General features: G+C 66.9%; 60 protein-coding genes and 1 pseudogene (2 of these 61 only partly in view). 40 read left to right on the top strand and 21 right to left on the bottom strand.

The window, feature by feature from the left end:
* The 6 genes from E3227_RS00610 to E3227_RS00585 all read left to right on the top strand — a co-directional run.
* A protein-coding gene (locus E3227_RS00610; protein ID WP_170228601.1) for a DUF418 domain-containing protein crosses the window boundary here: on the top strand, positions 1-405 show its end. The gene continues 822 nt to the left of window position 1, outside the view; the window shows 405 of its 1,227 coding nt (coding positions 823-1,227); its start codon lies off the left edge, out of view; its stop codon occupies positions 403-405.
* Positions 406-551: 146 nt separating this feature from the next.
* On the top strand, positions 552-824 hold the full coding sequence (locus E3227_RS00605) for a type B 50S ribosomal protein L31 (protein WP_006841067.1): 273 nt from the start codon (positions 552-554) through the stop codon (positions 822-824).
* Between the two features lie 32 nt (positions 825-856).
* Complete coding sequence (gene rpmF / locus E3227_RS00600) at positions 857-1,030, top strand: 50S ribosomal protein L32 (RefSeq protein WP_006841066.1); 174 nt, start codon at positions 857-859, stop codon at positions 1,028-1,030.
* Positions 1,031-1,168: 138 nt separating this feature from the next.
* A complete protein-coding gene (locus E3227_RS00595) occupies positions 1,169-2,302 on the top strand; it encodes a S1C family serine protease (protein WP_311196873.1) in 1,134 nt (377 codons plus the stop codon).
* A gap of 59 nt (positions 2,303-2,361) precedes the next feature.
* Positions 2,362-2,922 carry a MogA/MoaB family molybdenum cofactor biosynthesis protein gene (locus tag E3227_RS00590; RefSeq protein WP_144317236.1) on the top strand — a complete coding sequence of 187 codons (561 nt, stop codon included), beginning with the start codon at positions 2,362-2,364 and terminating at the stop codon, positions 2,920-2,922.
* A 4-nt stretch (positions 2,923-2,926) separates the two neighbouring features.
* Positions 2,927-3,115: a hypothetical protein gene (locus tag E3227_RS00585; RefSeq protein ID WP_144317235.1), complete on the top strand. Its 189-nt coding sequence runs from the start codon at positions 2,927-2,929 to the stop codon at positions 3,113-3,115.
* On the opposite strand, the gene mscL is transcribed toward E3227_RS00585, so the two are convergent.
* From mscL to E3227_RS00570, 3 genes are read right to left on the bottom strand one after another with little or no spacing between them, the layout of a single operon-like run.
* A complete protein-coding gene (gene mscL, locus E3227_RS00580; RefSeq protein ID WP_136649939.1) occupies positions 3,103-3,552 on the bottom strand; it encodes a large-conductance mechanosensitive channel protein MscL in 450 nt (149 codons plus the stop codon). The genes E3227_RS00585 and mscL overlap by 13 nt on opposite strands.
* 56 nt (positions 3,553-3,608) lie before the next feature.
* A complete protein-coding gene (locus E3227_RS00575) occupies positions 3,609-4,226 on the bottom strand; it encodes an SAF domain-containing protein (RefSeq protein WP_136649940.1) in 618 nt (205 codons plus the stop codon).
* A 44-nt stretch (positions 4,227-4,270) separates the two neighbouring features.
* The gene (locus E3227_RS00570; RefSeq protein WP_246062708.1) at positions 4,271-4,831 is read right to left on the bottom strand and encodes a 5-formyltetrahydrofolate cyclo-ligase; all 561 of its coding nucleotides are present in this window, start codon (positions 4,829-4,831) and stop codon (positions 4,271-4,273) included.
* A 75-nt stretch (positions 4,832-4,906) separates the two neighbouring features.
* On the opposite strand from E3227_RS00570, the gene E3227_RS00565 reads away from it, so the two are divergent.
* The 5 genes from E3227_RS00565 (at position 4,907) to E3227_RS00545 (ending at position 9,469) form a co-directional block, all read left to right on the top strand.
* Positions 4,907-5,848: a UTP--glucose-1-phosphate uridylyltransferase gene (locus tag E3227_RS00565; RefSeq protein ID WP_136649941.1), complete on the top strand. Its 942-nt coding sequence runs from the start codon at positions 4,907-4,909 to the stop codon at positions 5,846-5,848.
* A 21-nt stretch (positions 5,849-5,869) separates the two neighbouring features.
* Positions 5,870-7,141 carry a molybdotransferase-like divisome protein Glp gene (gene glp, locus E3227_RS00560; protein ID WP_136649995.1) on the top strand — a complete coding sequence of 424 codons (1,272 nt, stop codon included), beginning with the start codon at positions 5,870-5,872 and terminating at the stop codon, positions 7,139-7,141.
* A gap of 6 nt (positions 7,142-7,147) precedes the next feature.
* A complete protein-coding gene (locus E3227_RS00555) occupies positions 7,148-7,813 on the top strand; it encodes a GNAT family N-acetyltransferase (protein WP_144317234.1) in 666 nt (221 codons plus the stop codon).
* An 82-nt stretch (positions 7,814-7,895) separates the two neighbouring features.
* A complete protein-coding gene (gene sepX / locus E3227_RS00550) occupies positions 7,896-8,924 on the top strand; it encodes a divisome protein SepX/GlpR (RefSeq protein WP_136649943.1) in 1,029 nt (342 codons plus the stop codon).
* Positions 8,924-9,469: a cation efflux transmembrane domain-containing protein gene (locus E3227_RS00545; RefSeq protein WP_136649944.1), complete on the top strand. Its 546-nt coding sequence runs from the start codon at positions 8,924-8,926 to the stop codon at positions 9,467-9,469. Before sepX ends, E3227_RS00545 begins: the two co-directional genes overlap by 1 nt.
* Here E3227_RS00545 and E3227_RS00540 read toward each other — a convergent pair.
* Complete coding sequence (locus E3227_RS00540) at positions 9,466-11,121, bottom strand: thiamine pyrophosphate-dependent enzyme (RefSeq protein ID WP_144317233.1); 1,656 nt, start codon at positions 11,119-11,121, stop codon at positions 9,466-9,468. The genes E3227_RS00545 and E3227_RS00540 overlap by 4 nt on opposite strands.
* Before the next feature lie 10 nt (positions 11,122-11,131).
* Positions 11,132-11,732, bottom strand: a pseudogene (locus tag E3227_RS00535) (DNA-3-methyladenine glycosylase I).
* Positions 11,733-11,785: 53 nt separating this feature from the next.
* On the opposite strand from E3227_RS00535, the gene E3227_RS00530 reads away from it, so the two are divergent.
* The gene (locus E3227_RS00530; protein WP_144317232.1) at positions 11,786-12,193 is read left to right on the top strand and encodes a DoxX family protein; all 408 of its coding nucleotides are present in this window, start codon (positions 11,786-11,788) and stop codon (positions 12,191-12,193) included.
* Positions 12,186-12,812 carry a zf-HC2 domain-containing protein gene (locus tag E3227_RS00525; RefSeq protein WP_144317231.1) on the top strand — a complete coding sequence of 209 codons (627 nt, stop codon included), beginning with the start codon at positions 12,186-12,188 and terminating at the stop codon, positions 12,810-12,812. Before E3227_RS00530 ends, E3227_RS00525 begins: the two co-directional genes overlap by 8 nt.
* Before the next feature lie 322 nt (positions 12,813-13,134).
* Here E3227_RS00525 and E3227_RS00520 read toward each other — a convergent pair whose 3' ends face one another.
* Positions 13,135-14,709: a dolichyl-phosphate-mannose--protein mannosyltransferase gene (locus E3227_RS00520; protein WP_144317230.1), complete on the bottom strand. Its 1,575-nt coding sequence runs from the start codon at positions 14,707-14,709 to the stop codon at positions 13,135-13,137.
* On the opposite strand from E3227_RS00520, the gene rsmI reads away from it, so the two are divergent.
* From rsmI to E3227_RS00500, 4 genes are all read left to right on the top strand, one after another.
* Positions 14,708-15,565 (top strand): 16S rRNA (cytidine(1402)-2'-O)-methyltransferase, encoded by an 858-nt coding sequence (gene rsmI / locus E3227_RS00515; RefSeq protein ID WP_144317229.1) that lies wholly within the window; start codon positions 14,708-14,710, stop codon positions 15,563-15,565. The two genes, E3227_RS00520 and rsmI, sit on opposite strands and share 2 nt — an antisense overlap.
* Before the next feature lie 77 nt (positions 15,566-15,642).
* The gene (locus E3227_RS00510) at positions 15,643-17,373 is read left to right on the top strand and encodes a BCCT family transporter (protein WP_144317228.1); all 1,731 of its coding nucleotides are present in this window, start codon (positions 15,643-15,645) and stop codon (positions 17,371-17,373) included.
* A gap of 34 nt (positions 17,374-17,407) precedes the next feature.
* Positions 17,408-19,243, top strand: coding sequence for a methionine--tRNA ligase (gene metG, locus E3227_RS00505; protein ID WP_144317227.1), 1,836 nt, complete (start codon positions 17,408-17,410; stop codon positions 19,241-19,243).
* Positions 19,243-19,929 (top strand): MFS transporter, encoded by a 687-nt coding sequence (locus E3227_RS00500; protein ID WP_246062707.1) that lies wholly within the window; start codon positions 19,243-19,245, stop codon positions 19,927-19,929. Before metG ends, E3227_RS00500 begins: the two co-directional genes overlap by 1 nt.
* Here the strand turns inward: E3227_RS00500 and E3227_RS00495 are convergent.
* Positions 19,923-20,399 (bottom strand): hypothetical protein, encoded by a 477-nt coding sequence (locus tag E3227_RS00495; protein ID WP_144317226.1) that lies wholly within the window; start codon positions 20,397-20,399, stop codon positions 19,923-19,925. The genes E3227_RS00500 and E3227_RS00495 overlap by 7 nt on opposite strands.
* A gap of 26 nt (positions 20,400-20,425) precedes the next feature.
* A complete protein-coding gene (locus E3227_RS00490; protein ID WP_136649952.1) occupies positions 20,426-20,809 on the bottom strand; it encodes a DUF3806 domain-containing protein in 384 nt (127 codons plus the stop codon).
* Between the two features lie 12 nt (positions 20,810-20,821).
* Here E3227_RS00490 and E3227_RS00485 point away from each other — a divergent pair, with 12 nt between their 5' ends.
* From E3227_RS00485 to ppk2, 8 genes are all read left to right on the top strand, one after another.
* Entirely contained in the window at positions 20,822-21,643 is an 822-nt protein-coding gene (locus E3227_RS00485) for a TatD family hydrolase (protein ID WP_144317225.1), read from the top strand.
* A gap of 87 nt (positions 21,644-21,730) precedes the next feature.
* Positions 21,731-22,876 (top strand): resuscitation-promoting factor, encoded by a 1,146-nt coding sequence (locus E3227_RS00480; RefSeq protein WP_144317224.1) that lies wholly within the window; start codon positions 21,731-21,733, stop codon positions 22,874-22,876.
* A gap of 2 nt (positions 22,877-22,878) precedes the next feature.
* On the top strand, positions 22,879-23,733 hold the full coding sequence (gene rsmA, locus E3227_RS00475) for a 16S rRNA (adenine(1518)-N(6)/adenine(1519)-N(6))-dimethyltransferase RsmA (protein ID WP_136649955.1): 855 nt from the start codon (positions 22,879-22,881) through the stop codon (positions 23,731-23,733).
* Positions 23,730-24,704, top strand: coding sequence for a 4-(cytidine 5'-diphospho)-2-C-methyl-D-erythritol kinase (locus E3227_RS00470; RefSeq protein WP_144317223.1), 975 nt, complete (start codon positions 23,730-23,732; stop codon positions 24,702-24,704). Before rsmA ends, E3227_RS00470 begins: the two co-directional genes overlap by 4 nt.
* Before the next feature lie 50 nt (positions 24,705-24,754).
* A complete protein-coding gene (locus E3227_RS00465; protein WP_136649957.1) occupies positions 24,755-25,324 on the top strand; it encodes an exonuclease domain-containing protein in 570 nt (189 codons plus the stop codon).
* A gap of 26 nt (positions 25,325-25,350) precedes the next feature.
* Complete coding sequence (locus E3227_RS00460; protein ID WP_144317222.1) at positions 25,351-27,159, top strand: ABC-F family ATP-binding cassette domain-containing protein; 1,809 nt, start codon at positions 25,351-25,353, stop codon at positions 27,157-27,159.
* Between the two features lie 10 nt (positions 27,160-27,169).
* Complete coding sequence (locus E3227_RS00455) at positions 27,170-27,493, top strand: putative quinol monooxygenase (RefSeq protein WP_136649959.1); 324 nt, start codon at positions 27,170-27,172, stop codon at positions 27,491-27,493.
* Complete coding sequence (ppk2, locus tag E3227_RS00450; RefSeq protein ID WP_246062706.1) at positions 27,486-28,328, top strand: polyphosphate kinase 2; 843 nt, start codon at positions 27,486-27,488, stop codon at positions 28,326-28,328. The genes E3227_RS00455 and ppk2 overlap by 8 nt, the downstream gene beginning before the upstream one ends.
* On the opposite strand, the gene E3227_RS00445 is transcribed toward ppk2, so the two are convergent.
* Complete coding sequence (locus E3227_RS00445) at positions 28,325-28,891, bottom strand: DNA-3-methyladenine glycosylase (protein ID WP_246062705.1); 567 nt, start codon at positions 28,889-28,891, stop codon at positions 28,325-28,327. The genes ppk2 and E3227_RS00445 overlap by 4 nt on opposite strands.
* Positions 28,888-29,694, bottom strand: coding sequence for a Cof-type HAD-IIB family hydrolase (locus E3227_RS00440; protein ID WP_136649962.1), 807 nt, complete (start codon positions 29,692-29,694; stop codon positions 28,888-28,890). The genes E3227_RS00445 and E3227_RS00440 overlap by 4 nt, the downstream gene beginning before the upstream one ends.
* 28 nt (positions 29,695-29,722) lie before the next feature.
* On the opposite strand from E3227_RS00440, the gene E3227_RS00435 reads away from it, so the two are divergent.
* Together E3227_RS00435 and E3227_RS00430 are read left to right on the top strand one after the other, a co-directional pair.
* Positions 29,723-30,721 (top strand): 3-hydroxyisobutyryl-CoA hydrolase, encoded by a 999-nt coding sequence (locus E3227_RS00435; protein ID WP_144317219.1) that lies wholly within the window; start codon positions 29,723-29,725, stop codon positions 30,719-30,721.
* A gap of 188 nt (positions 30,722-30,909) precedes the next feature.
* Positions 30,910-32,310, top strand: a complete 1,401-nt coding sequence (locus tag E3227_RS00430; RefSeq protein WP_425456920.1) for a glyceraldehyde-3-phosphate dehydrogenase — start codon at positions 30,910-30,912, stop codon at positions 32,308-32,310.
* On the opposite strand, the gene E3227_RS00425 is transcribed toward E3227_RS00430, so the two are convergent.
* Genes E3227_RS00425 through E3227_RS00415 form a run of 3 tightly spaced genes read right to left on the bottom strand, consistent with a single transcriptional unit; the run spans position 32,307 to position 35,103 of the window.
* A complete protein-coding gene (locus E3227_RS00425; RefSeq protein ID WP_144317217.1) occupies positions 32,307-32,720 on the bottom strand; it encodes a DoxX family protein in 414 nt (137 codons plus the stop codon). The genes E3227_RS00430 and E3227_RS00425 overlap by 4 nt on opposite strands.
* Positions 32,721-32,769: 49 nt before the next feature.
* Positions 32,770-33,906, bottom strand: a complete 1,137-nt coding sequence (locus E3227_RS00420; protein ID WP_144317216.1) for a glycosyltransferase family 4 protein — start codon at positions 33,904-33,906, stop codon at positions 32,770-32,772.
* The gene (locus tag E3227_RS00415) at positions 33,907-35,103 is read right to left on the bottom strand and encodes an NAD-dependent epimerase/dehydratase family protein (RefSeq protein ID WP_144317215.1); all 1,197 of its coding nucleotides are present in this window, start codon (positions 35,101-35,103) and stop codon (positions 33,907-33,909) included.
* 182 nt (positions 35,104-35,285) lie between these two features.
* Here E3227_RS00415 and E3227_RS00410 point away from each other — a divergent pair, with 182 nt between their 5' ends.
* Positions 35,286-36,965, top strand: coding sequence for an FAD-binding dehydrogenase (locus E3227_RS00410; RefSeq protein ID WP_136649967.1), 1,680 nt, complete (start codon positions 35,286-35,288; stop codon positions 36,963-36,965).
* Here E3227_RS00410 and E3227_RS00405 read toward each other — a convergent pair.
* Positions 36,962-37,375, bottom strand: coding sequence for a hypothetical protein (locus E3227_RS00405; RefSeq protein ID WP_136649968.1), 414 nt, complete (start codon positions 37,373-37,375; stop codon positions 36,962-36,964). The genes E3227_RS00410 and E3227_RS00405 overlap by 4 nt on opposite strands.
* Positions 37,376-37,408: 33 nt before the next feature.
* Between E3227_RS00405 and E3227_RS00400 the strand changes: the two genes are divergently transcribed.
* The 11 genes from E3227_RS00400 (at position 37,409) to mmsB (ending at position 47,993) form a co-directional block, all read left to right on the top strand.
* Positions 37,409-37,780, top strand: coding sequence for a DUF2200 domain-containing protein (locus E3227_RS00400; RefSeq protein WP_136649969.1), 372 nt, complete (start codon positions 37,409-37,411; stop codon positions 37,778-37,780).
* Positions 37,767-38,909 (top strand): YihY/virulence factor BrkB family protein, encoded by a 1,143-nt coding sequence (locus E3227_RS00395; RefSeq protein WP_144317214.1) that lies wholly within the window; start codon positions 37,767-37,769, stop codon positions 38,907-38,909. Before E3227_RS00400 ends, E3227_RS00395 begins: the two co-directional genes overlap by 14 nt.
* A 28-nt stretch (positions 38,910-38,937) precedes the next feature.
* Entirely contained in the window at positions 38,938-39,822 is an 885-nt protein-coding gene (locus E3227_RS00390) for an SDR family oxidoreductase (RefSeq protein ID WP_136649971.1), read from the top strand.
* Positions 39,823-39,836: 14 nt separating this feature from the next.
* The gene (locus E3227_RS00385; protein WP_144317213.1) at positions 39,837-40,700 is read left to right on the top strand and encodes a patatin-like phospholipase family protein; all 864 of its coding nucleotides are present in this window, start codon (positions 39,837-39,839) and stop codon (positions 40,698-40,700) included.
* A complete protein-coding gene (locus E3227_RS00380; RefSeq protein WP_246063000.1) occupies positions 40,697-41,563 on the top strand; it encodes a patatin-like phospholipase family protein in 867 nt (288 codons plus the stop codon). The genes E3227_RS00385 and E3227_RS00380 overlap by 4 nt, the downstream gene beginning before the upstream one ends.
* A 51-nt stretch (positions 41,564-41,614) precedes the next feature.
* Positions 41,615-42,784, top strand: a complete 1,170-nt coding sequence (locus tag E3227_RS00375; protein WP_144317211.1) for an acetyl-CoA C-acyltransferase — start codon at positions 41,615-41,617, stop codon at positions 42,782-42,784.
* A gap of 6 nt (positions 42,785-42,790) precedes the next feature.
* Entirely contained in the window at positions 42,791-43,552 is a 762-nt protein-coding gene (locus E3227_RS00370) for an enoyl-CoA hydratase (protein WP_144317210.1), read from the top strand.
* Between the two features lie 83 nt (positions 43,553-43,635).
* The gene (locus tag E3227_RS00365; protein WP_144317209.1) at positions 43,636-44,829 is read left to right on the top strand and encodes an acyl-CoA dehydrogenase family protein; all 1,194 of its coding nucleotides are present in this window, start codon (positions 43,636-43,638) and stop codon (positions 44,827-44,829) included.
* 19 nt (positions 44,830-44,848) lie between these two features.
* Positions 44,849-45,595, top strand: a complete 747-nt coding sequence (locus tag E3227_RS00360; protein ID WP_144317208.1) for an SDR family NAD(P)-dependent oxidoreductase — start codon at positions 44,849-44,851, stop codon at positions 45,593-45,595.
* A gap of 14 nt (positions 45,596-45,609) precedes the next feature.
* On the top strand, positions 45,610-47,130 hold the full coding sequence (locus E3227_RS00355; protein WP_144317207.1) for a CoA-acylating methylmalonate-semialdehyde dehydrogenase: 1,521 nt from the start codon (positions 45,610-45,612) through the stop codon (positions 47,128-47,130).
* Entirely contained in the window at positions 47,130-47,993 is an 864-nt protein-coding gene (gene mmsB / locus E3227_RS00350) for a 3-hydroxyisobutyrate dehydrogenase (RefSeq protein WP_136649978.1), read from the top strand. The genes E3227_RS00355 and mmsB overlap by 1 nt, the downstream gene beginning before the upstream one ends.
* Here mmsB and E3227_RS00345 read toward each other — a convergent pair.
* Positions 47,990-49,591 carry a peptide chain release factor 3 gene (locus tag E3227_RS00345; RefSeq protein WP_144317206.1) on the bottom strand — a complete coding sequence of 534 codons (1,602 nt, stop codon included), beginning with the start codon at positions 49,589-49,591 and terminating at the stop codon, positions 47,990-47,992. The two genes, mmsB and E3227_RS00345, sit on opposite strands and share 4 nt — an antisense overlap.
* 69 nt (positions 49,592-49,660) lie before the next feature.
* Here E3227_RS00345 and E3227_RS00340 point away from each other — a divergent pair, with 69 nt between their 5' ends.
* Positions 49,661-50,206: an NADPH-dependent FMN reductase gene (locus tag E3227_RS00340; protein WP_144317205.1), complete on the top strand. Its 546-nt coding sequence runs from the start codon at positions 49,661-49,663 to the stop codon at positions 50,204-50,206.
* Here the strand turns inward: E3227_RS00340 and pth (E3227_RS00335) are convergent.
* The 6 genes from pth (E3227_RS00335) to glmU all read right to left on the bottom strand — a co-directional run.
* Entirely contained in the window at positions 50,203-50,730 is a 528-nt protein-coding gene (gene pth, locus E3227_RS00335) for an aminoacyl-tRNA hydrolase (RefSeq protein ID WP_246062704.1), read from the bottom strand. The genes E3227_RS00340 and pth (E3227_RS00335) overlap by 4 nt on opposite strands.
* Positions 50,731-50,760: 30 nt before the next feature.
* Positions 50,761-51,579: a fumarylacetoacetate hydrolase family protein gene (locus E3227_RS00330; protein ID WP_136649982.1), complete on the bottom strand. Its 819-nt coding sequence runs from the start codon at positions 51,577-51,579 to the stop codon at positions 50,761-50,763.
* A complete protein-coding gene (pth, locus tag E3227_RS00325; protein WP_136649983.1) occupies positions 51,576-52,094 on the bottom strand; it encodes an aminoacyl-tRNA hydrolase in 519 nt (172 codons plus the stop codon). The genes E3227_RS00330 and pth (E3227_RS00325) overlap by 4 nt, the downstream gene beginning before the upstream one ends.
* Before the next feature lie 11 nt (positions 52,095-52,105).
* Complete coding sequence (locus E3227_RS00320; RefSeq protein ID WP_144317204.1) at positions 52,106-52,792, bottom strand: 50S ribosomal protein L25/general stress protein Ctc; 687 nt, start codon at positions 52,790-52,792, stop codon at positions 52,106-52,108.
* Positions 52,793-52,980: 188 nt separating this feature from the next.
* Complete coding sequence (locus tag E3227_RS00315) at positions 52,981-53,958, bottom strand: ribose-phosphate diphosphokinase (protein ID WP_136649985.1); 978 nt, start codon at positions 53,956-53,958, stop codon at positions 52,981-52,983.
* A gap of 11 nt (positions 53,959-53,969) precedes the next feature.
* On the bottom strand, positions 53,970-55,288 hold the 3' portion of the coding sequence (gene glmU, locus E3227_RS00310; protein ID WP_144317203.1) for a bifunctional UDP-N-acetylglucosamine diphosphorylase/glucosamine-1-phosphate N-acetyltransferase GlmU. The gene runs 124 nt beyond the window's last position; 1,319 of the gene's 1,443 nt are visible here — the last part of the coding sequence; the start codon falls outside the window, past its right edge; the stop codon is at positions 53,970-53,972.

Raw genomic sequence — 55,288 nt, 5'->3', positions numbered from 1 at the left:
CGCCTGTTTGCGACGTCCGCCGCGGCGATGACTACCCGCTACGTTACCTCCGCCATCGTCGCCTTTGGTGTCCTGGCACTGATCGCGGCATTCTACGTCCGCCGCGGCAACCGCCTCGGCGCTGTGGGGAAGGCCTTCGCCAACGTCGGACGCACCGCGTTGAGCTGCTACATCCTCCAAAACATCATCGCGTCTATCGTGTTCTACGACTTCGGCCTGGGGCTTGCGCGCGTCACCTCCGGTGAAGGTCAGACGCTGCCCGTGCTCGGCATTTACGCGCTGATCTGCCTCGGGTTAATGGCGGCGAGCAGTCTGTGGCTGCGCCGCTTCTCGCGAGGCCCGGTGGAGATTGTGATGCACCGGCTCGTCGACAAGCTTCAAGCAATTAGGCCAGCTCGCTCGTGACATGTAGGATATTTCGAGTTGTCCAGCGCCTGTTGGACCTTTGTTGGACCACGACCATTTTCGCACCCAACTCAGGCACGATCCGCCTAACGAATAGCCGCGCGGAACCGACCTGTAGTTCAATCCTGAGGGAGACGAATCAAGCAATGAAGAATGATATTCACCCGGATTACCATCCGGTGATCATCCAGGACGGTAACACGGGAAACAAGTTCCTGACCCGCTCCACGATGACCTCCGATCGCACCGAGCAGTGGGAAGACGGCAACGAGTACCCGCTCATCGTCGTTGACGTGACCTCCGAGTCCCACCCGTTCTGGACCGGCGCGCAGCGTCTCATGGACACTGCTGGCCGCGTTGAGAAGTTCAACCAGCGCTTCGGTGGCATGGCCCGCCGCAAGAAGAAGTCCGCGAACTAAGAACTAGAAGGTCGAAGGAATAAAAACTCACCATGGCTGTACAGAAATTCCGTAAGTCCCGCGCTAACACGCACTCGCGCCGCTCCCAGTGGAAGGCCGACAACCCCGACCTGCAGACCGTCAAGATTGACGGCCAGGAGGTGCGCATCCCGCGCCGCCTGGTCAAGGCCGCTCAGGCTGGCCTGATCGACGTCGAGCAGTTCTAAGAAAACGCTCATCCTTACTTAACCGGGTCCCCGCTTGCGGGGCCCGGTTTTGTTATTCAGGAAACGTTCAGGAAGTGTTATGCTACACGCTTTGCCCAGCGCAGAAGCGCCACAGGTGACGCGTGAACAATGTCGCACATGACAAATCCCATACCGCCCCAAGGCGTCTATCAGGTCAGCACCGCTCAGCCGCGCCCCGAGCCGCGCCGCCGCCCCGTTGTCGCGATCGCGCTCATCACGTCCCTCCTCGCCGGTGCCGGCGCGGGCTTCGCCGCCGGCACCATCTCCGGCAAGAACAACCAGGCCTACGTCAGCGACGCGCTCGACGCCGAGCCCGCCACCGACAACGCGCCCGCGCCCGAAGGCTCGGTCGAGGAGGTAGCGGCCACGGTCCTGCCCGCCGTTGTCTCGATCACGGTTGACTCCCCGCGCGGCAGCGCCGAGGGATCCGGCTCCATCATCTCCGCGGACGGGTACGTTCTGACCAACCACCACGTCATTGCGGAGGGCGCCGATGGCGCCAGGATCGCCGTCACGCTTAACGACGGCACCACGCACCCGGCCACCTACGTCGCCTCCGACGTCAACACCGACGTCGGCGTGCTCAAGATCGAGGGCGTCGACAACCTTCCCGTGATCCGCTTCGGCAACTCGGACGATCTGCGCGTGGGTCAGGAAGTCGTCGCCGTGGGCTCCCCGCTCGGCTTCTCCGCGACCGTGACCAGCGGCATCGTCTCCGCCCTCAACCGCCCCGTGCGCGCGTCACAGGGTGGCGGCGAGAGCTCGCTGATGGACGGCATCCAAACCGACGCGGCGATCAACCCCGGTAACTCCGGCGGCCCGCTTGTGGATATGAACGGCAACCTCGTGGGCATGAACTCAGTCATCGCGTCCATGGCCTCCGGGCCGCAAGGCGGCGCCGGCTCCATCGGCCTTGGTTTCGCCATCCCGGCGAACTTCGCGCAGCGCGTGGCCAAGCAGTTGATTGATACGGGCGAGGCGCGCCAGCCGATGCTCGGCGTCCAGGTCAGCATCGTCGACCAGGCGAACGGGGCGACGGTGGCCGGGGTGGAGCCAGGTAGCCCCGCTGACGCGGCCGGGATCAAGACGGGCGACGTGATCACCCGGTTGAATGATCGCCCCATCGATTCGGCTGACGCGTTGATCGCGGCCACCCGATCGCAGGACTTCGGCGAGACCGTGACCTTGGAAGTTAGCTCCGAGGGGGACCCAGATCCGAGAACAGTAGATGTGACGCTCAGTTCGGAGTAAGTTCATATCTGCACACCGCCCGTCGGGGCCTTAAAAGGATCAACAGAAGGGGAAAGCCCATGCCCAACGCAATGGACGCACTGGAGCTGCGCGAACCAGACGATGCTTTCCTCATGGCGACAGAACTAGAGGACAACGCCCCAGTCCCGCCGTGCGCGCTCGTCGTGCTAGTCTCCGACCACCGCTACGACGACCCGGCGGACGACACGCACAAGCTCGTCGGCGAGCTGCTCGCGGAGGCGGGTTTCCTCGTCGACGCCGTTGTGCGCGTCAAATCGAAGAAGTCGGACATTCGCAAGGCGATCGAGACCGGTGTGGTCGGCGGTGTCGACTTGGTCCTGACCATCGGCGGCACCGGGGTCGGCCCGCGCGATAAGACCCCGGAGGCGACACGCGCCGTGATCGACAAGATGGTTCCGGGCGTCGGCCAGGCGATCCGCTCCTCCGGCCAGACCTGCGGCGCCATCGACGCCGCCACCTCCCGCGGCATCTGCGGGGTCTCCGGCTCGACGGTGGTGGTCAACTTGGCGGCGAGCCGCCAGGCGATCCGGGACGGAGTGTCCACCCTCCAGCCGCTCGTCGCGCACCTCATCGCGGACCTGAACAAGTACAGCGTCTAGCCCCGTGCCTAACCCGCAACGAAAAAGGCGACGCGCGAAGCGCACCGCCGATGTGGAGTATGACCGCGCGGCGGACTCGGTCGAGCCCCGCGCCGCGGACGATGAGTTTGTCGTCTTAGACGACGATGTCCCGCCCCCGCTAAGCGATCTGGAGTACTACGAGGACGAGCGTCCGCCGCACTACGGCAGCTGAGGGTCGATCGTGCTGCCGGTGCCGGTGGTGCCGGCGCTGCCCGGCTTGCTCTGGCCCGCGAGCAGGTCGCGGATCTCGGTGAGCAGCTCGGTGTCGGTCGGGGCGGGCTCGTCCTCGCTGATGCCGCGCTTGCGCTTCTGCATCTCGTCGAGCTTGTTCATCGGGGCGACGATGAAGAAGTAGACGACGGCCGCGATGAGCAGGAAGTTGATGATCGCCGTCAGCAGCGCGCCGAAGTTGAGGAAGGTCGCGTCGTTGCCCGGGATGGCGTTGAAGCCGAAACCGAACTCGGATCCGCCGAGGCCCGCGATGAGCGGGTTGATGATGTTGTCGGAGAACGCGGTGACGATGGCGGTGAACGCAGCGCCGATCACAACACCGACCGCGAGGTCGATGACGTTCCCGCGCATGATGAAGTCTTTGAAACCCTTGAGCATGTCCGTTCCTTTTCTGTCGGGGGCCCGAAATGGCCCAGAAACTTTATACCATAGCTTTACGGTTCTCCGCCCAGCAAGACCGTCAGGGGGGTCGACAGGGAGGCGGCGGCCACCGCGGCGGCCTGGGAGTCTTTGAGCAGCAGCATGACGGTGCCCTCGCTGCCGTCCGCGCCGGCGAGCGCGACGCGCCCGCCTGCGGCGATGGTCTCGGGGTGGGTGCCGTCCGCAGACACAGTCACTACGTCCACGGTGGCGCCGTGGTGCAGCATCGGGATGATGTCCGGCTCCGCGAGGGCGACGGGCACCATTGAATACGTCTCGGCCGCGCCCGCTGGGACGAGCTCGCGGGCGAGGTCGGGCCCGACCAAGCGGGTCGTGGTCACGACTTCTCCGCGCGAAGCGGCGGCCGCGACGATGTGGCCCGCGGCCGCGTCCACCTCCCGCAGCGCGTTGTCCGGGATCGCCTCCTGAGGCAGCCGGCGCAGCTCAACGTCGGCGTCCTGGAGGACCTGGCCCGCGTCGGCGGGCTGCGCAAACGTGACAACGAGCGGGTCCGCGGCCCGGTTTGCCGCCGCGTTGAGCGCGGCCGCAGCGAGAAGCGCCGCGGCCGCGGCCCGGCGGAGCAGGACGCTGCGGCGGTAGCCGGGTTCGCGCAGCGCATCCAGAACGTTCATACCCCTATTGGACTGCGCGCGGGCCCCACAGGTTCCCTCACGGCTTAGAGCAGCCTCACTCCGCGCTCGGTAATCACGGCGTTGACGGGGACGTCGTGCGGGTCGTGCGGAACCGCCGCGACGAACTCGCGCTCGTAGACCACCGCCACGGTGGGCACGTCCAACCCTGCCAGGGCGCGGTCGTAGTAGCCCGCGCCCTTGCCCAGCCGCATGCCGTCCCGGCCGACGCCCAGGGCAGGCACGATGACGACGCGGCAGGAGCGCAGCACGTTCGAGTTGAACCGCGCCCCGACCGGTTCCGCGATGCCCAGGGCGCCGGGGGCCAACGCGTGATCGTGCGGCGAGAACTGCAACACTCCGCCAGACAACGAGACGGGGAGAAAGAGGCGCCGGCACGCGGCGGCGAGGGAGGCGACGAAGCCGTCGCCCCCCGGCTCGGAGGCGAGCGGGACGTACGCCGCGGCGTTTTCCCCGCCGAACGACGACAGGTAGTCCACCGCGTGCGCGGTAATCGCCTGGTCGAGCTCGCGCTTGAGGCCGGGGCGGGCGCGGAGGTGGCGTCGATAAGCGAGGTGCCGCTCTCGCATCGCCGACTTCGGTGACATGGGGGCATTCTCGCACACCGGCCACCCAAGGGTCGCTCCCGGAATCGGCGGGGGCCGGGGGTAAGCTCCAACCTTATGCGGACTACCAGTGAGAACCCCTCGCCCGGAATCAGAACCGTCGTTGTGCCGGCGGCCGGCATGGGAACGAGGTTCCTGCCAGCGACGAAGACGGTGCCGAAGGAGCTGTTGCCTGTGGTGGACACGCCCGGCATCGAGCTCATCGCCGAGGAGGCCGCCGAGGCGGGAGCGAGGCGCCTGGCGATCATCACCGCCCCGGAGAAGCAGGAGATCATGCGCCACTTCGGCGAGTTTGAGTCCCTGTGCGAGACGCTCACCGAGCGCGGCAAGACCGCCCAGGTGGAAAAGGTCGCGCGCGCGTCGAAGCTGATCGACGCCGTGTCGGTGATCCAGGAGAAGCCGCTCGGCCTCGGCCACGCGGTCGGCTGCGCCGAGGCGGCGCTCGACGACGACGAGGATGTTGTGGCGGTCATGCTTCCCGACGACCTCGTTCTGCCCACCGGAGTGATGGACAAGATGGCGCGCGTGCGCGCGGAGCTCGGCGGTTCCGTGCTCTGCGCGTTCAACGTCACCCCGGACGAGGTTTTCAACTACGGAGTGTTCGACGTCGAGGACATCGACGCCCAGCACGACGCCGCGTTCGACGGGTTCGCGGTGAAGAAGGTCCGCGGCATGGTGGAAAAGCCCGCCAAGGAGGAGGCGCCGTCGACGCTCGTCGCAACGGGGCGCTACCTGCTGGACCGCGCCATCTTCGACGCGCTGCGCCGCATCACCCCCGGCAAGGGAGGCGAGCTGCAGCTCACCGACGCGATCGAGCTGATGATCCAGGAGGGCCACCCCGTCCACGTCGTGGTGCACGAGGGCAAGCGCCACGACCTGGGCAACCCGGCGGGATACATCCCCGCCAACGTCGACTTCGGTTTGCGTGACGAGAAGTACGGCCCGGCGCTCTACACCGCCATCAAGGCGATCCTGCGTGAGTACGAAGCGGAAATGTAGTCTGCAACCATGATGCCCAAGATGCGCAGCGTGGACGAGCAGTTGGCGATGGTGGTCGACGCCGCGCCTGTCCCGGAGCCCATCCGCGTCGCAATTTCGGACGCCCTCGGCCTGATGTGCGCGGAGGAAGTCGCCGCCGCGGCGCCGCTTCCCGGCTTCGCCCAGGCCGCGGTCGACGGGTACGCGGTGCGCGCCGTGGACGTCGGTGGCGGGGTAGCGCTGGGATCCGGGCCCGCCGCGGTCCAGGAGGAGGGCAAGGCGGCCGAGCGGTCGCTTCCCGTCGTCGGCGAGGTCGCCGCGGGTTCGCAGAAGCCGCTGCGCCTGCAGCCCAAGCAGGCCGTGCGCGTCGCAACCGGGGCTCCCTTGCCCACGCTTGCCGACGCCGTGCTCCCGCTGCAGTGGAGCGACCGCGGCCGCAAGCGCATGACGCCGACGCGCCCCGTGCGCACCGGCGACTTCGTGCGCCGGGTCGGCGACGACATCCAGCCCGGCGACGTCGCCGTGCGCCAGGGCTCGGTGATCGGCCCGGCGCAGATCGGCCTGCTCGCCGCCGCGGGCCGCAACAAGGTGCTGGTGTACCCGCGTCCCCGCGTCACCGTCATGGCCTACGGCCTCGAGCTCGTCGACATCGAGCGCAGCCCAGGCCTCGGCCAGGTCTACGACGTCGCCTCCTACGCGGTCGCGGCGGCAGCGATTGAGGCCGGGGCCACCGTGACCCGCGCCGGAATTATCAACGCCGAGCCGCGCAGGTTGAAGGAAACGGTCGCCCACCAGGCGTCGAGAAGCGAAATGCTCATCATCACGGGCGCTGTCGGGGGCAGCTCCGCGGCGCCGCTGCAGGAGGTGCTTCGCGAGCTCGGGGAGATCGACACCACGCGCGTGGCCATGCACCCCGGATCGGTGCAGGGCTACGGGCTGGTGGGCGAGGAGCGCGTGCCCGTGTTTTTGCTGCCGACGAACGCGGTCAGCTCGCTGGTCATCTTCGAGACGCTGATCCGCCCGGCGATCCGGCAGTCTCTGGGCAAGGCGACGCCGACGCGGCGCAGCGTCCAGGCGCGCTCGCTCGGGCCGATCAACTCGCTCCCCGGACGCCTCGGCCTCGTGCGCGGGCGGCTCATGCGTGACGCGGAAACAGGCGACTACCTGGTCCAGCCGCTCAGCGGCGCCGAGGGCGCGCCCGCGCACCTTCTCGCCGGCTTCGCGGAGGCCAACGCGCTGATCCGCATCCCTGACGACGTCACCGAGGTCCGCCCCGGCGACCTCGTCGACGTCGAGTTCCTGCAGCAGCGGTAGCGGGCCATGCTTGCATTTCTCGGCCTCAGCTCGGGCGGGTTCCACCCCGGGTGGCCCGAAGCGACGCCCGCGGTGTTCCTCCCCGACGGTGCCCGACTGCGGCTGCGCGAGCTGCGCGCCGGCGACGGTACCGACTGGGCGCGCTACCGCGTGGCCGACGAGCGCTGGCTCAAGCCCGTCGAGCCGACCGTGCCCACCTCATGGGCGGGCGCGCACACCCGCGGTGCTTGGCGCTCCACCTACTCCAACCTGCGCCGACTCGCCCTCGACGGGGTGGTCGTGCCCCTGGTCATCGAGCTAGACGGCCGCTTTGCCGGCCAGGTCACGCTGGGCAACATCCAGCACGGCTCCGTCTCCGAATGCTGGATCGGCTACTGGGTCCACTCGGCCTTCATGGGCCGCGGCCTGGCGACGGCCGCTTGTGCGCTCGGCACCGACCACGCCTTCGGGCGCGTCGGCATGCACCGGGTCACCGCGACCTACCTGCCCGACAACCCGGCCTCGGGCAAAGTGCTTGTGGCCAACGGCTACCGCCAAGAGGGTTACATGCGCCGCAACCTGCACATCGACGGGCAGTGGCGCGACCACCACTTCGTGGCGCTCAACGCGGACGACTACCACTCCACGGCCCTGGCCCGGTTGATCGCCGAGGGCAGGGTACGGCGTGGCTGAAAGGCACAGAGGTTTCGGGCCGATAACCTTACAACCCGACTCCATTGTTTAATCCCCGCTGCAAGAAAGGTGGCCTCCCCACATGGGCAGCCTCAGCCTCATCATCGTGCTGATCATCGTCGTCTGGGTGATCGTCCTGGCCCCGATCGTCATGGGCAACAACAAGCCGATCCGCCACTCCGGCGACGGCTATGATGCCACCCGGGTGCTGCACGCCGGCGGCAGCGAGCCGGTGGCGCAGCGCCGCCGCCCCAAGCTCTCCGCCGCCGACGTGCACCGCCACGACGACTCCGCGGTGGCCGACTACGAGGTCGTCGAGGCTGAAGCGGCGCCGCTGGCCAGTACCGGTGGCTCCACCGCGATTAGCCTGCGTGTCGACGAGCCCGAGCAGGAACACATCGACGGCGAGGTTGTCGTCGAGGAGGAGCAGCCCGCCCCCTCGGGATCCACCGCGTGGTCGGTGCTTCAGGCTGAGGCGGACGATGCGGGCGACATCGAGCAGGACCACTACGAGGTCGACGCCTCCTACGCCTCCCCGGGCGACTACGGCTATGCCGACGAGCAGCTCGTTGTCGAGGACGAGGTCACGGCTGCTCCGGCAGCGGAGGACGACACCGAGCAGATCGAGGACCACTCTGAGCTCACCGCCGAGGAGATCGCGTTCGCGCAGAACCGCCGCGGCCGCGGCGGCTGGGACCCAGAGCGCGAGCACGCGGCTCGCGAGGACAGGTTCAAGCGCCGCCAGCGCACGCTGCTCGGTCTCATCGTCGCCGACGTCATCGCCGTGGTTTTCGCGTTCGTGGTCGGCGGCTGGGCCTGGGTCGTGCCGGCGATCACGGTTGCGCTGACGGTCTGGTTCATGGTGGTGCTGCGTTCCGTGGTGAAGCAGGAACGCGCCCTGCACGCGCGCCGCGTGCGCCAGCTGCGCCGCGCTCGGATGGGTGTGGTGACCTCCGCCGACTCCGCGGCGCTGCCGCGTGAGCGCCGCGTGCCCGGCGCCGTTATCGTCGAGCTTGACGACGAAAGCCCCGATTTCGCGAACCTCGACTACCACTACGCAGCACCGGCAGCCGTGAGCTACGAGTACGACGACTACCACCGCGCTAGCTAGTGCGCCGCGCGGTCCTTATCGTCGCGCTGCTCAACCTCGCCTACTTCGTCGTCGAGATTGTCGCCGCGGCGGCGCTCGGCTCCGCGGCGTTGCTCGCCGACTCCGTCGATTTCCTGGAAGACACCGCGATCAACCTGCTGGTTTTCGTCGCGGTGGCGTGGCCGGCGGCGCGCAGGCGGGTTGCTGCGAAGGTGCTCGCCGGCCTGATCCTCCTTCCCGCCATCGCAGCACTAGTGATGGTGGTGTACAAGGTGCTCAACCCCGTGCCACCGGCCCCGGAGGGCCTCACCCTCGTTGCGGCAGGCGCGCTGGTAGTCAACGTCATCTGCGCGCTGATTTTGCTCAAGGTGCGCGGCACCGGGGTCGCTCTGGCCACCGGGGCTTGGCTCGCCGCGCGTAACGACGCCCTATCTAACGTCCTGATCATCATCGCGGGCCTGCTCACCTTCGTCTACGCCACGGCGTGGTTCGACATCGCCGTCGGTTTGATCATCGCGGTGCTCAACCTCTCGGCCGCGAAGGAGGTCTGGGAGGAAGCGGACTAGGCCTGGGCGCTGCCTTCCGGGGTGGCGTGGTCCTGGTCGACGATGACGTGCAGGACGGCGACGTGGGCGTCGTCAAGCGCGGCGAACGCGCGCTGCACGGCACCGTCGACTTCGTCGTCGCGGCTGACCGTCTCCGCCCACGCACCCATCGCCTGGGACCACGCGGCGAAGTCCGGGTTGGATAGCTGTGTGCCCTCCACCCGGCCCGGGAAGTGCTTCTCCTGATGAGCGCGGATCGTGCCGTACTGCTGGTTGTCCACCACCACAATCAGCATCGGAGCCTCGTAGCGCACCGCGGTGACGATCTCTTGGCCGTTCATCAGCAGCTCCCCGTCGCCCGCGAAGACCACCACGGTCCTCTCCGGCAGCGCGAGCTTCGCGGCCAAACCAGCGGCGACGGAGTAGCCCATGGAGCCCAGGCGCGGGGCAAGCATAGAGGGGAAGCGCCGCGTGGGGAAGAAGCGCTGCGGCCAGAAGCAGTGGTTACCGGCGCCGAACGCAGTGAGCGCGGTGTCGTCGAGTCGGGCCGTGACCTGCTCGAGGACGTGGTAGAAATCCACCGCGCCCTCGGGCAGGTTGGCGAAACGCTCCCCCGGGGCGGGGATGGCGGAAAACTCGGCGTGAATATTGCGGGCTTTGGCGAACCATTGAGTGGTGTCCGGCTTGGAATCTAGCGCGATCTCGTCGATCACCTGGGCAAAAGCGTGCGGGTCGGCGAGGACGTGGTGGGTCAGCGCCCCGGAGGAGCCCTTAAGTCCGGCGTCGGAGTTGACCACGATGTTGACCGCATCGAGGGACTGGCGCAGCGTGAAGTTGTCGGTGGGCTTGTCCCACAGCTTCGCGCCGATGCACAGCAGCACGTCGGCCTCCTCCAGCAACCGCGCCGTCTCCTCGTTGCGGGCGGTACCCAGCCATCCCGCGTTGGCGGGGGAGTCGAAGTTGATGCGGTCGGTCGAGCGCATGTCGTTGACCACGGGGATGGAGTAGCGCTCGGCGAAGCTCTGCACCGCGTCGCAGGCCTGCTGGGTCCAGCCCTGGCCGCCTTCGAAGATGAGCGGGGCGCGGGCGCCGCGTAGTGCTTCGGTGATGATCGCGATGTCGTGGTCCGCCACCGCGCCCTGCGCGGTAGCCATCGGCCCCGCGATCTCCCCGGTGAACTCCTCGAGCAGCACGTCCTCGGGCAGGCCGACGACGACCGGGCCGCGCCGACCCGACTGGGCGAGGTGGAACGCGTTGGCGACGACACGGCTGGCGCGCTGCGCGTCGTCGACGACGAACACGCCCTTGGTGATGTCGCCGAACCACACGTTGATGTCGAACTCTTGGAACGACTCCCGGTAGCGGTCCTTCACCGGCACGAGGCCGACGAAAAGAATGAGGGGGACCTCGTCCTGCCACGCCGTGTAGACGCCAATCTTAGCGTTCGCCGCGCCGGGGCCGCGGGTGACCATGGCCACGCCCGCGCGGCCGGTGGCCTTGCCGTGCGCCTCGGCGGCGTAGGCGGCGCCGCCCTCGTGGCGGCACACGACGGAGGCGATGGAGCTGTCGTGCATCCCGTCGAGCACCGCGAGGAAACTCTCCCCGGGGACCATAAACACGTGCGAGACGTGGTGTGCTTCAAGGGACTGTGCGATGGCCGCTCCGACATGCATGGCTGCCACCCTACCCCCAGATACCGGAGGAGCCCCTGCGCCAGCTACCCACCAGGTGCGTATCCACAACCCCCGTCGACTCCATGAGCGCGTACATGGTTACCGGGCCGACGAAGCGGAACCCGAGCGCCTTGAGATCCTTCGCCAGCTGCTCGGACTCGTGCGAGCGCGTGGGCACCTCGTCCATCGTTGTCGGCGCCGGGGTCGTCTCCGGCTGGTACGACCAGACGAACTCGGCGAGGTCGGTGCCGCGTTCGCGCAGGGCGACGGTGGCCCGGGCGTTGGTGATCACCGCCTCGAGTTTGCGGCGGTTGCGTATCAGGGAGGCGTCGGAAAGCAAATGCTCGATCGAGTCCATGCACGCGACGGCATCGGGGTCGAAGCCGCAGAAGGCCTCGCGCAGCGCGTCGCGCTTTTGCAGGATCAGCCGCCACGACAAGCCCACTTGGAAGCCCTCGAGGCAGACGCGCTCGAACATGCCGCGCTCGTCGGTCACGGGCATGCCCCACTCGGTGTCGTAGTAGTTGCGCAGCAACTCGTCGGCGGCGGCCCAGGGGGGGGCGGGCGCGGCCGTCGTCGCCGATGATGAGTCCGTTTTCTTTGAGTTTCATACCCTGTTGGACTGTAGTTCGCGCCCGCAGGTTCCACAGGTAATCTATTCCACATGAACAGGCCCGCGGTTCGCGACTTCGCGCTTTTGGTGTTGCGTTTTGTCCTCGGCGCCGTTTTCGTCGCCCACGGTTACCGCCGCTGGTTTGAAACGGGCATGGCGCGCTCGGCCGCGCAATTCGCCGAATGGGGCGTGCCCCAGCCTAAGCTCAGCGCCTACCTCGCCGGGTCCGTCGAGCTCATCGGCGGTGCGCTGCTGGTTATCGGTCTGCTGACCACGTTGGTCGCGGGTGTGTTGGCGCTGCTCGCCGCGGCGGCCGCCTACTTTGTCCACCTTGACCACGGGTTCTTCGCCGAGGCCGGCGGGGTGGAGTACCCGGTGGTGCTCGCGAGCGCGCTGTTTATCGTGGTCGTCTTCGGCGCCGGGCGCGCCAGCCTCGACGGGGTGTTAGCTCGTGCTTAGCCACGACCAGGTGCGCGCCGCGCTCTCCGCCCGCGTCGACGGGGAATCGAGCGGGCTTGACGACGCCGTCGTCGACGCCCACGTCGCCGAGTGCGCCGAGTGCAGCGCCTACTACCAGCGGATTCTCTCCCTGTCTCGCAACCTGCGCTTCGCCGAGATTGGCGGCGGGATGGCGCCACCGGAAAACCTCTCCACGGTGATCCTCGCCGGTGTCGAGGGCGAGTGGCGCAAGCTGTCGCAGCGGCGCATGGTGCTGCTGACCCTGTGCCGTGTTGCGCTTGTCGCGGCGGCGCTGGTGTGGCTGGCGTGGGCAGTGATGCACCTTGTCAATGGAGGAGAGTCGGGCACGGCATCGGTGCGCCTCGGCGTGGCCACCGCGCTCGCCTACACCGCGGCGCGCCCGGCCCAGATCCCCGGCATCGCGCTGGTGGTGGGCACCATGTTTACCTTCACTCTGGGTTTTGTGGTGCGCGACGCAGTGCTCGATACCGGTTCGGGCGTGGCGCCCCACGTTCTGATCCTGCTGCCGACCCTCATCGCGCTGCTGGGTACCCTCGCCGTGGATCGCGGGCCGCAGCTGCGCCGGGCGTGGCGGTCGCTGGGTGCGGATCCGACGTAGGGTGGGTTTTCGTTGTTTGGTGGGGCGGTGAGATGTCACGGTCGAGGCGCGCCCGGCCGTGAAACCGCAGGTCGCGATCACTCTGCAACCATCGACCGTGACGTTTGGCCGGGTGAGATGTCACAGTCAAGGCGCACCCGGCGGTAAAACCGCAGGTCGCAACCACGGCAGAACCGTTGACCGTGACATCTGACCGGGTGAGATGTCACACTCAGGCCCCACCCGGCCGCAAAACCCCAGGACGCAACCACAGCCCAGCCGTTGACCGTGACATCTAACCGACCGCAACACCCACCCCAGCACAACGCACAACCAAACCAAACTACCGCCAGCTCGGCAACCACATAATCAACGCGTAGTAGAAGTCCGGGATGCGGATGCCGTAGAGGATCGGCGCGAAGTAGATGAACATCCCGACCACCAGCGCCAGGTACACAATCACGGCGAGCTGGCCGGTGGTCACGGGGTATCCCGCGAGCTTGCGCACCCACTTCAGCGGCACGGCGGTGCCAAGCCGCGCCACGTAGCCGACGGCGATGGTGAGCAGCACGCAGATAAACGGCGCGAGCGCGGCAGCGTAGAAGAAGTACATCTGACGGTCGAACGCGGCCAGCCAAGGCACAAATCCGGCCGCGAACGCGATGAGCGGCACGATGACTCGGGCGTCTCGGCGCGTCAGCCACACCCACGCAGACCACAGCAGCACCGGCACCGTCAGCCACCAGATCGCGGGAGTACCGAAGAGGAAGATCATCTCGCGGCAGGTCGTGAACCCGCAGTCAATGTCGGTCGCCGAGTAGTACAGGATCGGGCGCGCGCCGACGAGCCACGCCCATGGCTTGGAGTCCCAGGGGTGCGAGTGCCCGCTTGACGACGTCAAACTGGCGTGGAAGTCCGCCACCGAGAGGTGGTAGTACAGCCAGCTCGCTACAGCGTCCGGCAGCGCTCCGAGCCAGGGCCAGTCCGAGCCGGAGATCGTCCCATCGACAGCGGCGTGGCGGTAAACGGATGTTTCGGATGCGAACCAGGCGCGCCAGGAGAAGATGTAGAGCAGCGCCGGGACCACCACGAGGGAGGCAAGCGCGGCCGGGACGTCGCGAAGCAGCGTGCCCACGACGGGCTTGGCAACCCCGTAACGGCGGCGCAGCCACAGGTCCCAGAAAGCGGAGAGCAGGCCGAAAAACGCGATGTAGTACAGCCCCGACCACTTCACGGACAGTGCTAAGCCCAAAAGCACGCCGGTGGCGAAGCGCCACCAGCGAAACCCAAGGCGAGGGCCGAAATTGCCCGTAATCTGCGCGTGGTGCATGCGCGCGTGGGCCTCGCGCATATCGCCGGCCAGCGTCCAGGCCGCGGCGACGATGAAAAACACCTGGAAGACGTCGAGCATGCCGAACTTCGCAGTCACCAGCAACACGCCGTCGAACACGGCAATGAGCCCGGCCACAAACCCCAACGCCGTCGATTGGGTCAGCCGGCGGCACAGCAACAGGGTGAACACCACGGTCCCGACGCCAAAGAGCGCGGGCATGATCCGCCAACCGAGTGGGGTGTAGCCGAAGAGGAACTCGCCAATGGCCAAAAGCTGCTTGCCCAGCGGCGGGTGCACGACCAGGCCGTAGGCGGGGTTCGACTCGATCCCGCCGAGCACCGGGTTGGAAAACGAGCGCACCATGTCCCACGCCTGCGGGACGTAGTGCTTCTCGTCGAAGATGGGGGTGCCGCCGGCGGTGGGCTGGGTCAGCCCGATGAGCCGGGTCAACAGCGCGAGCCCTGCCACGATAGCCAGCGCCACGGTGTCGCGCCTGGCCCACGGGATGGTTACCGGCGGGCTCGGGGCAACTCGTTTGGGGGAGATGGCCGTAGTCACCCCGGGGATATTACCCTTGGTCCCCATGAGCGAGAGCGAATCCACCGTCCCCGCCACCGGCATCGTGCTCGCGGCCACCCCACTGGGCAACATCAGCGACGCCTCGGCCCGCCTCGTCGAGGCGCTGGGCGCCGCCGACGTGATCGCGGCGGAGGACACCCGCCGCACCCGCCAGCTCGCGGCGGCGCTGGGGGTCGAGCTCGCGGCCAAGGTGGTGTCGAACTTCGACCACAACGAAAAGCTTCGCGTCGACGAGCTTATCGACGCCGCCCGCACCCGCATGGTCCTCGTCGTCACGGACGCCGGGATGCCGCTGGTCTCCGACCCTGGCCACGTGGTCGTCTCCGCCGCGCACGATGCCGGCGTGAACGTCACCTGCGTGCCGGGGCCGTCCGCGGTGACCACGGCGCTCGCGCTATCCGGGCTGAACGTGGGCCACTTCATCTTCGACGGTTTCGCACCCCGCAAGTCCGGCCCGCGCCGCGCATGGCTTGAAACGCTAAAAGACCAGCACCGCGCCGTGTGCTTCTTCGAGTCTCCGCACCGCATCGGCGCCACGCTTGCCGACGCCGCTGACGTGCTCGGGGGCGACCGGCGCGCCGCGGTGTGCCGCGAGCTGACGAAGACTTACGAGGAGGTGAAAAGGGCGTCGTTAAGCGAGCTCGCCCAGTGGGCGGCCGAGGGGCTGCGCGGCGAGATCACCGTGGTCATTGAGGGCGGCGCGCCCGCAGCGCGGAACGCAACCGACCTGGTCGATGCCGTCAGGGCGCGCGTCGATGCTGGTGAAAGGCTCAAAGACGTGGTGAAAGACATCGCGCGCGCCCACGGCGTGAAGGCTGGGGATCTGTACGACGAGGCCCTCACACAGCGCGATCTCGGTTAACGAATGTCGTCGACGTGGGGTAGCCTGCCTAGCGCCTGAGAATCGTCTCACTAGTAGCACTAAAGGAGCGACATCCATTGAGCGACAAGGACCTTGAAGCGGATTCCGCACCGTCGGCAACGAGCGAGCTCGCAGCACTGATCGACGCCGAGCACAGGGGTGAGAGTCTCTCGGCGGCCCAAGACGACACCGTTAGGTCGGAGGCAGACGACGACAACGCCCCGATTACCTGGGCGGTCGTCATCCCTATCGTGGTGGTTGTTGCGGGCATCGTCGCCTGGGGCCTGATTGGCCCCAACAGCTTCGCGGCGTTCGCCAACGAGTCGTTTAGCTGGGTCATCAGCAATCTCGGTTGGGCCTTTGTGCTGTTCGGCACCATTTTCGTCGGCTTCGTTTTGGTGATCGCCTTCTCAAAGTTCGGCTCCATCCGCCTCGGCAGGCCCGGCGAGCAGCCCGAGTTCTCCACCGCGTCGTGGATTTCCATGATGTTTGCCGCTGGCATGGGCATCGGGCTCATGTTCTACGGCGCATCCGAGCCGCTGAGCATGTACCGCGACGGTGTTCCTGGACGGCCGGCCAACGAGGTGGGCACCTCCATGGCGCAGACGATGTTCCACTGGACGCTGCACCCGTGGGCACTCTATGCCGTGATCGGGCTGGCTATCGCATACTCAACCTTCCGACTCGGCCGGAAGCAGCTCCTGTCCAGCGCCTTTGTCCCGATGATCGGGCAAAAGGGCGCTGAGGGCTTCGTGGGCAAGATCATCGATGCGCTCGCCATCTTCGCCACCATCTTCGGCACGGCCTGCTCGCTCGGCCTCGGCGCGCTGCAAATCACCTCGGGGCTGCGCGCCTCCGGGTTCGTCGAATCCCCCTCGACGCAGCTGACCATCGGCATCATTTCGGTACTCACACTTGCTTTTTTGATCTCCGCAGTCTCCGGCGTCTCGCGCGGAATCCGGCTGTTGTCTAACTTCAACATGATCATCGCTGCGCTCTTGGCAGTCTTCGTCTTCGTTGTCGGGCCAACGGTCAGCATGCTGAACATGCTGCCCACCGCGATTGGTTCCTACGTGAACCAATTCTTCTCCATGGCGGCCCGCACCGCGGAAAGCGCCGACGGCGAGGCGGGGGCGTTTCTCTCTGGCTGGACCATCTTCTACTGGGCGTGGTGGATCTCATGGTCGCCCTTCGTCGGCATGTTCCTGGCGCGCATCTCGCGTGGGCGCACGATCCGCGAGTTCTGCCTCGGCGTATTGCTCGTGCCTTCGATGCTGTCGACAATCTGGTTTACCATCTTCGGCGGCTACGCCATCAAACTCGAGCAGGAGGGTAACTCGATCTACGGCTCCGGGGACCCCGAAGACCAGCTCTTTAGCCTTTTGCACAGCCTGCCCGGCGGATTCTTCATGGGCATCTTCGCCGTGATTTTGCTCGGGACGTTCTTCATCACCTCCGCCGACTCGGCCTCCACAGTGATGGCGTCGATGGCGCAGAATGGGCGCATTAATGCCAAATCATGGCTCGCCGCGGTCTTCGGCCTCGGAACCGCGGGTGTCGGTCTGATGCTGCTGGTCAACGGTGGCAGCGACGCGCTCAACTCCTTGCAGTCGGTCACCATCGTCGCGGCGACACCGTTCTTGTTCATCCTCGTCGCGCTGATGTTCGCGATTGTTAAAGATGTCTCCAATGACCCGATCTACCTCGATGCCAAGGAACAGGAGCGCTTCGCCCGGCAGCTCGCGGTGGAGCGCCGCCGCCACCGCGAGCAGCTCCAGCTAGAAGCCCGCAAACGGCAGGTAAAGTGAATCATCACCCCGGGCCGGCAGTAAGGTTGAGGCCATGACTTCTCACGACAACGTCCTCGTTTGCGTTGCCTGGCCCTATGCCAACGGCCCCCGCCACATCGGCCACGTCGCCGGTTTCGGGGTTCCCTCCGATGTTTTTGCGCGCTACCAGCGCATGACGGGCCGCAATGTGCTCATGGTCTCCGGCACCGATGAGCACGGCACCCCGCTTCTGGTCCAGGCGGACAAGGAGGGCGTGACTGTCAAGGAGCTCGCGGATCGCTACAACGCGCAGATCGTCGAGGACCTCGCGGGCCTGGGCCTGTCCTACGACTTGTTCACCCGCACCACCACTCGTAACCACTACGCCGTGGTGCAGGAGCTGTTCAAGGGGCTCTACGCCAACGGTTACATGGTCAAGGAGACCACCCGGGGCGCGATTTCCCCGTCAACGGGTCGCACCCTGCCGGATCGCTACATTGAGGGCACCTGCCCGATCTGCGGCGCGACCGACGCGCGCGGCGACCAGTGCGACACCTGCGGCAACCAGCTCGATCCGGCCGACCTGATCAACCCGGTGTCCAAGATCAACGGGGAGACCCCGGAGTTCGTCGACACCGAGCACTTCATGCTCGATTTGCCCTCGCTTCACGACGCCCTGAAGACGTGGCTTGGGACCCGCGAAGACTGGCGCCCCAACGTGCTGAAGTTCTCCCTGAACCTACTCGAGGACATGCGCCCGCGTGCGATGACCCGCGACATTGACTGGGGCATCCCGATCCCGGTCGAGGGCTGGCAGGACAACCCCTCGAAGAAGCTCTACGTGTGGTTCGACGCGGTGGTGGGCTACCTCTCCGCCTCGATCGAGTGGGCGGCGCGCTCGGGCGACCCGGATGCGTGGAAGGCGTTTTGGCAGGACCCCGCCACCGAGGGCTACTACTTCATGGGCAAGGACAACATCACCTTCCACTCGCAGATCTGGCCGGCGGAGCTGCTCGGCTACGCGGGCAAGGGCGCGACCGGCGGCAGCCCGGGTGTGCTCGGGGAGCTCAACCTGCCCACCGAGGTCGTGTCCTCGGAGTTTCTCACCATGTCCGGCTCGAAGTTCTCCTCGTCGAAGGGCGTGGTGATCTACGTCAAGGACTTCCTCGCCGAGTTTGGACCGGACCCGCTGCGCTACTTCATCGCGGTCGCCGGCCCAGAAAACAACGACACGGACTTCACCTGGGACGAGTTCGTGCGCCGGGTGAACAACGAGCTGGCCAACGGGTGGGGCAACCTGGTTAACCGCACGGTGTCCATGGCCCACAAGAACTTCGGCGAGGTGCCCGCGCCTGGCGTGCTGGAGGAATCTGACCAGCGCATCCTGGACCTGGCCGAGCGCACCTTCGTCGAGGCCGGCGCGGACTTGGGAGAGGCGAAGTTCAAGAACGCGATTACCAAGGTCATGCACGTCGTCGGAGAGGCCAACGCCTACATCGCGGAGAACGAACCGTGGAAGCTGGCGAAGGACCCGGCGCAGCGCGACCGCTTGGCCACGGTGCTGTGGACCGCGCTGCAGGTCGTCTCCGACTGCAACGCCATGCTCACCCCCTTTATCCCGCACACCGCGCAGCGCGTGCACGAGACGCTGGGTCGCGACGGGCGGTGGGCGGTGAGCCCGGTGATCGAGGAGGTCACCGACGACGCCGATGTCGAGCTCGTCGGGGCCGGCCTGCCCGACAAGGGCCAGACCTACATGACCATCACCGGCGACTACACCAAGCAGAAGGCCGTGTGGGCTCGCGTTGACGTCACCCCGGGCACGGCACTGAGCAAGCCGCAGCCGCTGATTGCCAAGCTGGATCCCGAACTCGGCGAAACCGGACCCGCGTGGGCGCCCGTCCAGTAATGCGCCCCGCGTTGCTGTTCGTCGCGGTGGCCATCGCCGCGATTAACCTGCGCGCCGGTATGGCGTCGGTAGGCGCCGTGCTTGACGACGTCCTAGCGCACTACAACGCCCCCGCCTCCATCGGCGGGGTGATCACCGCGATGCCCGGGGCACTGTTTTGCGTCTTCGGGCTCAGCGCGGTGCCGCTGGCGCGCCGGGTCGGGTTGACGCCGACGCTGCTCGCGGCCGCCATCGCAACGGCCGCGGGCCTCGCGCTGCGCCCGTTCGCTCCGATGATTTCTCTGTTTATCCTGGCTACGATCTCCGTGGCGGGCGGCATCGCGCTGGTCAACGTGATCCTGCCGGCATGGATCAACAAGTACGGCGGCGCGCACATCGTCGCGCTGACCACCATCTACTCGGCCACCGTGTCGGTTTCTGCGCCGCCGGGTACCTGGGCGTGGTGTTCGCACCCACCACCGCGCCGATCTTCTGCTGCGCACCTCCGGCCTCGGCGGCTGGTGCTTCCCGCTGGCGCTGGCACTGATCCCGGCGCGCACCCGCACGGTGATCGTCACCGCGCGGCTGTCTGGGTTTGTGCAGCCCGTCGGCTACATCCTCGCGGCCGCCGGGCCGCTGCTCGTCGGCGTTGCTCTCGCTTGTTCTCGGCGGGCTGGGCTCGCCGCCTCCCGGCGCGTCTTTATTGAGGACGAGTTAGCGGGATAAACAGGTCCGTCACCGGCGCGTCCTGGTCGTCGCCCATGGTGACGTACTCCTCGATGAGCAGTCTGTCCACGGCGTGGCCGTCCGCCTCCGTGGCCGCGGCGAACTCGTCCCACTGCGCCCCGAGATCGCTGTACGCACAGGTGACGCGCTTTACTACGGCCTCGATCTCTTCGAAGCGCTTCAAGGAGACGTGGCCGTCGCCGATGTCGTCGATAAGCGGGGCGATGAGGTCGAGATCCTCGTCGGCGATGACGAACCCGGCCGCGATATCGAACGCCTCGCCGGGTGGGCTGAAGTAGTAGGCACGCGCGGCCTGGGGCAGCACCCCGACGGATTCGGTGAATTCGTGGAGCAGCGGGTAGTAGTGGTCGAAGAACTCGCGGAGCGCGTCGGGGCCGACAGTGTCGTGGGCGACGAGCGCGGTGTGGGCCGGCAGCGTGATCTGGTTCATACCCCCGACGATACCCGTGAACTCCGCTAGAGAAACTGCTTAATGAATGCGGTGAGCTTGCCGGGCTCGTCATCCTCGAATCGCGAGTCGACCACGACGATGGGGGCGGTGTAGCGCTCCGGGGTTTGCATGACGACGAGGTCGGTGCCGTAGTCGTCGTGAAGCAGCTTCCAGGAAAAGCCGTGCTCGCGCACGAGGGCGTCGCCAAGCGCCGTGCCGTAGATGCGGGCGGTCTCCCCGCGCGGGAAGGAGCGCTTCAGGTCGGGGTCGGAGGCGAGGTACTCCGTGATCACCGCCTCGAAGGACTCCGCGATGGCCGTTGCGTCGCCGGTGATGCCGCGCGCGGCGGCCTCGAGCAGGTCGGTCTCGATCTGGGAGCGGGTCGAAGCGTCGATGTCTGCGAATGCCATAGTCTCTATCGTATGAGTAAAAAGAAGCGCCCGACGCCGGTCCCCGCGGAGCCGATCGCCGGGCTTGTCGACGCCCACACGCACCTCGCCTCCATCAAAGAACCGCTCTCCGAGCTGGTTGCGCGGGCCAAGGCGGCCGGCGTGGAGCGGATCTGCACCGTCGGCGACGGACTGGATGAGGCGGAAAGGGCACTCGCCGCCGCCCACGAGCACCCAAGCGTTGTCGCGGCGTGCGCGATCCACCCGACGCGCGCCCACGAGCTGGATAGCGCCGCGCGCACCCGCCTGACCGAGATGGCCGCGGACCCGCGCTGCGTCGCCATCGGCGAGACGGGAGTGGACGCCTACTGGATCACCCACGACCCTGACGGCACCGCCCCGCTTGAGGTGCAGGAGGAGGCGTTTCGCTTCCACATTCAGCTCGCCGTGGACACCGGCAAGTCGCTGATGATCCACAACCGCGAGGGCGACGAGGACATGCTGCGCATCCTCGCCGATTCCCCACGCCCGCGCGAGGTGATGCTGCACTGCTTCTCCTCCCCGGTCGATGTGGCGCGCGAAGCGATCGAGCGCGGGTACGTGCTGTCGTTTGCCGGAAACGTCACGTTCAAGCGCAACGACTACCTGCGCGAGGCCGCCGCGCTCGCCCCGGTGGGGCAGCTTCTGATTGAGACCGACGCGCCGTACATGACCCCGGAACCGTTTCGGGGCGCGCGCAACGAGCCGTCGCTGATCGGGCACACCGCGGCCGTGGTGGCGCAGGCGCGGGGCATCGAGCCCGCCGAGCTTGCCAACGAGGTGGGACAGACGTACAGCCGCATGTTCGGGGTCTAGCCCCCGCACGATATTGCGTATTACGGATTGTTACCGTATTGTTACAACGACTGCCAGGACACTTACCGATGTTAGGGAACACGATTTATGGCTGCCAAGCGCATTAACTCCACCACCTCCGCCACCCGCCGCGTTATCGCGGGCAGCGTCGCAGGCGCTGTCATCGTCGGCGGCGCCGCCACCGCCGCCGCAGCGGCCCAGAAGAACGTCACCGTCGACGTCAACGGCGAAGCCACCACGGTGCGCACCTACTCGGACAACGTCGAGGGCGCGCTGCAGGCGGCCGGCGTGCAGGTGGGCGCAGCCGACCTCGTCTACCCGGCGCCGTCGGACGCACTGCAGTCCGGGGCCACCGTCACGGTGCGCACCGCCAAGCCGGTCGCACTGGTGATCGACGGCGCTGAGCAGCAGCTCACGTCTACCGCCGCGACGGTCGCGGACCTGGTCAGCGAGGCCGGCATTACCGCCGCCTCGGCACTGAGCGCGCACCCGGACCAGCCGCTGACCGATGGCATGACCATCGACGTGACCACCCCGAAGATCGTCTCCATCAAGGACGGCGGCAACGTCGTCTACACCTCGGAGGCCGCCAAGACCGTCGGCGACCTGCTCGCCGCCCGCGGGATCACCTTCGACTCCAAAGACCGCCTCAACGTCCCGCTTCAGGCCCCGCTCGAGCCGAACATGCAGATCGTGCTCGACCGCGTCGACGTCTCCGAGACCTCCGAGACCGTCGAGTTCGACGCCCCGGCCCACGTGGTGGAGGACAACAACCTCCCCGCGGGTACCGAGGAGGTCCGCGAGCCGGGCGCGAAGGGTGAGAAGAAGGTGCTGCACCGTACCGTCACCGTCAACGGCGTCGTGGAGTCCTCCGGCCCGGCCGGCGAGAAGGAGATCCGCCCCGCGGTTCCCGCCACCGTCGTCCGCGGCACCAAGGCCGCCGCTGCCCCCGCCGCCACCGCCGCGAGCGCCCCGTCGGTCGCCGGCGGCTCGGTGTGGGACCAGATCGCGCAGTGCGAGTCCGGCGGCAACTGGTCGATCAACACCGGCAACGGCTACCACGGCGGCCTGCAGTTCAACCCGGGCACCTGGGCGGCCTACGGCGGCACCCAGTACGCGCCGACCGCCGATCTGGCCACCCGCGAGCAGCAGATCGCGATCGCCGAGAAGACCCAGGCCGCCCAGGGCTGGGGCGCCTGGCCCGCCTGCACCGCGAAGCTGGGCCTGCGCTAACGGTGGTTGAGTCCCACCTCCTCGGACCCGTTGAGGTCCGCGAGCTGGCCAGCGAGCTCGGGGTGACCCCGACGAAGAAGCTCGGCCAGAACTTCGTGCACGACCCGAACACGGTTCGCCGCATCGTCGCGGCCGCGGAGCTGAGCGCCGACGACGTCGTCGTCGAGGTCGGCCCCGGGCTGGGCTCGCTTACCCTCGGGCTGATCGATTCCGTCGCCCACGTCATCGCGCTGGAGATCGACCCGCGCCTCGCGGGCCGCCTGGCGCGTACCGTCGAACAGCGCGCTGAAAGCTTCGCCGAGCGCCTCGAGGTCGTTTGCGCGGACGCGCTGCGCGTGCGCCGGGCGGACATCTCGCGCGCTCCGACGGCGCTAGTGGCCAACCTGCCGTACAACGTCTCCGTGCCCGTGCTGCTGCACCTGCTCGAGGAGTTCCCGACGATTCGCCGGGTACTGGTCATGGTGCAAAAAGAAGTCGCGGACCGCCTCGCCGCCGAGCCGGGCTCGAAGATCTACGGCGTGCCCAGCGTCAAGGCCGCCTTCTACGGGCGCGTCAGCCGCGCCGGGACGATCGGCAAAAACGTGTTCTGGCCAGCGCCGAACATCGAGTCCGGGCTGGTGCGTATCGACGTTGACCCGGACACCGATCGCAACTTGCGCTCATCCGTGTTCCCGCTTGTCGACGCCGCGTTCGCCCAGCGACGCAAGACCCTGCGTTCGACGCTGGCGGGCGTGTACGGCTCGCCCGCGGCGGCCGAGCAGGCGCTTGTCGACGCCGGCATCGACCCCGGGTTGCGCGGCGAGAAGCTCTCGGTCGACGACTTCATCCGCCTCGCCCGGGCCGGGGGCGCGCAGTGATCCTCCATTTCGTTGCCACCGCGCCCGCGAAGGTGAACCTCCACCTCGGGGTGGGGGAGGCGCGCGCCGATGGCTATCACGATCTGGTGACGGTGTTCCAATCCGTTGATCTGTGGGAGACGGTGAGGTTGAGCGTCGACACGCGAGCTCCACGGGTGACGCAGGGCTCCGTGGTCACGGGCATGACGACGTCGTTTGGCGTGAAGCGGCCGGCAGAAGACATAGACACGCCGGCCAACCTCGCGTGGCGCGCGGTCGACGCGGTGGTGGACGCCTACCGCCGCATCGACGGCGCGGTGTCGCTGCCACGGGTGAGCATTGAGGTGGAGAAGAACGTCTTCGTCGCTGGCGGCATGGCAGGCGGCTCCGCCGACGCGGCGGCCGCGCTGCTCGCCGCGAACGCGTTCGTGGGGCACTACGGCGGTACCACGCTGAGCCGCGACACCATCGTGGATCTTGCCAAGTCGCTGGGTGCCGACGTGCCGTTTTGCCTGATGGGTGGCACCGCGCTGGGCGCGGGCCGGGGTGACGAGGTGGTGGAGATGATGTCGCGCGGGTTGTACTGGTGGGTGTTTATCAACCCCAGCGTGCCGCTGCCGACGGGGGAGGCGTTTTCGCGTCTCGACGACCTGCGCCACAACGACGCCTCGGTCGTTCCGCACCTCAACACCACCACGCTGTCCCGGTGCCTGCTTACCGGGGAGCCCCGGCTGGTCGCCCGCGCGCTGCACAACGACCTGCAGCCGGTTGCCGTGGCGATGCGCCCGCAGCTTCGGGCGCTGCTTGACTTCGCGGCCGACTGCGGGCTGCGGGCGATCGTCTCCGGCTCCGGGCCGACCGTGGCGCTGCTGTGCGAAGACGAAGAAGATGCGCTGGATGCCCGCGACCGCATCGAAGCCGCCTTCGACGGCTACGAGATAGTGTGCGCGGCTGGCCCGACGACGGGCGCGCGTGAAGTTCTAGAATACTAGTGCGAAAACCTCACGGAGTCTGTCTGGGCTGGGCGATAGCGTGAGTGCTCATGAGACCAGCCGTTTACATCCCGACGCGCGAGGCGCTTCACGCGCCTGAGTTCGTCACCGTCGATTTCGAGACCGCCAACCGGCTCAGCCCCGCGTCTGCCTGCCAGGTCGCGCTGGTCAAGGTCGCGGGCGACAGGGTGGTTGACCAGCTGGTAACCTACCTGCGCCCGCCGGAGGAGTACATCCGCTTCGACTTCACCTACATCCACGGCATCGAGCGCGGCGACGTGGAGCAGGCCCCCACCTGGTACGACATTGCCGACGACGTCCATGCACTTGTCGGCGAGCTGCCCGTGTGGGCCCACAACGCCCCGTTCGACGCCGCGGTGTGGCGCGCGCTCGACGCCTACTACTTCACCGGCACGTTCCCTGCGCAGTTCTACTGCACGTGCCGCACCGCGCGCCGGCTGATCCCGGGGCTGCGCGACTACCGGCTGCCGACGGTTGCCGCCTACTGCGCCCCGACTTTCGACCTGGTCCACCACACCGCGGATTCCGACGCGTTGGCCTGCGCGCACATCGTCGGCAAGCTCCGCCGCAGCTCGTACCTGCACTCGGCGTTGAGCTAGCGGGGGTGGTCTAGACTGGTCAGCCTATGGCGAACCTGATCAACCTCGAAAACGTCTCCAAGTCCTGGGGGCTAAAGACCCTGCTGGACGGCGTGTCGCTCGGCGTGCAAACCGGCGACCGCATCGGCATCGTCGGCGTCAACGGCGGAGGCAAAACCACCCTGCTCGAGGTCCTCACCGGAATCGAGGCGCCCGACGCCGGACGCGTCTCCCACAACTCGGACCTGCGCATGGCCGTGGTGACCCAGCGCTTCGACCTAGACGAGAACCTCACCATCGGTGAGGCCGTTGTCGAACCGCTCGGTGTCGCCACCTACCAGTGGGCCTCGAACGCGAAGGTGCGCGAGGTGCTGCAAGGCACCGGGGTGGTGGAGCTCGGGCTGGACACCCCGGTGGGGCAGCTCTCGGGCGGGGAGCGCCGGCGCGTGAACCTCGCCGCCGCCCTAGTCCAAGACCTCGACCTTGTCGTGCTCGACGAGCCGACCAACCACCTTGACGTCGAGGGCGTGCAGTGGCTCGCCGAGCATCTGCTGGCCCGCAAAATCGCGGTCGTGGTGGTGACGCACGACCGCTGGTTCCTGGACACGGTGGCCACGCTCACGTGGGAAGTCCACGACGGCACCGTCGACGTCTACGCCGGCGGGTACAACGACTGGACCTTCGCGCGCGCCGAGCGGGCCCGCCAGGCCGACGCGGTCGAGCAGCGCCGCGCCAACCTCGCGCGCAAGGAGCTCGCGTGGCTGCGCCGCGGCGCCCCGGCGCGCACGTCGAAGCCGCGCTACCGTATCGAAGCGGCCGAGGCGCTGATCGCCAACGTGCCCGCCCCGCGCGACACTGTGGAGCTCATGGCGTTTTCGAAGGCGCGCCAGGGCAAGGTGGTCATCGAGCTGCACGACGCGCGCATCGAGGCGCCGGACGGACGCGTGCTGGCGGACGACCTGACGTGGCGCCTCGCGCCGGGCGAGCGCATCGGCCTCGTCGGCGTCAACGGCTCCGGCAAGACCACGCTGCTGCGCGTGCTCGCCGGCGAGTACCCGCTGGCCGCCGGCAAACGCGTCGAGGGGCAGACCACCCGCATCGGCTGGTTGCGCCAGGAGCTCGACGACCTCGACCCCACGCGCCGCGTCATCGACGCCGTAGAGGACGTTGCCACCTACATCCAGCTCGGCGGCAAGGACATCTCCGCCTCTCAGCTCGCCGAGCGGCTCGGGTTCAGCCCGAAGCGCCAGCGCACCCCGGTCGGCGACCTCTCCGGCGGCGAGCGCCGCCGCCTGCAGCTCACCCGCGTGCTGATGAGCGAGCCCAACGTGCTGCTTCTCGACGAGCCCACCAACGACCTCGACATCGACACGCTCCAGGAGCTCGAGGACCTGCTCGACGGCTGGGCCGGGACCCTGGTCGTGATCTCCCACGATCGCTACCTCATCGAGCGCATCGCCGATAGCACCTACGCGCTGTTCGGCGACGGCGAGTTGACCAACCTGCCGGGCGGGATTGAGCAGTACCTGCAGCGCCGCCAGCACGAGGAGGGCAGCAGCGGCCCACTTGACTTGGGTGGCGGCAAGGGCGGCGTCGTCAAGCAGCGCTCAATGTCCTCGCAGGAAGAGCGCGAGCTGCGCAAACAGATGAACGCGCTTGAGCGCAAGATCGCCAAGGCCGATGAGCGCGTCGGTGCGCTGGAGGCACGCATCGCCGAGCTCTCCAGTGCGGACGCGCCCGATTTCGAGCAGATCGGGCAGGTGACCAAGGAGTTGGACGACGCGCGCGAGGAGCGCGAGGCGCACGAGATGGAGTGGCTTGAGTTGGGGGAGAAGCTAGAGTCCGGCAACGAGTAACCTAGGTGCCATGATCCTGATCAACGTCATATTCCACCCCTTGGACGAGCACGTGGAGAATTTCCGCGAGCTCGTCGCCCCGTTCACGGATGCCACCCGCGCGGAGGAGGGCTGCCTGTTCTTCGACTGGTACCGCAGCGAAGAGGACCCGTCCGAGTACATCCTCGTCGAGGGTTTCAAAGATGACGCCGCCGAGGCGCACGTGAATTCGCCACACTTCAAGGCGGCACAAGAGCTCTTCCCGACGATTCTGAAGCGCACCCCGCAGATCATCAACACGCTGATCGAGGGCAAGACCGAGTGGGATGAGATGGCGGAGTTCAAAGTTGGCTAAGAACGACAATCAGAACAAGCCTCCAAAGCTGTCGAAAAAGGCTTACGAGAAGGAACTGTTGCGCCTCCAGGCGGAGCTCGTGGCGATGCAGCACTGGGTGGTCACCACCGGCGAGCGTCTGGTCATTGTCATGGAGGGCCGCGACGCGGCGGGCAAGGGTTCGGCGATCAAGCGCATCACCCAGTACCTCAACCCGCGCACCTGCCGGATTGAGGCGCTTCCCAAGCCGACGGAGCGCGAGCGCACCCAGTGGTACTTCCAGCGCTACGTCGAGCGCCTGCCCGCGGCCGGCGAGATCGTGATCTTCGACCGCTCCTGGTACAACCGCGCCGGCGTCGAGCGGGTCATGGGGTTCTGCACCTCGCAGGAGTACCGCCGCTTCCTGCACCAGGCGCCGATTTTCGAGCGTCTGCTCGTCGAGGACGGGATCATGCTGCGCAAGTACTGGTTCTCCGTTTCCGACGAGGAGCAGTACGCCCGTTTCGAGTCGCGCCGGGAGGACCCGCTGCGACGCTGGAAGCTCTCGCCGATGGATCTGGAGTCTATCAACAGGTGGGAGGACTACTCGCGGGCAAAAGACGAGATGTTCGTGCACACGGACATCCCGTCGGCGCCGTGGTACACGGTGGAATCGGACGACAAGAAGCGCTCGCGCATCAACGTCATCTCGCACCTTCTGTCAACCATCCCCTACGAGCACCTGACGATGGACCTGCCGGAGATCCCGCAGCGGCCGGAGTCGTCGAACTATACGCGCCCGCCGCGCGGGGAGTTCCGCTACGTTCCCGACGCCGCAGCCGCGCTCGAGGAGAAAAAGAAGGGCAAGAAAGCTTAACGACGCCTTCCCCGCGGGCTGGAGACCGTCTTGTCGCCCGGGATGTAAAAGCGCAGCGGAGCATCGGCATTTTTGGTGATCCCGATGCGCGGCCCCGCGACCCACTCCGGCTCCGCCTCGCGTGGTCGCAGGATAACTGGGGTGCCGTTGTCGTCTAGCGTCAGCCCGAGTGCTTGGCCCAGGTTGCCCGGCCCGCGGGCGAGGTTCTCATCCGGGATGGGTTTGCGGTCGGGGCGCTGCCGGCGCCCGAGCGCCGTGTCGCGGCCGGAGATGACCTCCCCGCCGCGCATGAGGCAGCCGTGCCCGGTTCCCTCGGGGGCGCACACGATGTTGCCGTTGAAGTGGATGCCGTAGGAGAAGTAGACGTAGAGCCTGCCGGGCGGGCCGAACATCGCCGCGTTGCGCGTCGTCTTCCCGCGGTAGGTGTGCGCCGCCGGGTCCTCGGTGCCGAGGTAGGCCTCGACCTCGGTCAGCCGGATGGCCACCCCATTGAGTTCGATGATGCAGCCGAGAAGCTGCGGCGCGACAAGGTCGGCGCTTTGGTGGAAATCGATCCCGCTCACGACGTGATCCACCGCTCGATGCGATCGAGCGCCCCGTGCTCGTCGTTGGTGCCGACGACTTCGTCGGCGATGGCTTTCAGATCCGGGTGCGCGTTGCCCATCGCCACGGCCCAGCCCGCTTCCTCGAGCATGGCGTAGTCGTTGAGATAGTCGCCGATCGCGGCGGCATCCGCAAGGGCGACACCGAGGGTTTCGGCGAGCGCGCGCAGCGCCACACCCTTGTTCACCCCCGGCGCCATCAGGTCAATCCAGTGGTGCGAACTCACGGTCGCGTTGAGCTCGGGGACGACCTCGCCCAGCCACGGCAGTGCGTCGCGCTCGGCGTCAGTTTCGACGTAGAGGGCGACCTTGACGGTGTCGTCCGGGTCGTTGGACAGGGCGTCGAGAAGCGAGCTGGCGCAAACATTGGCCAGGTAGTACTTGTCCACCTCTGCCTGGATTGCGGGTGGGGTATTAGCCGCGGTGTAGGAGATCTCGGGCTTGCACAGCACCGCATGGGCACGAAACGGGGCGGTGTCGAGAGCGGCGGCGAGGCGGTGCACGGCCCCAGGCGCGAGCGGGCTGACGGAGACGATCTCGCCCTTGTGCCACACCACTGCTCCGTTTTCCGCGATGAAGGTGTCGGGCTCGTTGCGCGAGAACATGTGCTGCAGCGTGGCCAGCTGGCGGCCCGAGGCGGGGGCGATGACGATTCCGGCGTCGAGGGCGCGGTCCAGCAACCCCCAAAACGCCTCGGGAATGGTGCCGGAGGAGTCGACGAGCGTGCCATCCATGTCCAGCGCGACGATACGGGGTGCTGTCATGACCAACTTTCATGTATCACTGGATTGCATGAACCAGCCTGTAAAAACTTCCGTGTTGCACCATACCGGAGTTATCACCCTCGACCGACCCAAAGCCCTGAACTCACTGAACCACGAGATGGTCGGCCTGATCGCCGCCGCGCTCGATCAGTGGCGTGACGACGCCTCCATTGAGCAAGTCATCATCCATTCCTCCGGCAAGCACTTCTGCGCCGGCGGCGACGTCCGCGCCGCGCGCGAAGGTGTCGTCGAAGGCCGCGCGGAGGAGGTCGATTCCTACTTCGCCGACGAGTACGAGATGAACCTCGCCATTGCCAACTACCCCAAGCCCTACATCGCGCTCGTCAACGGCGTGATCATGGGCGGCGGGCTGGGCGTGTCCGCCCACGGTTCGCACCTGGTGGTCACGGAGGACGCCTTCGCCTCGATGCCGGAGATGAATATCGGCTTTATCACCGATGTCGGCATGAGCCACAGGCTGCAGAACCTGCCGAAGCGCCCCTCCGCCGCGCTCGGCACCTTCCTCGCCCTGACCGGATACAGGCTCAGCGCCGACGACATGCTCGCCACCGGCTTGGCGACGCACAAGGTGGCCAGCCTCGACGGTCTCGTCGAGCGCATCGCGGCCGAGGGCCTGGGCGTGCTCGACGAGGTTTCCCTTCCAGCGGGCGATTCCGAGCTGGCGCGTTGGTTCGACGCAGTGGAGGGCGTGTTCGTCGGCTCGTGGCCGGAGATTTCGCAGCGGTTGGATTCGGCCCCGCCAGAGCTCGCGCAGCTCGTGGAGAAACTCACCGCGCAGGCGTCGCCGAGCGCGCTGGTTGCCGCGTCCGAGCTGATGGCGGCGAACTCATCGCTCGACCTCGCGCAGTCGCTCGAGAACGAGCGTGCCTTGGCCGCCGTGATGTGCCGCGAGCCCGATTTCGCTGAGGGCGTGCGCGCGGTGCTGCTCGACAAAACCAACGACGCGGACTTCGCCGAACCACGCGAACCCGAGCTCTACCGCAACGCGCTGCGCCATGTGGGGTAACAAACAGGGGTAAAGCCGGTCTTCAAATGTCCGAATCGCTAGGATGGGGGCGTATGCGCACCCCCGTTTGCGCACATAAATTGGCAAAACCCGTACCCGAGTAACACAAAAGGAAGCGTGCCGTGACTGCGACTTCATCGACCGAGACCCAGAACGACTGGAACCACAAGCTAACGCTCGCACAGGAGATGCTGCCGCTGATCAGCCAGCTGCACCGCGAGAACAACGCGGTGACGTCGATCTATGGTCGCCTCCTCGTCGGCGTCACTGACGTCGACATCATCAAGGCGCACCGCTACGCACGTCGCGTCGTCGAGCGCGAGCTTCCGCTGGATGAGACCCTGCCGATCCTCAAGGAGCTGGTCCAGCTCGACCTGGGCACCAGCTCCATCGACCTGGGCCGCCTGGCGAAGAACTACTCGCGCAGCGAGGGCCAGGACCTGCGTTCCTTCCTCGAGCAGGAGCTCGCCGGCGCGATCGGGGGCGAGAAGCAGACCGAGCCGCGCGACGTGGTGCTCTACGGCTTCGGCCGCATCGGCCGCCTGCTCGCGCGCATCCTGGTCGCCCGCGAGGCGACCTACGGCGGCGTGCGCCTGCGCGCGGTGGTGGTACGCAAGAAGGGCGACGACGACATTGTCAAGCGCGCCTCGCTGCTGCGCCGCGATTCCATCCACGGCCCCTTCAACGGCACCATCACCGTCGACCACGAAAAGGAAATCATCTGGGCGAACGGCACCGCCATCCAGATGATCTACTCGGACGACCCCTCCTCGATCGACTACACCGCCTACGGCATTAACGACGCCATCGTGGTCGACAACACCGGTCGCTGGCGCGACCGCGCGGGGCTGTCCCAGCACCTTCAGTCCAAGGGCGTGCAGAAGGCCCTGCTCACCGCCCCGGGCAAGGGCGATGTGCGCAACATTGTCTACGGCGTCAACCACTCCGACATCACCAACGATGAGTCGGACAACATCATCTCGGCCGCATCCTGCACGACCAACGGCATCACCCCGGTGCTGAAGGTGATCAACGACCGCTACGGCGTGCGCCACGGTCACGTGGAGACGGTCCACGCCTACACCAACGACCAGAACCTGGCTGATAACTACCACAAGGGCCCGCGCCGCGGCCGCGCCGCAGCGCTCAACATGGTGCTCACCGAAACCGGCGCCGCCAAGGCCGTGTCCAAGGCGCTGCCCGAGCTGGAGGGCAAGCTGACCGGCAACGCAATCCGCGTGCCCACGCCGGACGTGTCCATGGCCGTGCTCAACCTCGAGCTGGAAAAAGAGGTGGAAAAGGACGAGGTCAACGAGTTCCTGCGTCGCGTGTCCACCGATTCCAGCCTGCGCCAGCAGATTGATTACATCAACTCCCCGGACATCGTCTCGACGGACCTGCTCGGCTCCACGCACGCCGGTGTGGTCGACGGCCTGGCGACGATCGCCTCCGGCAACCACCTGGTGCTCTACGTCTGGTACGACAACGAGTACGGTTACTCCAACCAGGTGGTTCGCATCGTCGAGGACATCGCGGGCGTGCGCCCGGAGATCTTCCCGGCGCGCAAAGAGCCGAGCGAAATTCGCTAGCGCGTCGCGCGGCGGGTGTCGATTAGCTGATCCGCGCTGAAACGGCCCGCGCCGGCGCCGGCAAGCGCCAGGGATGCGGCGGCGATGACGCCGACGAGCTCGAAGCCGCCGTTGTCCACGAACACGCCGTTGCCCATGTGAGCGAAGAAGTAGGCACCGAGCATCTGCAGGGCCACGATCACGCCCACGATGGGCGTAAACGCGCCGGCGATGATGAGCAGGCCGCCGACAAGTTCGACGATCGCGGCGATCGCGCTGGTGACCTCAGGCAGCGGCACGCCCATGCCGGCGAACGCCTCGGCGGTGCCGGGTAGGGTCCATTCGTTGAACTTCTGCCAGCCGTGGGCGATGAGGACGACACCGAGCAGAATGCGGGCCACGAGCAAGTAAATATCTCTAAATGTTGTCATGTCGGCAATAACAACATAGCCCGCGCCGAGACGCAAAACTCAAGCGCTGCTAACTTTTCGACGCCCGCGCTTCCTCATAGAACTCCACCAGGCGCTCCGTCGCCGTGCGCCACGACCACTTCAGCGCCTCCTCGCGCGCCGCGCCCGACATGTACTCTCGCAGTTCAGGCCGCGTCAACAGCTCGATGATAGGGCGGGCCCAGCGCTCATCCGGCTCCCCAGGATCAACCAGGAACCCGGTGACGCCGTCGTCGATGACGTAGGGCAGACCGCCCGCGTGAGCGCCGACAACCGGCACGCCCGAAGCGAAGGCCTCAAGCGCCGCGAACCCCAGCGTCTCCGTCGTCGAGGGGAAGATCAGCGCGTCGCCCGAAGCGTACGCCTTGTGCAACTCGTCGCCGGAGAGGTAGCCCGTGAAGGTAACCCAGTCGCGGTCCATCGTGCGGCGCAGCTGGTCGAGCTGCGGCCCGGCGCCGATCAGCGCGAGGCGGGCGTCGGGGACCGACTTGCGCACCGCCTCCATGATGCCGAGCGTGCGCTCGGTCGACTTCTCGGCAGAAATCCGGCCGATGTAGGTGACAAGGGGGGCGTCGGGGTGGCCGTCGCTAAGCCGCGAGCGCATCTCTCGGGTGCGCTTGTCCGGGCTGAAGCTCTGCGTGTCCACTGCCTTCGGCCAGACGTCGACGTTGCCAATGCGGTACTCGGCGGCCTTGTCCAGCATTGGCGCGGAGGTGACCAGGTTGACCTGCGCCCTGCCGTGAAACTGGCGGATGCCCCACTTCGACGGCCCGGCCAGCCACCCCGCGCCGAGGCGAACCGTGTACTCGGGCACGTCGGTGTGAAAGGACCCCAGGATCGGCAGCCCCATCCGCTCGGCGACGAGCGCCGCCGCCCCGGCCAGCCACATCGGGTTGACCACGTGGACCACGTCCGGGTTGAACTCCTTGAGGCGGCGGAACACCCCCGGGGTCGGCAGACCGACCTGAATCTCCGGGTAGATCGGCCAAAAGGGGACGGAGGGCATGCGCACGACCTCGAAACCGGCGTAGCTGGCGGGCGCCTTGCCGGGGGCGAAAATGAGCACCTCGTGGCCAAGCTCTGCCAGCTGATCGAGCGTGCGGGTCACGCGGGTGACAATGCCGTCGATCTTGGGGAGGAAAACCTCCGTGAACAGGGCGATGCGCATCTACTTCTCGCCGCTGGGGACGCCCTCAGACTGGTTGCGGGTCCACAGCGAGCGCGCCGGGATCTTCGTGCGGTCCACGCGGTGCGCGTAGTGCTTGGCCACGTCCTCGACCTCCTGCAGCAGGCCCTCCTCCAGCTTTGTCGGCTTCAGGCCGAGGTCGAGGAAGGTGTCGTTCGTGACGTGCAGCTCGTTCTCGTCGGCCTCCTTGCGCGGGTTGGGCACCAGCGCGAACTCGGTGCCGGACAGGCGCGAAACCAGCTCCGCGAGCTCGCGAACGCGGTGGGTTTCCGTCATCTGGTTCAGGATCAACACCCGCTCGCCGCGCGCCGGCGGGTTCTCCAGGGCGATCTCGATGCACTTGACCATGTCGCGGATGTGGATGAAGCCGCGGGTCTGCCCACCCGTGCCGTGAACGGTCAGCGGGTAGCCAATCGCCGCCTGCATGAGGAAGCGGTTGAGCACTGTGCCGTAATCGCCGTCGTAGTCGAAGCGGTTAATTAGTCGCTCGTCGCGCTCGGTCTGCGGGGTGTGGGTGCCCCAGATGATGCCCTGGTGCAGGTCGGTGATGCGCAGCTCGTCGTTCTTGGCAAAGTACGCGAACAGGTTCTGGTCCAGCACCTTGGTCAGGTGGTAGACCGACCCCGGGTTGGTGGGGTAGAGAATCTGCTGTTCAACGGTGGTGCCCTCGTCGGTATCGACCTTGATGTCGAGGTAGCCCTCCGGGATCTTCATCCCGGCGGTGCCGTAGCCGTAGACACCCATCGTGCCGAGGTGGACAACGTGGATGTCCAGGCCGGATTCGACGATGGCTACGAGCAGGTTGTGCGTGGCATTGACGTTGTTGTCAATGGTGTAGCGCTTCGTGCGCGGGTTTTTCATCGAGTACGGCGCGGCGCGCTGCTCGGCGAAGTGCACTACGGCGTCCGGCTTGAACTCCTGGATGAAGTCGAACAGACCCTCGTAGTCCTGGGCGACGTCGATGTTGCGGAAGCCGATCTCCTTGCCGGATACCTCCTTCCACGCAGCAAGGCGCTCGTCGATAGACGCAATGGGGGTCAAAGACTCTGCGCCGAGCTCCTCATCGATGCGGCGCCGTGAGAGGTTGTCCACGATGATCACGTCGTGACCGAGGTCAGAGAGGTGGAGGGACGCGGGCCAGCCACAGAATCCGTCTCCGCCCAGAATCGCAATCTTCACTTTTGGCAACCTTTCTACTTCACGCATTAAGCATTAAACTGCCCGGCACGGGGCGCGGGCTTCTCGTTCACGTTACCTGTGATTCTTAAGCGTTGCTGAGTGGAAGCAGGTGAACGTCAGGTGACATTTTTCGGACGAAAAATCTAACGCGATAGTCGCATCATGTGAGTATGGTTCCTCTTATGAATTCTGACGGCGCACGCGCACCACACAACACTGATACTCCGGTCATCATCGTCGGCACGGGGCTCGCCGGCCTCGTCGCCGGCTTTGAGGCCAGCAAAGCCGGCCGCCACGTCATCTTCGTGGATCAAGAAAGCCGAGAGAACCTCGGCGGCCAGGCGTTCTGGTCCCTCGGCGGCCTGTTCATGGTCGGCTCCCCGGAGCAGAAGATGATGCGGGTCAACGACTTCGAGGACCTCGCCTGGATGGACTGGGAGAATTCAGCGGACTACGACGCGTCCGACAACGACAAGTGGCCGCGCCAGTGGGGCCGCGAGTTCGTCCGCTTCGCCGCCCACGACATGCACTCCTACCTGAAGAACTTGGGCCTGCGCGTGCTGCCGACGATCGGCTGGGCCGAGCGCGGCTCCGGCGACGCCTCCGGCCACGGCAACTCCGTGCCGCGCTTCCACGTCACCTGGGGCACCGGCCCCGAGGTTGTGCGCGTCTTCCGCGAGCCGTTGCTGGAGGCGGAGAAGCAGGGCAAGGTGGAATTCCGCTTCCGCCACCGCGTTGACGACGTCATCGTCGAATCCGGGCGCGCCGTAGGCGTGACGGGCATCGTGCTTGACGACGACCCCGCCGTGCGCGGAGCCGCCTCCAACAAGCAGGAGGGCGACGCGTTCGAGATCCGCGGCGCGGCAGTCGTCATCGCCACCGGCGGCATCGGTGGCAATCTGGATAAGGTACGCGCGATGTGGCCGGATGATCGCTGGGGCCCCTGCCCCGAGTACATGGTCACGGGCGTGCCGGCGTACGTCGACGGGCGCGGCATCGACATCGCCAAGAAAGCCGGCGCCAACCTGGTCAACACCGACCGCATGTGGCACTACCCGGAGGGCATGATCAACTGGGATCCGATCTGGCCGAACCACGGCATCCGCATCATCCCCGGCCCGTCCGCGATCTGGATGGACGCCGAGGGCAAGCGCCTGCCGACGCACCTGTTCCCGGGCTCCGACAACCTCGCCGCGCTCGCGCACATCGGCCGCACCGGCCACGGCTACTCCTGGTTCATCCTCAACCAGGCAATCGCAGATAAGGAGTTCATCTTCTCCGGTTCGGAGCAGAACCCTGACCTGACGGACAAGGAGATTAAGAAGCTGCTGGGCAAGATCGGCCCCGGCACGCCCATGGCGATCGAGGCGTTCCACAAGAACGGCGTAGACTGGGTCACCGCGGACACGGTCGAGGACCTGGTCAAGGGCATGAACGAGCTTGGCGACGTCGAGATCGACGCCGAGTTTGTCGAACGCCAGCTGCTCGAGCGCGACGCCCAGCTCTCCAACGCCTTCTCCAAGGACATCCAGGTCAACTACATCCGCATGGCGCGCCAGTTCCTCGGCGACAAGATCGTGCGTGTCCACCCGCCGCACCGCATCCTGGACGAGAAGAAGGGCCCCTTGATCGCCGTCCGCCTCCACGTGCTGACGCGCAAGACGCTCGGCGGCATCGAGACGGACCTGTCGGGCCGCGCGCTTCACGCCGACGGCTCGGTCTTCGATGGCCTCTTCGCCTGTGGTGAGGTCGCCGGCTTCGGCGGCGGCGGAATGCACGGCAAGAACGCGCTCGAGGGCACCTTCCTGGGTGGCTGCATCCACTCGGGCAAGCGCGTCGGCGAGGCGCTCGGGCGCGCCTAAGCTCCCGCGGCGTCTTCCACGACGATCGCGAGGTGGATGCTTGTCAGCTCGTGCTCGCCGGGCCCTTCCGGCAGGGCGCGCAGCTCGGCGGCGGTGGCCTCGGTCACGGGGATGATCCACCCCAGCTTCGGGTCCAGCGCCGGGTCGGCGTCAAAGCCTACCCGCACAAAGGTGACCGCCCGGCCAGCCTCCGGCACGACCCGCAGCGCCGTATCCATACCGGCGACGCGCTCGGCCACCCCTGAAGGAAGGGTGAGCACGACTAGCTTCTCGTCCGTATCGGGCGAGAGGTTCAACGTGCGCACCTCGAGCGTCGAGACGGCGAGCTCGGCAGGCGCGGCGGGGTAGTCCACCAGCGGGGTTTCGGCCACAGCACCGAACAAGGCGCGCAAAGAATCGATCAATCCCATGGCCGCAGCCTAGAGGAACTACCCTGGGCAGTCATGAACAACCTCGAGCGTGTCTTTGCCTACCCCTTCGGCAAGATTTACGACCTCTACGTTGCCAAGGTTGAGCGCAAGGGTAAAGCTGTTGACGAGCTCGACCACATTCTCACGTGGCTCACTGGCCACTCGCCCGCAAGCCTCCACGCCGCGGCTGCCAGTGGGGCGGACCTGCGGGAGTTCTTCGCCGACGCCCCAGCGCTGAACCCGCATGCTGACCTGATCACCGGCGTCGTCTGCGGGGTGCGGGTCGAGGAGATTGACGACGAGCTCATGCGCCGGATCCGGCAGATGGACAAGATCGTCGACGAGCTGGCCCGCGGCAAGAAAATCGAATCGATAACGAGGATGCCCCGAAATGACCCAGCCTGAGCACCCTGAGCATGACGTCGCAGCGCACCGTGCGGATTTGGTCATGCCCTATGGCCCAGGCGAGGTCGAAGTCGTCGCCCCGCCGCACCGCCGCGACAACCCGCTTCAGCTCCGCAACAACCGGCTTAACGCCCAGGGTTGGAAGCTGGTGGGCAAGCGGGTTGTGATGGACTTCGGCATGGATGCGATGGTCGATCGCGCAGCCGCGCTGACCTACTACGCCGTGCTGTCGCTTGCGCCGACGGTGCTGGCGCTGTATTCCATCGCGATTCTGCTGCTGCCGCGTGACCAGGAGGCAGTGGCTGAGCTGCTGGCCGAGTTCGTCTCCACGCATGTGCCGGAGGAGCTGCGTGGTGATGCGCTGGAGTTTTTGCAGTCTGTGGTGGGCAGCCCGTCGCAAAGCACTGTGGCTCTGGTGGTGTCGGTGCTGGTCTCGCTGCTTTCCGCCTCGGCGTACGTGCGCTCGTTTTCGCGCAACGCGAACGTGATCTACGGCCGCGCGGAGGGCCGCAGGCTCCCGGTGATCTGGCTGACGATGTGGCTTTTAACCATCGTGCTCGTCGCCGGCGCTGTTGTCTTGATCTTCGCGTCGCTGCTGCAAGAATCGCTGGTCACTGGGGTGCTGAGACCTCTTGCCGAGCCACTGGGACTGACCGAGACGGTGGAGTACCTCACCCAGATCTTCCTGCCGGTGTGGCGCTGGGTCCGCATCCCCGTCATGATCGCTGTCTCCGTGCTGCTTGTGGCGCTGCTGTACTACTTCGCGCCCAACGTGCGCCCGGGGCGCTTCCGGCTTCTGACCCTCGGATCTTTCTTCGCGCTGCTGGTCATCGGCGTCGTGTGGGCGCTATTCGGGCTCTACCTTTCCACGATTGGCGTGCGCAGCGCCTACGGTGCGTTCGGCATCATCCTGGCGCTGCTCGTCGTGTTGTGGGCGATGAACATCGTGCTGCTGCTGGGCCTGAAAATCGACGCCGAAGTGCTGCGCGCGAAGGAGCTGCAGATGGGCCTGGACTCGGAACACCACATCCAGGCGCAGCCGCGGGCGATGGACGCGGTGAAGTTCCGCCTCCAGCAGCAGCGCTGGGCGGATCGCTCCGCTCGCGAGATCAAAGGGCGAAACGCATAAGTGCGCACTTACGGGTAACCTCGGGTCCATGACACTGATTGATCCCCGCAAGAAGTACCCCGTTATTTCCCCGCCCGCGCAAACCCAGGACAACCCGGGTCTTGACGCGGACATGGTGCCGGTTGCCGACCGAGGCGAGGAGTCCTACACGGGCTCCGGCAAGCTCACCGGCCGCAAGGCGCTGATCACCGGCGGCGACTCCGGTATCGGAGCGGCCGTAGCTATCGCTTACGCCCGTGAGGGCGCGGACGTGGCCATCGCCTACCTGCCCGAGGAGGAAGAGGACGCCAAGGTCATCGTCGGCCTGATCGAGGACGCCGGGCGCACGGCCGTCGCCATCCCGGGCAACCTGGAAACCCGCCAGGCCTGTTTCGACACCGTTGACGCGGCGGTCAAGGGCCTGGGCGGTATCGACATCTTGGTCAACAACGCCGGGCGCCAGATCGCGCACGACCACTTCCTCGACATCTCGGAAGAGGAGTGGGACTTAACGATGAAGACCAACATCTACGCCCCCTTCTACCTAGCGCAGGCGGCCGTGCCGCACATGGAGCCGGGCAGCTCGATTATCTTCTCCAGCTCGATCCAGGCCTACGACCCCTCGGACACCCTGGTGCACTACGCGGTGACCAAGGCCGCGATGAACAACATGTCCAAGGGCATGTCCATGGCGCTTCTGGCGGACAAGGGCATCCGCGTCAACGCTGTCGCCCCGGGCCCGATCTGGACCCCGCTGCAGCCCTCGCACGGCCAGCCGATGGAGAAGCTGGTGCAGTTCGGCCAGGACTCCGAGATGGGCCGCGCTGGCCAGCCCGCCGAGCTCGCCGGTGCGTACGTGTTCCTCGCCTCCGAGGACGCCTCCTACGTCTCGGGTGAGACGCTCGCCGTGACAGGCGGAGCCCTGACCCCGTAAGTAAGCTGGTGGGCATGATTGACGCCCGTGACACCGCACTGATCATCGAAGGCGGCGGGATGCGCAACTCTTATACCGCACCCGCCATCGTTAAGTTTATTGAGAACAACGTGCAGTTCGGGTGGGTCGGCGGGGTCTCGGCGGGCTCGGTGCACACCCTCAATTACGCCTCGCGGGATGCGCAACGCGCCCGCGTGGCGTTTACCGATTTCGTGGGCCACCCCAACTTCGGGGGCCTGCGTTTTCTCGTTCGTGGCAAGGGCCTGCTCAACAGCCAGTTCATCTACGAGGACTCGGCCGAGGAACTACCCTTTGACTTCGACACCTTCCGCTCCACGCCAGAGGAGATCCACATCGAGGCCACCCGCGCCGACACGGGGGAGACGGTGGTGTGGAACCGCGCCGATTTCACCGAGGTCCAGCTCCTCAACGTCGCCACCCGCGCGTCCTCTACGCTGCCGCTGATCATGCCCGTCACCATGATCGACGGGGTGCCCTACGTTGACGGGGCGCTGGGCTCGTCTGGGGGCCTGCTCATCGACGCCGCCCAGCGCGCCGGGTACGAAAAGTTCTTGGTGCTGGCCACCCGCCCGCGCGAGTACGTCAAAGAGGTGCCGTCGCGGCCGGGCGTCGTCAAGCAGCTCTTGCGCCGCAACCCGGCGGTCGCTGATGCCGTGCTGGCGCGCCCCGAGCTCTACAACGAGGCGAAGCAGCGCATGCTCGATCTCGAGTCCGCGGGCAAGGCGGCGGTGTTCTTCCCGGAGGAGATGATGGTCGAATCGACCGAGCGCAACGTGGCTAAGCTGCGCGACAACTATGCCGCCGGTACGGCGCAGGTCGAGCGCGAGTGGGGCGCGTGGAGGGAATTTCTATCGTGATTGATGCCCGCGACACCGCGCTCGTCGTCGAGGGCGGGGGAATGCGCAATTCCTACACCGCCCCGGCGATCGTCCGCTTCATTGAGGAAAGCGTGCGCTTCGGTTGGGTCGGCGGGGTTTCCGCTGGCTCAGTGCACGCGGGCAACTACGCCTCGCTCGATGCGGAGCGCGCGAAGGCGGCTTTCACGGATTTCGCGAACCACCCGAAGTTCGGCGGGTGGCTCAAGCTAGTGCGCGGCCAGGGGTACTTCAACTCCGAGTTCATCTACGGCGACCACGAGGACCTCCTGCCCTTCGACTTCACCGCGTTCGAGGCCTCCGGAACCGAGCTGCACATTGAGGCGATGCGCTCGGACACGGGCGAGACGGTGGCGTGGACGCGCGAGGACTTCCTCGCCAGCCCGTGCCTGTTGTCGCTGGCCACCCGGGCCTCGTCGACGATTCCGACAATGATGCCCACCACGCTTATCGACGACACCCCCTACGTCGACGGCGCGCTGGGCGACTCCGGGGGCCTGCTTATCGACGCCGCCCAGCGCGCCGGGTACAACAAATTCGTCGTGCTGGGTACGCGCCCGCGCGACTACTGGAAAAACCCAATGACGCAGGTGTCGGCGGTGCGGCGCTTCTTCCGCAAGACCCCAGCTATCGCCGAGGCGCTGGAGGTGCGCTCGCAGCGCTACAACGCCTCGAAACAGAAGATCCTGGACGCTGAGTGCGACGGCCGCGCGGTCGTGCTTTTCCCGGACGACATGCGCGCGGAATCCACCGAACGCCGCCTCGAGCGCCTCAACGCGAACTACCTCGCGGGGATGGAGCAGGTCCAGCGCGAGTGGGATGGGTGGATAGAATTCCTGACCTAGCTAAGATGGGCAAAACAATTAGCACGACAAACAAGGAGATTGTAAAAACGCATGACTGAGACCGAAAAGACTGCATCCGATGTCGTCATTGTGGGCGCTGCGCGCACCCCGTTTGGCAAGCTACTCGGCGGGCTGTCCGCCGAACCCGCGACCGAGCTCGGCGCGCTGGCGATCCGCGGCGCGCTGGCCGGCGCGAACGTCGCCGGCGACGCGGTCGACGCCGTGATCCTCGGCCAGGTCCTGCAGGCCGGCGCGAAGCAGAACCCCGCGAAGCAAGCGGCGCTGGCCGCGGGCATCCACCCGGCGGCGCACACCTCTTCCGTGAACAAGGTTTGCCTCTCCGGGCTCACCGCGGTGATAGACGCCGCGCGCCTTTTGCGCTCCGGTGAGGCCGACGTCGTCGTGGCGGGCGGCATGGAGTCGATGTCCAACGCCCCGCACCTGTTGCCGCGCTCGCGCCGCGGCGTGAAGTACGGCTCCTTCGAGGTGCTGGACCACGTCGAACACGACGGCTTGAGCGACGCCGGGCTGGGCATTTCCATGGGCCAGCTCACCGAGCGCTACGCGGACGTTTTCCCGGCGACGCGCGAAGAGCAGGACGCTGTCGCGGCCCTGTCGCACCAGCGCGCGCTCGCCGCGACGCGCGACGGCGTGTTCGCCGCTGAGCTCGTCGAGGCGCCGATTTCCACGGACGAGGGCATCCGCGAGGGTGTGACCGAGGAGAGCCTGGCCAAGCTGCGCCCCGTCTTCGCCGACAACGGCGGCATCACCGCGGGCAACTCCTCGCCGCTGACCGACGGCGCGGCCGCCGTCGTCCTCACCACGCGCGCACACGCCGAGAGCAACGGCTGGGCCGTGCTGGCCACGCTGCGCGCGCCTGGGCAGATCGCGGGCCCGGACGCCTCCCTGCAGGCCCAGCCCGCTAACGCCCTGCAGGTCGCGCTCGAGCGCCAAGGCTGGGACGTCGGCTCCCTCGACCACATTGAGATCAACGAGGCGTTCGCCTCGGTCGTCGTCCACTCGGCTCGCCAGCTCGGCGTGGATTCCGGCACAGTCAACCCGCACGGCGGCGCGATCGCGCTGGGCCACCCGATCGGGGCCTCGGGCGCGCGCCTTGTTGTTCACGCAGCTCACCGCTTGGCCGCGGGCGCTGCCACGCGCGCAGGCGTCGCCCTGTGCGGTGGCGGCGGCCAGGGCGAAGCACTACTTCTGGATGCTTAAGACACCATGATCATCACTGAAACCCGAGGCCGCGTCGGCCTGATCACGCTCAACCGCCCGGAGGCGCTCAACGCGGTTAACGCCGCGACGATGGAGGAGGTCGTCGCCGCGGTGCGCGACTTCGATGCCAACGACGAGATCGGTGCGATCGTGCTCACCGGTTCCGAGAAGGCCTTCGCGGCCGGCGCCGACATCAAGGAGATGTCCTCGCGCGGGGCTACCGACATGTACACCTCCGACTGGTTCGCCGGCTGGGACGAGCTGACGCGGGCGCGCACGCCGCTGATCGCCGCGGTCAGCGGCTACGCCCTCGGCGGGGGCTGCGAGCTCGCGATGATGTGCGACTTCATCATCGCCTCGGACACCGCCAAGTTTGGCCAGCCCGAGGTCAACCTCGGCGTCACACCGGGCATGGGCGGGTCGCAGCGCCTCACCCGCGCCGTCGGCAAGGCGAAAGCGATGGAAATGTGCCTCACCGGCCGGATGATGGACGCCCACGAAGCTGAGCGCGCGGGCCTGGTCGCCCGCGTCGTCGACGCCGCCGATCTTCTCGATTCCGCCCTGGAGACCGCCGAGACCATCGCAGCGAAATCGCTGGTGGCCACCACCATGATCAAGGAGCAGATCAACGCCGTGGGGGAGACGTCGCTGTCGCAGGGCCTGCTGTTTGAGCGCCGGACGTTCCACTCGATCTTCGCGTCCAACGATCAGAAGGAGGGCATGGCGGCGTTCGTCGAGAAGCGAGAGGCGAAGTTTAGTAACTCTTAGTTCACTGAAATTAAGTAAAACGGCCCGTGGGGTGGGTGCGCGGCGGTACAGTAACCACAAAGACCGTCCAGCTTGGAGTTTCTATGCCGCCTTTGCTACCCCGTGACCACCTCGCTTCCATCCCTTACCCGCACGCCGACATCCTCGGCATCGCCGACCAGCTCAGCGCCGAGGAGCAAACCCGCCTGCACGACATTCACGAGTTCCTCCAGACCGAGATCGCTCCGGCGGTCGGGGAGTACTGGGACCGCGACGAAATGGCGTTCGACCTACTGCCGCCGCTCGCGCGCCAGGGCTTGGGCGAGATTGAGCTCAGCGGCACCTCGCGGCTTTTCCGCGGGCTGGTCTACGCAGAGCTGACGCGTTGCGACGTCTCCCTGTCCACCCTCGTGGGCATCCACAACGAGCTGGTCGTCGGCATGATCGACGCCCTCGGCTCGGACGAGCAGAAGGAGCGCTGGCTGCCCGGGTTGCGCCGCTTCGAGGCCGTCGGTTGCTTCGCGCTGACCGAGCCCGAGCACGGCTCGGACATCGCCGGGGGATTGTCCACCACCGCCACGCGCACCGACGACGGGTGGGTCATCAACGGCGCGAAGCGGTGGATCGGGGCGGGCACGTTCGCCGACTTCGCCATCATCTTCGCCCGCGACACCGTCGGCGGAGAGATCCGCGCGTTCATCGTCGAGCTCGACCGCGACGGCGTGGAGGCGACAAAGATCGAGGGCAAGATGGGCCTGCGCATCATGCAAAACGCGAACATGACCTTCACCGACGTTGTCATCCCGCACGACAACGCGGTGCCGGGGGCGCAGTCGTTCGCCAACGTCAACGACTTCCTCTGCTCCTCGCGCGCCTGGGTGGGGTGGCAGGGGGCCGGGCTGCAGCTCGGCATCTTTGACAAGGCGCGCGAGTACGGGGTCAGCCGCGAGCAGTTCGGCCGGCCGATCGCGAAGTTCCAGCTCGTCCAGGAGCCGCTCGTGCGCATCCTCGGCAACGCCACCGCCTCGCTGTCCATGATGGCGCAGGTCGCGCGGATCCAGGAGCAGGGCCGCCTAGAGATGCCGTTCGCGGCGCTGGCGAAGGCGACAACGACCCGCCTCGCCCGCGAGTCCGCGGCGCTGGGCCGCAGCATCGCCGGCGGCAATGGCATGATCACGCAGCACGGGCTGTCGAAGATGATGGCCGACGCCGAGGCAATTTTCACCTACGAGGGCACCTACGACATCAACTCACTCATTGTCGGCCGCGCCATCACCGGCGTGTCCGCATTCGTTTAACCACAAGGGGAAATAACACATGGATCTTCAAACAACGTCAGCGGTAGTTACGGGTGCGGCCTCGGGCCTGGGCCAGGCAACGGCGCGCGCGCTCGCCGAGCGCGGAGTGGCCGTGACCGGCTTCGACCTGCGCGCCGGTGAGAGCATCGAGGGGGTGCGCTACGAGGTCGTTGACGTCACCGACGCCGCCGCCGTCAGCGCCGCCGTCAAGCGCGCGGCCCAGGACGCGCCGCTGCGCGTCGCTGTCAACTGCGCGGGCATTTGCCCGTCGGCACGCATCGTCGGGCGCAAGGGCACCCACGACCCGAAGGTGTTCGCCACCACAATCAACGTCAACCTGATGGGCACGTTCCACGTGCTCACCGCCGCCGCTGAGGCGATGGCCGGCACCGAGCCCATCGACGACGACGGCCAGCGCGGCGTTGTCATCAACACCGCCTCCGTCGCGGCCTTCGAGGGCCAGGTCGGCCAGGCCGCGTACGCCGCCTCCAAGGGCGCCGTCCACGCCCTGTCGATCACCGCCGCGCGCGACCTCGCCTCGCTCGGCGTGCGCGTCAACGCGATCGCACCGGGCATCGTGGCCACCCCCATGATGGAAGGCATCACCCCGGAGTTCCGCGCCGAGCTGGAGGCAAACGTCCAGTTCCCGCGCCGTCTCGCGCGGCCCGAGGAGTTCGCGCAGCTTGCGCTCAGCATCATCGACAACGACTACATCAACGGCCAAACCATCCGCCTCGACGGCGCGCTGCGCATGCCGCCGCGCTAATTAGGAGCCTTCTTATGAGCACAACCATCCATCATTTCATCGGCGGCGAATCCTCCGCCGGCGCATCCGGGCGCACCTCACCGGTGCTCAACCCGAACACCGGCCAGACGCAGGCCGAGGTCGTGCTCGCTAGCGTTGACGACGTCCACGCCGCGATCGCCGTCGCGCAACAGGCGCAGCCCGCATGGGCGGCGCTGAACCCGCAGCGCCGCGCGCGCGTCATCATGGAGTGGATCCGCCTGATCCACGCCAACCTCGATTCCCTGGCGCGCACCCTGTCGCTGGAGCACGGCAAGACGCTTGCCGACGCCAAGGGCGACATCCTGCGCGGCGTCGATGTGCTGGAGTTCTGCCTGGGCGCCCCGCACCAGCTCAAGGGCGAGTACTCGAGCCAGGTCGGCTCGGGCATTGACACGTTCTCGCTGCGCCAGCCGCTCGGCGTGGTCGCCGGGATCACCCCGTTCAACTTCCCGGCGATGATCCCGCTGTGGAAGGCGGGCCCGGCGCTGGCCTGCGGCAACGCCTTCGTACTCAAGCCCTCGGAGCGCGACCCCTCCGTACCCGTGCGGCTCGCGGAGCTCTTCATCGAGGCGGGCGGGCCAGCGGGCGTGTTCAACGTCGTCCACGGCGATAAGCAGGCGGTCGACGCCCTGTTGGATTCCGACGTGATTAAGGCGGTCGGGTTCGTCGGCTCGACGCCGATTGCGAAGTACATCTACGAGCGCTGCGCCGCCACGGGCAAGCGCGCCCAGTGCTTCGGCGGGGCGAAAAACCACGCCATCGTGCTACCGGACGCCGACATCGACGCCACCGCTGACGCGCTCGTCGGCGCCGCCTACGGTTCGGCGGGCGAGCGCTGCATGGCGCTCTCCGTCGTCGTGCCTGTGGGCGAGGAGACCGCCGACCGGCTTCGCGACGCCCTCGTGGCGCGCATCCCCTCGCTCACGGTCGGCCACAGCCTCGACCCGGAGGCCGACTACGGCCCGCTGGTCAGCGCGGATTCCCTCGCGCGGGTGCGCCGGTTGATCGCCGAGGGCGAGGACCAGGGTGCCGAGCTGGTCGTCGACGGCCGCGGGATCGACACCTCGTCTTCCTCCTTCGACGGCGACGGCCTTTCAGGCGGCTTCTTCGCCGGCCCGACCCTGTTCGACCGCGTTGAGGCGTCGATGAGCATCTACACCGAGGAGATCTTCGGGCCGGTGCTGTGCATGGTGCGCGCAGACACGCTCGAGGAGGCGATCGCGTACCCGAACGACAACGCTTACGGCAATGGCGTGGCAATCTTTACCTCCCACGGCGGCGCGGCGCGCGATTTCCTCACCAACGTCAACGTCGGCATGGTGGGCATCAATGTGCCCATTCCGGTGCCGATCGCGTACCACACCTTCGGCGGCTGGAAGGCCTCCGGGTTCGGCGACTTGAACCAGCACGGCCCGGATTCGTTCCGCTTCTACACCAAGACCAAGACCGTTACCACGCGCTGGCCGGACGAGACGTCCGCCGGGCCCGAGTTCACGATTCCGGTGATGAGCTAATGACTGCAGTTGCGTTTATCGGCCTGGGAAACATGGGCGGCCCGATGGCCGCCAACCTCGCCCGCGCCGGGCACGAGGTCATCGGCTTCGACGTGGTGGATCGCCAGATCGAGGGTGTGAGCATCGCTGAGACCGCGGCGCAGGCCGCCGAGCGCGCCGAGGTTGTCATCACAAGCCTCCCCAACGGGGCGCTGGTCGCGCAGGTGGTCGACGAGCTGCTCGCGGCGGATTCCTCGCCGCGGCTGCTTATCGACGTCTCCACCATCGCCGTCGCCGAAGCTCGCGAGCTGGCGCAGCGCGTCGCCGTTGCTGGGTCGAGCTTTCTCGACGCCCCGGTCTCGGGTGGTATTGCCGGGGCGAGCGCAGGCACGCTGGCGTTTATGGTCGGCGGCGAGGCCGAGGACTTTGAGCGCGCGAAACCGCTACTGGGCGCGATGGGGTCGTCGATTACGCACTGCGGCCCCGCCGGCACGGGCCAGGCCGTCAAAGCCTGCAACAACATGATCTTGGCGGTGCACCAGATCGTGCTCAGCGAGGCCCTTGTGCTCGGCGAGCGCCTAGGTTTGGACCCGCAGGCGTTCTTCGACGTCGTGTCTAACGCCACCGGAAACTCGTGGGCGCTCAGCGTCAACGCCCCAGTCCCCGGCCTTGTCGAGGGCTCTCCGGCGAACCGCGATTTCGAGCCGGGATTCGCGTCGACGCTTATGCTCAAGGACTTGGGGTTGGCGATGGAGGCAGCGCAGCAGACGGGCACGGAGACGGTGCTGGGTCGCATTGCGGCGACCCAGTACGCGCAGTTCGTTGAGGGCGGCAACGGCGGAAAAGACTTCTCCGCCATCATCAACAAGGTCAGGGACGCTTAGTCCGCAACGAGCGGCTCCATCGTGAGCTGCGGGTTTTCCTTCTCCACGAAGGCGAGCTTCCACTTGTCGCCGAACAGGGCGATGAGCTCGCCGTCGGTGCGGGTGAACACCTCCACGCCGCGCTGGCGGCCAAGCTCGGCCGCGGACTCGGCGTCGGTGCGCCGCGCGACGGAGTAGGGCACGGGCTCGGTGATGGTTTCGACGTTGTACTCGTTTTCCATCCGGGCCTGCATGACCTCGAACTGCATTGGGCCGACCGCCGCCATGACGGGGGCGGCGTCGCCGCGGGTGTCGTTGCGCAGGATCTGCACCACGCCCTCGGCGTCGAGCTGCTCGAGCGCCTTGCGGAACTGCTTGTACTTGCCCAGCGACTTCGCGCGCAGCGTGCGGAAGTGCTCCGGGGCGAACTGCGGCATCGGCGGAAACTGCACCTTGCGGCCCGCGTAGATGGTGTCACCGGGCGCCAGCGACCCGGCGTTGACCAAGCCGATGATGTCGCCCGGGAAGGCGGTGTCCACGGTGTCGCGGGTGCGGCCGAACACGGTCAGCGCGTACTTGGTGGAAAACGTGCGCCCGGACTGGGCATGGGTGACCTGCATGCCGCGGTTGAACTCGCCGGAGACGACGCGCATGAACGCCAGGGAGTCGCGGTGGTTCTTATCCATTCCGGCCTGGACCTTGAACACCACGCCGGAGAAGTCGGCGTCGAGCTCGCGCGGGTTGTCCAGCGACTCGCGCTGTGCCGGGGCGGGCGCGATGGCGCACAGGGTGTCCAGGATCTGGTGCACGCCGAAGTTGAGCATGGCGGAGGCGAAGATCACCGGCGAGGTGACGCACTGCTCGAAGAGCTCTTGGTTGTGCACGGCGCCGTCGGCGGCCAGTAGCTCCGCCTCCTCGATCGCCCTTTCCCAGGCGTCTTCCTCCTTCGATCGGGCCTCGTCGGGGCTGTAGTGTTCCTCGGGTGCGATGGTGGAGCCGCCGGCGGTGCGGATGAAGCGGATGTACTGATCGGCCTCGCCGTTGTCGTCTATGTGGGCGAGTCCGCGGAAGTCGCCCGCCTCACCCACCGGCCAGTAGAGCGGGGTGGGCTGCAGGTCGATTTCGGTGACGATCTCGTCGATAAGCTCGAGCGGCTCTCGGCCCACGCGGTCCCACTTGTTGATCACGGTGACAATCGGCAGGCCGCGTGCCTTGCACACGCGGAAGAGCTTGAGGGTCTGCGGCTCGAGGCCCTTGGCGGCGTCGATGAGCATGACCGCGGCGTCGACGGCGGAGAGCACGCGGTAGGTGTCCTCGGAGAAGTCGGCGTGGCCGGGGGTGTCCACGAGGTTGATCACGTAGGGCTCGGGCGCGGTGGAGTTCTCGGGGAGGTACTCGAATTGGAGCGCGGACGAGGCGATGGAGATGCCGCGGTCTTTTTCCATCTCCATCCAGTCGGAGACGGTGGCCTTGCGGTTTCCCTTGCCGTGGACGGCGCCGGCCTCGGAGATGACGTGCGCGTGGAGTGCGAGCGCCTCGGTGAGGGTGGACTTGCCGGCGTCGGGGTGGGCGATTACGGCGAAGGTGCGACGGCGCGCCGCCTCGGAAAGAGTGCTCATAATTGCACCAGAATAGCCCGTGTATAGTGGAACACGATAATTGTTGACGCATCAACATCGGAGGTTTACGTGACCATCGGAATCATTCTCGGATCAACCCGCCACGGCCGCGTGGGAGAAGCGGTCGCCCACTGGGTCGATGAGGCAGCGCAGGCCCGCGAGGGCTTCGACTACGCCTTGATCGACCTAATCGATTTTCGCCTTCCGCTTTTCGACGCCGAAACGGTCCCCATGGCCGCCAACAAGAGCTACGACTCGGCCGAGGTGACGCGCTGGTCCGAGGCGATCGACGCCTGCGAGGCCTTCATCTTTGACACCCCGGAGTACAACCACTCCGTCCCGGCGGCGCTGAAAAACGCCGTCGACTCGCTGGGCTCCGAGTGGTCCGGCAAACCCGTCGCGTTCGTCGGCTACGGTGCGGTGGGCGGCGTGCGCGCGGTCGAGCACTGGCGGCAGATCACCGCGAACTTCGAGATGCCCAACGTGCGCAACCAGGTTGCGGTGTCGATCATGACTGAATTCCCCGAGGGCCGCTTCACCCCCGCGCCCTACCAGGCCGACGCACTGACCGCGGTGTTCGACGACCTCGAGGCGCTAATTACCCGCCTGCGCTAGCGCGCGTGAATCTCGTTTTGCGCCGCGGTCAGGCCCTTCTCCACGATCAGGCGCACGGCCTCCGCGGCGAGAGAGATCTGCTCGGAGATGTCGCCCTCGATGTCGGAGAGCACGTAGTCCACCACCGCGGTCCCCGCCGGCGGGCGCCCGATGCCCAGGCGCACCCGCAGGTAGTCGCGCGTGCCCAGGTGCTCAGTGAGCGATTTCAGCCCGTTGTGTCCGTTCTCGTTGCCGCCGCGCTTGAGCTTCACCGCGCCCGCGGGCAGGTCGAGCTCATCGTGGCACACGATGATGTGCTCGGCGTCGATCCCGAGCCTGCGCGCCAGCGGGGCGACGTAGTCGCCGGAGCTGTTCATGTACGTCGTCGGCTTAACGCACTTCGCGCGCTCGGGGCAGGTCAGCTCGTCGATGACCATGTAGCCCACGTTGTGGCGGGTCGCGGCGTAGCGCTGCCCCGGGTTTCCGAGGCCCACGATGAGCCATTGCACGCTTGTCGACGCCTCCCGGGCGAACAATTTCCTCACAAAATCCAACACGTCAGAAGAATATAGTGCTTAGCGCACCCGCGTCGTGTTCTCGATAGCTCCAAGCCCGTCGATCTCGACGCGGACCACGTCGCCGTCCTTCAAGTAGGACTGCGGGGTGCGCGCGTGTAGTACGCCCGCCGGGGTGCCGGTGGCGATGACGTCGCTGGGCGCGAGCGGGTACAGGTGCGAGATGAAGGAGACCAGGCGGACGGGCGAGAACACCAGATCATCGGTCGGGGCGGACTGCATGAGCTCGCCGTTGAGGTAGGTGCGCAACCGCGGGCCCGGCGTCCACTCGGTGTCGAGCCACGGGCCGAACCCCGCGGTCTTTTCCAGGGATTTTCCCTGGTGCCACTGCTGGGTGCGCTTCTGAAAGTGGCGCTGGGTGTAGTCGTTGATGATGCTGTAGCCGGCGATGCAGGCGGTGGCCTCAGCGTCGTCGACGTGGCGTGCGTGGGCACCGATGATGACGGCGAGCTCGCCCTCGAAGTCGAGCGCACCGGCGTTGAACTCCGGCACCTCGGCGTCGTCAAAAGCGCCGATCAGCGCGTCGGCGAACTTCACAAACAGGGTGGGCACGTCGGGTTGCTCGTGGCCCATCTCCTCGATGTGCGCGGCGTAGTTCAGGCCGACGCAGATGATCTTTTCGGGCCGCACCACGATGGGCGCCACCTCGAGCGGGTTAAATTCCACGTCCGGGCCGGGGCGCGTGGCGATCGCGCGCCACTCGGGGTTGCGCAGCAGCTCGCCCACGTCGGCGTAACCCTCGATGAGGGTGGCGCTGCGTAAGTCGTTGACACGCGCGGCGGCGGTGCCCGCCGCAGTCCGCACCGTGGCGAGTCTCATGAAAGGCCCTCTAACAGGTCGGCCGCGTCGGCGGCGATGATCGGCAGCTCCTCGGCTTCCTTCTTAGTAAAGGGCCGCAGCACGTAATCGGCCGGGGCCATGCGCCCGGGCGGACGGCCGATGCCCACCGCCAGTTTGTTGTACTCGCGCGTGCCCAGCGACGCGGAGACCGACTTCAGCCCGTTGTGACCGTGGTCGCCACCGCCCACACGCAGCGAGACCTCGCCAAAGCCGAGATCCAGCTCGTCGTAGATGACGTAGATCTCGGCCGGCGAGGCCTTGTAGTACCCGGCGAGGGCCTTGACAGGCCCACCCGAGACGTTCATGTACCCGCGGGTACGTGCGAGCACCCGGCCGCCGCTGAGCTCGGCGACCTCGGTGTTCGTCTTCTTGTGCACGCTAAGACGCGCACGTTCTCTGTCGAGCAGCTCCTCTAGGACGAGCACGCCCGCGTTGTGGCGCGTGGCGGCGTACTTCGTACCAGGGTTGCCGAGCCCGACAATGAGAACAGTCACGAGTAAGAAGTTTACTCGGATGCGCCCTCGTCACCCTCGCCACCATCGGCGATTTCGACGGTGCCCTCAGCCTGGTCCTCGTCGGCGTCGGCGCCAGCCTCAGCGCCGCCAGCCTCGGCCTCAGCGGCAGCTTCCTCGAGCTCCTCGTCCTCCTGGAAGTAGGTGACGTTGACCACGAGCGCCTCCGGGTCGGAGGTGAGCTCGGCGCCGGCCGGCAGGGCAACGTCGGATGCGAAGATCTGGTCGCCGATTTCCTTGCCCTCGATGTTGACGACGATCTCGTCCGGGATGTTGAGCGCGTCGACCTCGATCTCGAGCACGTCCGTCTCCTGCAGGACGACAGCGTCGGCCACTGCCTCGCCCTCGGTGATGACCGGGACCTCGACGGTAACCTTCTCGCCGCGCTTGACGCCGAGCAGGTCGATGTGGTCGATATCGAGGGTGAGAACGTTCTGGTCAACGTGCTTGACCATGCACAGAAGCTGCTTGCCATCGACCTCGAGCTGGAGGATGGCGTTGGTGCCGTCGTTACGCACGAGGGCGGTCATCTCGATGCGGTCGACGGAGAAGTGGACGTTCTCGATACCGGATTCGTAGAGCACGCCGGGGATCTGGCCGTCGCGACGCAGGCGGCGGGATGCTCCCTTGCCGAACTCTTCGCGCTTGTTCGCCTTGACGACGGGAGGGGTAGTAGCCATGTGTATCTCCTTGAAGATATGTGACTGGCCACAGGAAAAACCTGCGACCAACAGGATAAGAAAAAGTCTTCTCGTCGAGTGATCGCAGGCAAATAAGTTAGGCAATCGCGTCGATAACGGCCCCACAATGGGGAGCCCTCGCCGAGACGGCCTTATTTTAACAGGGGCACTGGCCCGGGCAAAATGCCCTAGGCCTGGCCCTCGAACAGGGTCGTCACCGAGCCGTTTTCGAAGATCTCGCGGATCGTCTTCGCCAGCAGGGGAGCGATCGAGAGCACGGTGAGGTTATCCCAGCCCTCGGTGTTCTGCGGCAGAGTGTCGGTGGTGATGACCTCCTCGGCGCCGCACTGGCTGAGGCGCTCGCGGGCTGGACCCGAGAACACGCCGTGGGTGCAGGCGATGAGCACGGACTTCGCGCCGGCGTCTTTGAGCACGCCGACGGCGCCGGCGATGGTGCCGCCGGTATCGATCATGTCGTCCATCAGGATGCAGTCCTTGCCCTCAACCTCGCCGACGACGCGGTTGGACACGACCTTGTTGGCGGCGTCGATGTCGCGGGTCTTGTGGACGAACGCCATGGGGGCGTCGCCAAGCGTGTTGGCCCACTTCTCAGCCTGCTTCACGCGGCCGGCATCGGGGGAGACCACGCAGAGGTTGTCCAGCGAGTACTTCGACTTGATGTACTCGGTGAGGATCGGCATGGCGTGCATGTGATCGACCGGGCCGTCGAAGAAGCCCTGGATCTGGTCGGTGTGCAGGTCGACCGAGACGATGCGGTCCGCGCCGGCGGTGGCAAACAGGTCTGCGACGAGGCGCGCGGAGATCGGCTCGCGGCCGCGGTGCTTCTTGTCCTGGCGCGCGTACGGGTAAAACGGCACGATCGCGGTGATGCGCTTCGCCGAGCCGCGCTTGAGCGCGTCGATCATAATGAGCTGCTCCATCAGCCACTTGTTCAGCGGCTGGGCGTGGGACTGCATGACAAAGCAGTCGGCGCCGCGCACGGACTCCTCGAAGCGGATGAAGATCTCGCCGTTGGCGAAGTCGCGGGCCGTGGTGGGGACCAACTCGATGTCGAGCTCCTTGGCCACGGCCTCAGCGAGGTCGAGGTGGGCGCGCCCGGTAAAAACCTTGAGGTCTTTGAAGGTTTGGGTGGAGTATCCGGTCATGTGGCGATCCTTTACTTCTCTTCCTTGGCTGCCGCTGCTGCCGCTGCCGCGTCTGTCCCTGGGCGTTTCTTCTCCACCCAGCCCTCGATGTTGCGCTGACGGCCCTCCTTGATGGCCAAGGCCCCGGCGGGCACGTCGTCGGTGACAACAGTACCCGCGCCGGTGTACGCGCCGTCACCGACGGTCACCGGCGCGACGAAGGTCGTGTCGGAGCCGGCGCGCACGTTGTTGCCGATCGTGGTGTGGTGCTTGTTCACGCCGTCGTAGTTGGCGAAGACGCTCGAGCAGCCGATGTTGGAGTTGGTGCCCACGGTCGCGTCGCCAATGTAAGTCAGGTGCGGGATCTTCGAGCCGGCACCGATGACGGCGTTCTTCGACTCGACGAACCCGCCGAGCTTGCCGCCCTCGCCGAGCTCGGTGCCGGGGCGGATGTAGGTGAACGGGCCGACCTGGGCGTTGGCGCCGATGACGCTGAGCGAGCCTTGGGTGCGGGTGACCGTCGCGCCGGGGCCGACCTCCATGTCGCGCAGGGTGGTGTCCGGGCCGATCTCGGCGCCGTCGCTAATCACCGTCGATCCCCAGAGATGGGTGTTCGGGTGGATCACGACGTCCGCGCCGATCTCGACGTCCACGCCGATCCAGGTGGTGTCGGGGTCGATGATCGTCGCACCGCCGCGCATCGCGCGCTCGACGAGGCGGCGGTTGAGCTCCTTGCCGGCCGCGGCGAGCTGGACGCGGTCGTTGACACCCGCGAGCTCGCGCGGGTCGGGGGCGGTGAACGCGGTGACGGTGCGACCGTCGCCACGTGCGATGGCGAGCACGTCGGTGATGTAAAGCTCGCCCTGGGCGTTGTCGGAGGTGATGCGCGTCAGCGCGTCGCGGAGCACGGCGCCGTCGAAGGCGAACACCCCGGAGTTGACCTCGGTGACGCGCTTCTGCTCGTCGTCGGCGTCTTTCTCCTCCACGATTTCGACAACGGCGCCGCGCTCGTCGCGGATGATGCGGCCGTAGCCGGTGGGGTTGTCAAACTCGAGGGTGAGCACCGTGACGGCGGCCTGGGCGTTGACGTGGGCGTCGATAAGCTTTTGCAGCGTTGCTCCCTCGAGCAGCGGCACGTCGGCGTTGGTGACGACGACAGTGCCGTCGAAGTCGGGCAGCGTCTCTAGGCCGCACTGCACGGCGTGGCCGGTGCCGTTTTGCTCCTCCTGGACGGCCTGAAGGATCTCGATGCTCATCTGCTGCGCGATCTCGTCGACCGCGGGGGAGACCTGCTCGCGCTGGAACCCGACGACGGCGACGACGTGGCTTGGGCTGACCGCGGCGGCGGCGT

Origin of the sequence: Corynebacterium sanguinis (assembly GCF_007641235.1) — a bacterium.
Taxonomy (GTDB): domain Bacteria; phylum Actinomycetota; class Actinomycetes; order Mycobacteriales; family Mycobacteriaceae; genus Corynebacterium; species Corynebacterium sanguinis.
Note: the sequence above shows the minus strand (reverse complement) of the source record. Positions and strands in the feature narration are given on the sequence as shown.

Coding starts and splice junctions, on each gene's coding strand:
- E3227_RS00605 (WP_006841067.1), top strand. CDS start 552: ATGAAGAATGATATTCACCCGGATTACCATCCGGTGATCATCCAGGAC.
- rpmF (WP_006841066.1), top strand. CDS start 857: ATGGCTGTACAGAAATTCCGTAAGTCCCGCGCTAACACGCACTCGCGC.
- E3227_RS00595 (WP_311196873.1), top strand. CDS start 1,169: ATGACAAATCCCATACCGCCCCAAGGCGTCTATCAGGTCAGCACCGCT.
- E3227_RS00590 (WP_144317236.1), top strand. CDS start 2,362: ATGCCCAACGCAATGGACGCACTGGAGCTGCGCGAACCAGACGATGCT.
- mscL (WP_136649939.1), bottom strand. CDS start 3,552: ATGCTCAAGGGTTTCAAAGACTTCATCATGCGCGGGAACGTCATCGAC.
- E3227_RS00575 (WP_136649940.1), bottom strand. CDS start 4,226: ATGAACGTTCTGGATGCGCTGCGCGAACCCGGCTACCGCCGCAGCGTC.
- E3227_RS00570 (WP_246062708.1), bottom strand. CDS start 4,831: ATGTCACCGAAGTCGGCGATGCGAGAGCGGCACCTCGCTTATCGACGC.
- E3227_RS00565 (WP_136649941.1), top strand. CDS start 4,907: ATGCGGACTACCAGTGAGAACCCCTCGCCCGGAATCAGAACCGTCGTT.
- glp (WP_136649995.1), top strand. CDS start 5,870: ATGCGCAGCGTGGACGAGCAGTTGGCGATGGTGGTCGACGCCGCGCCT.
- E3227_RS00555 (WP_144317234.1), top strand. CDS start 7,148: ATGCTTGCATTTCTCGGCCTCAGCTCGGGCGGGTTCCACCCCGGGTGG.
- sepX (WP_136649943.1), top strand. CDS start 7,896: ATGGGCAGCCTCAGCCTCATCATCGTGCTGATCATCGTCGTCTGGGTG.
- E3227_RS00540 (WP_144317233.1), bottom strand. CDS start 11,121: ATGCATGTCGGAGCGGCCATCGCACAGTCCCTTGAAGCACACCACGTC.
- E3227_RS00530 (WP_144317232.1), top strand. CDS start 11,786: ATGAACAGGCCCGCGGTTCGCGACTTCGCGCTTTTGGTGTTGCGTTTT.
- rsmI (WP_144317229.1), top strand. CDS start 14,708: ATGAGCGAGAGCGAATCCACCGTCCCCGCCACCGGCATCGTGCTCGCG.
- E3227_RS00520 (WP_144317230.1), bottom strand. CDS start 14,709: ATGGGGACCAAGGGTAATATCCCCGGGGTGACTACGGCCATCTCCCCC.
- metG (WP_144317227.1), top strand. CDS start 17,408: ATGACTTCTCACGACAACGTCCTCGTTTGCGTTGCCTGGCCCTATGCC.
- E3227_RS00500 (WP_246062707.1), top strand. CDS start 19,243: ATGCGCCCCGCGTTGCTGTTCGTCGCGGTGGCCATCGCCGCGATTAAC.
- E3227_RS00495 (WP_144317226.1), bottom strand. CDS start 20,399: ATGAACCAGATCACGCTGCCGGCCCACACCGCGCTCGTCGCCCACGAC.
- E3227_RS00490 (WP_136649952.1), bottom strand. CDS start 20,809: ATGGCATTCGCAGACATCGACGCTTCGACCCGCTCCCAGATCGAGACC.
- E3227_RS00485 (WP_144317225.1), top strand. CDS start 20,822: ATGAGTAAAAAGAAGCGCCCGACGCCGGTCCCCGCGGAGCCGATCGCC.
- E3227_RS00480 (WP_144317224.1), top strand. CDS start 21,731: ATGGCTGCCAAGCGCATTAACTCCACCACCTCCGCCACCCGCCGCGTT.
- E3227_RS00465 (WP_136649957.1), top strand. CDS start 24,755: ATGAGACCAGCCGTTTACATCCCGACGCGCGAGGCGCTTCACGCGCCT.
- E3227_RS00460 (WP_144317222.1), top strand. CDS start 25,351: ATGGCGAACCTGATCAACCTCGAAAACGTCTCCAAGTCCTGGGGGCTA.
- E3227_RS00455 (WP_136649959.1), top strand. CDS start 27,170: ATGATCCTGATCAACGTCATATTCCACCCCTTGGACGAGCACGTGGAG.
- E3227_RS00440 (WP_136649962.1), bottom strand. CDS start 29,694: ATGACAGCACCCCGTATCGTCGCGCTGGACATGGATGGCACGCTCGTC.
- E3227_RS00435 (WP_144317219.1), top strand. CDS start 29,723: ATGAACCAGCCTGTAAAAACTTCCGTGTTGCACCATACCGGAGTTATC.
- E3227_RS00430 (WP_425456920.1), top strand. CDS start 30,910: ATGCTGCCGCTGATCAGCCAGCTGCACCGCGAGAACAACGCGGTGACG.
- E3227_RS00425 (WP_144317217.1), bottom strand. CDS start 32,720: ATGACAACATTTAGAGATATTTACTTGCTCGTGGCCCGCATTCTGCTC.
- E3227_RS00420 (WP_144317216.1), bottom strand. CDS start 33,906: ATGCGCATCGCCCTGTTCACGGAGGTTTTCCTCCCCAAGATCGACGGC.
- E3227_RS00410 (WP_136649967.1), top strand. CDS start 35,286: ATGAATTCTGACGGCGCACGCGCACCACACAACACTGATACTCCGGTC.
- E3227_RS00405 (WP_136649968.1), bottom strand. CDS start 37,375: ATGGGATTGATCGATTCTTTGCGCGCCTTGTTCGGTGCTGTGGCCGAA.
- E3227_RS00400 (WP_136649969.1), top strand. CDS start 37,409: ATGAACAACCTCGAGCGTGTCTTTGCCTACCCCTTCGGCAAGATTTAC.
- E3227_RS00395 (WP_144317214.1), top strand. CDS start 37,767: ATGACCCAGCCTGAGCACCCTGAGCATGACGTCGCAGCGCACCGTGCG.
- E3227_RS00390 (WP_136649971.1), top strand. CDS start 38,938: ATGACACTGATTGATCCCCGCAAGAAGTACCCCGTTATTTCCCCGCCC.
- E3227_RS00385 (WP_144317213.1), top strand. CDS start 39,837: ATGATTGACGCCCGTGACACCGCACTGATCATCGAAGGCGGCGGGATG.
- E3227_RS00375 (WP_144317211.1), top strand. CDS start 41,615: ATGACTGAGACCGAAAAGACTGCATCCGATGTCGTCATTGTGGGCGCT.
- E3227_RS00370 (WP_144317210.1), top strand. CDS start 42,791: ATGATCATCACTGAAACCCGAGGCCGCGTCGGCCTGATCACGCTCAAC.
- E3227_RS00365 (WP_144317209.1), top strand. CDS start 43,636: ATGCCGCCTTTGCTACCCCGTGACCACCTCGCTTCCATCCCTTACCCG.
- E3227_RS00360 (WP_144317208.1), top strand. CDS start 44,849: ATGGATCTTCAAACAACGTCAGCGGTAGTTACGGGTGCGGCCTCGGGC.
- E3227_RS00355 (WP_144317207.1), top strand. CDS start 45,610: ATGAGCACAACCATCCATCATTTCATCGGCGGCGAATCCTCCGCCGGC.
- mmsB (WP_136649978.1), top strand. CDS start 47,130: ATGACTGCAGTTGCGTTTATCGGCCTGGGAAACATGGGCGGCCCGATG.
- E3227_RS00345 (WP_144317206.1), bottom strand. CDS start 49,591: ATGAGCACTCTTTCCGAGGCGGCGCGCCGTCGCACCTTCGCCGTAATC.
- E3227_RS00330 (WP_136649982.1), bottom strand. CDS start 51,579: ATGAGACTCGCCACGGTGCGGACTGCGGCGGGCACCGCCGCCGCGCGT.
- E3227_RS00320 (WP_144317204.1), bottom strand. CDS start 52,792: ATGGCTACTACCCCTCCCGTCGTCAAGGCGAACAAGCGCGAAGAGTTC.
- E3227_RS00315 (WP_136649985.1), bottom strand. CDS start 53,958: ATGACCGGATACTCCACCCAAACCTTCAAAGACCTCAAGGTTTTTACC.